The organism is Actinoplanes teichomyceticus ATCC 31121 (genome assembly GCF_003711105.1).
GTDB lineage: Bacteria > Actinomycetota > Actinomycetes > Mycobacteriales > Micromonosporaceae > Actinoplanes > Actinoplanes teichomyceticus.
Map to the genome: position 1 here is coordinate 1613502 of NZ_CP023865.1, position 56645 is coordinate 1670146.

At 72.6% G+C, this 56645-nt stretch carries 53 protein-coding genes and 1 pseudogene (2 of these 54 cut by a window edge); 20 read left to right on the top strand and 34 right to left on the bottom strand.

Translation table 11 applies throughout. The annotated features are described in order from the left end of the window. The 5 genes from lipB to lpdA all read right to left on the bottom strand — a co-directional run. Positions 1-314, bottom strand: the 5' portion of a protein-coding gene (lipB, locus tag ACTEI_RS07380) for a lipoyl(octanoyl) transferase LipB (RefSeq protein ID WP_122976956.1). The gene continues 316 nt to the left of window position 1, outside the view; 314 of the gene's 630 nt are visible here — the first part of the coding sequence; it begins with the start codon at positions 312-314; its stop codon lies off the left edge, out of view. A gap of 32 nt (positions 315-346) precedes the next feature. Beyond that, on the bottom strand, positions 347-2227 hold the full coding sequence (locus tag ACTEI_RS07385) for a DUF6311 domain-containing protein (RefSeq protein ID WP_122976957.1): 1881 nt from the start codon (positions 2225-2227) through the stop codon (positions 347-349). 30 nt (positions 2228-2257) lie between these two features. Next, positions 2258-3172, bottom strand: coding sequence for a TIGR01777 family oxidoreductase (locus tag ACTEI_RS07390; protein WP_122976958.1), 915 nt, complete (start codon positions 3170-3172; stop codon positions 2258-2260). A gap of 77 nt (positions 3173-3249) precedes the next feature. After that, the gene (gene sucB, locus ACTEI_RS07395) at positions 3250-5109 is read right to left on the bottom strand and encodes a 2-oxoglutarate dehydrogenase, E2 component, dihydrolipoamide succinyltransferase (protein WP_122976959.1); all 1860 of its coding nucleotides are present in this window, start codon (positions 5107-5109) and stop codon (positions 3250-3252) included. A 36-nt stretch (positions 5110-5145) separates the two neighbouring features. After that, the gene (gene lpdA / locus ACTEI_RS07400; RefSeq protein ID WP_122976960.1) at positions 5146-6537 is read right to left on the bottom strand and encodes a dihydrolipoyl dehydrogenase; all 1392 of its coding nucleotides are present in this window, start codon (positions 6535-6537) and stop codon (positions 5146-5148) included. A 163-nt stretch (positions 6538-6700) separates the two neighbouring features. Here lpdA and ACTEI_RS07405 point away from each other — a divergent pair, with 163 nt between their 5' ends. Beyond that, positions 6701-7021: a hypothetical protein gene (locus ACTEI_RS07405; protein ID WP_122976961.1), complete on the top strand. Its 321-nt coding sequence runs from the start codon at positions 6701-6703 to the stop codon at positions 7019-7021. A gap of 27 nt (positions 7022-7048) precedes the next feature. Here ACTEI_RS07405 and ACTEI_RS07410 read toward each other — a convergent pair whose 3' ends face one another. Beyond that, positions 7049-8587 carry a leucyl aminopeptidase gene (locus tag ACTEI_RS07410; protein WP_122976962.1) on the bottom strand — a complete coding sequence of 513 codons (1539 nt, stop codon included), beginning with the start codon at positions 8585-8587 and terminating at the stop codon, positions 7049-7051. Positions 8588-8706: 119 nt separating this feature from the next. Here ACTEI_RS07410 and gcvT point away from each other — a divergent pair, with 119 nt between their 5' ends. After that, on the top strand, positions 8707-9798 hold the full coding sequence (gene gcvT, locus ACTEI_RS07415) for a glycine cleavage system aminomethyltransferase GcvT (RefSeq protein ID WP_122976963.1): 1092 nt from the start codon (positions 8707-8709) through the stop codon (positions 9796-9798). Between the two features lie 1096 nt (positions 9799-10894). Here gcvT and ACTEI_RS07420 read toward each other — a convergent pair. Together ACTEI_RS07420 and ACTEI_RS07425 are read right to left on the bottom strand one after the other, a co-directional pair. Then, on the bottom strand, positions 10895-11650 hold the full coding sequence (locus ACTEI_RS07420; RefSeq protein ID WP_187645897.1) for an adenosylcobinamide-GDP ribazoletransferase: 756 nt from the start codon (positions 11648-11650) through the stop codon (positions 10895-10897). Further along, positions 11647-13857, bottom strand: coding sequence for a bifunctional adenosylcobinamide kinase/adenosylcobinamide-phosphate guanylyltransferase (locus ACTEI_RS07425; protein WP_244940669.1), 2211 nt, complete (start codon positions 13855-13857; stop codon positions 11647-11649). Before ACTEI_RS07425 ends, ACTEI_RS07420 begins: the two co-directional genes overlap by 4 nt. Before the next feature lie 82 nt (positions 13858-13939). Between ACTEI_RS07425 and ACTEI_RS07430 the strand changes: the two genes are divergently transcribed. Together ACTEI_RS07430 and ACTEI_RS07435 are read left to right on the top strand one after the other, a co-directional pair. Then, positions 13940-14137 (top strand): hypothetical protein, encoded by a 198-nt coding sequence (locus ACTEI_RS07430; protein ID WP_122976964.1) that lies wholly within the window; start codon positions 13940-13942, stop codon positions 14135-14137. Between the two features lies 1 nt (position 14138). After that, a complete protein-coding gene (locus ACTEI_RS07435; RefSeq protein ID WP_122976965.1) occupies positions 14139-14957 on the top strand; it encodes a site-2 protease family protein in 819 nt (272 codons plus the stop codon). 58 nt (positions 14958-15015) lie between these two features. On the opposite strand, the gene ACTEI_RS07440 is transcribed toward ACTEI_RS07435, so the two are convergent. The 10 genes and pseudogenes from ACTEI_RS07440 to ACTEI_RS07485 form a co-directional block, all read right to left on the bottom strand. Continuing rightward, positions 15016-16014 carry an aldo/keto reductase family protein gene (locus ACTEI_RS07440; protein ID WP_122976966.1) on the bottom strand — a complete coding sequence of 333 codons (999 nt, stop codon included), beginning with the start codon at positions 16012-16014 and terminating at the stop codon, positions 15016-15018. 37 nt (positions 16015-16051) lie between these two features. Beyond that, the gene (locus ACTEI_RS07445) at positions 16052-16237 is read right to left on the bottom strand and encodes a hypothetical protein (RefSeq protein ID WP_122976967.1); all 186 of its coding nucleotides are present in this window, start codon (positions 16235-16237) and stop codon (positions 16052-16054) included. Beyond that, positions 16234-16455 carry a hypothetical protein gene (locus tag ACTEI_RS07450; RefSeq protein ID WP_145830820.1) on the bottom strand — a complete coding sequence of 74 codons (222 nt, stop codon included), beginning with the start codon at positions 16453-16455 and terminating at the stop codon, positions 16234-16236. Before ACTEI_RS07450 ends, ACTEI_RS07445 begins: the two co-directional genes overlap by 4 nt. 8 nt (positions 16456-16463) lie before the next feature. Continuing rightward, positions 16464-16673: pseudogene (locus ACTEI_RS36815) on the bottom strand (hypothetical protein); the annotation flags it as partial. Between the two features lie 372 nt (positions 16674-17045). After that, positions 17046-17450 (bottom strand): hypothetical protein, encoded by a 405-nt coding sequence (locus ACTEI_RS07460; RefSeq protein WP_122976970.1) that lies wholly within the window; start codon positions 17448-17450, stop codon positions 17046-17048. Next, a complete protein-coding gene (locus ACTEI_RS07465) occupies positions 17450-17950 on the bottom strand; it encodes an EndoU domain-containing protein (protein ID WP_122976971.1) in 501 nt (166 codons plus the stop codon). The genes ACTEI_RS07460 and ACTEI_RS07465 overlap by 1 nt, the downstream gene beginning before the upstream one ends. Next, entirely contained in the window at positions 17943-18437 is a 495-nt protein-coding gene (locus ACTEI_RS07470) for a WXG100-like domain-containing protein (protein ID WP_122976972.1), read from the bottom strand. Before ACTEI_RS07470 ends, ACTEI_RS07465 begins: the two co-directional genes overlap by 8 nt. 6 nt (positions 18438-18443) lie before the next feature. Continuing rightward, on the bottom strand, positions 18444-18776 hold the full coding sequence (locus tag ACTEI_RS07475) for a WXG100 family type VII secretion target (RefSeq protein ID WP_145830821.1): 333 nt from the start codon (positions 18774-18776) through the stop codon (positions 18444-18446). A 31-nt stretch (positions 18777-18807) separates the two neighbouring features. Further along, on the bottom strand, positions 18808-19653 hold the full coding sequence (locus ACTEI_RS07480; protein WP_122976974.1) for a hypothetical protein: 846 nt from the start codon (positions 19651-19653) through the stop codon (positions 18808-18810). 38 nt (positions 19654-19691) lie between these two features. Further along, positions 19692-27026: a WG repeat-containing protein gene (locus ACTEI_RS07485; RefSeq protein ID WP_164465875.1), complete on the bottom strand. Its 7335-nt coding sequence runs from the start codon at positions 27024-27026 to the stop codon at positions 19692-19694. Positions 27027-27076: 50 nt separating this feature from the next. Between ACTEI_RS07485 and ACTEI_RS07495 the strand changes: the two genes are divergently transcribed. The 3 genes from ACTEI_RS07495 to ACTEI_RS07505 are packed head-to-tail and all read left to right on the top strand — an operon-like array spanning position 27077 to position 29653. After that, positions 27077-27916, top strand: a complete 840-nt coding sequence (locus ACTEI_RS07495; protein ID WP_164465876.1) for an ABC transporter permease — start codon at positions 27077-27079, stop codon at positions 27914-27916. Continuing rightward, positions 27909-28709, top strand: coding sequence for an ABC transporter permease (locus ACTEI_RS07500; RefSeq protein ID WP_122976978.1), 801 nt, complete (start codon positions 27909-27911; stop codon positions 28707-28709). The genes ACTEI_RS07495 and ACTEI_RS07500 overlap by 8 nt, the downstream gene beginning before the upstream one ends. Then, positions 28706-29653, top strand: coding sequence for an ABC transporter ATP-binding protein (locus ACTEI_RS07505; protein ID WP_122976979.1), 948 nt, complete (start codon positions 28706-28708; stop codon positions 29651-29653). The genes ACTEI_RS07500 and ACTEI_RS07505 overlap by 4 nt, the downstream gene beginning before the upstream one ends. A 28-nt stretch (positions 29654-29681) precedes the next feature. On the opposite strand, the gene ACTEI_RS07510 is transcribed toward ACTEI_RS07505, so the two are convergent. Next, positions 29682-30239, bottom strand: a complete 558-nt coding sequence (locus ACTEI_RS07510) for a helix-turn-helix domain-containing protein (RefSeq protein ID WP_122976980.1) — start codon at positions 30237-30239, stop codon at positions 29682-29684. Between the two features lie 69 nt (positions 30240-30308). On the opposite strand from ACTEI_RS07510, the gene ACTEI_RS07515 reads away from it, so the two are divergent. Both ACTEI_RS07515 and ACTEI_RS07520 read left to right on the top strand, forming a co-directional pair. Next, positions 30309-31013, top strand: a complete 705-nt coding sequence (locus tag ACTEI_RS07515) for an AzlC family ABC transporter permease (protein WP_122976981.1) — start codon at positions 30309-30311, stop codon at positions 31011-31013. Then, positions 31007-31315, top strand: coding sequence for an AzlD domain-containing protein (locus tag ACTEI_RS07520; RefSeq protein ID WP_122976982.1), 309 nt, complete (start codon positions 31007-31009; stop codon positions 31313-31315). The genes ACTEI_RS07515 and ACTEI_RS07520 overlap by 7 nt, the downstream gene beginning before the upstream one ends. 13 nt (positions 31316-31328) lie before the next feature. On the opposite strand, the gene ACTEI_RS07525 is transcribed toward ACTEI_RS07520, so the two are convergent. The 3 genes from ACTEI_RS07525 to nadA form a co-directional block, all read right to left on the bottom strand. Then, the gene (locus ACTEI_RS07525) at positions 31329-31958 is read right to left on the bottom strand and encodes a DUF3043 domain-containing protein (protein ID WP_122976983.1); all 630 of its coding nucleotides are present in this window, start codon (positions 31956-31958) and stop codon (positions 31329-31331) included. Between the two features lie 67 nt (positions 31959-32025). Beyond that, positions 32026-33381, bottom strand: coding sequence for a UDP-N-acetylglucosamine 1-carboxyvinyltransferase (gene murA, locus ACTEI_RS07530; RefSeq protein WP_122976984.1), 1356 nt, complete (start codon positions 33379-33381; stop codon positions 32026-32028). A 207-nt stretch (positions 33382-33588) separates the two neighbouring features. Next, positions 33589-34758 carry a quinolinate synthase NadA gene (gene nadA / locus ACTEI_RS07535; RefSeq protein WP_122976985.1) on the bottom strand — a complete coding sequence of 390 codons (1170 nt, stop codon included), beginning with the start codon at positions 34756-34758 and terminating at the stop codon, positions 33589-33591. A gap of 70 nt (positions 34759-34828) precedes the next feature. On the opposite strand from nadA, the gene ACTEI_RS07540 reads away from it, so the two are divergent. From ACTEI_RS07540 to ACTEI_RS07555, 4 genes are all read left to right on the top strand, one after another. Further along, positions 34829-35938, top strand: coding sequence for a glycerate kinase family protein (locus ACTEI_RS07540; protein ID WP_122976986.1), 1110 nt, complete (start codon positions 34829-34831; stop codon positions 35936-35938). Positions 35939-36045: 107 nt separating this feature from the next. Further along, complete coding sequence (gene erpA, locus ACTEI_RS07545; protein ID WP_093610809.1) at positions 36046-36414, top strand: iron-sulfur cluster insertion protein ErpA; 369 nt, start codon at positions 36046-36048, stop codon at positions 36412-36414. Between the two features lie 105 nt (positions 36415-36519). Then, the gene (locus ACTEI_RS07550) at positions 36520-37497 is read left to right on the top strand and encodes a carbohydrate kinase family protein (RefSeq protein ID WP_122976987.1); all 978 of its coding nucleotides are present in this window, start codon (positions 36520-36522) and stop codon (positions 37495-37497) included. Between the two features lie 14 nt (positions 37498-37511). Beyond that, entirely contained in the window at positions 37512-38012 is a 501-nt protein-coding gene (locus ACTEI_RS07555) for a P-loop nucleotide/nucleoside kinase family protein (RefSeq protein ID WP_122976988.1), read from the top strand. A 54-nt stretch (positions 38013-38066) separates the two neighbouring features. On the opposite strand, the gene ACTEI_RS07560 is transcribed toward ACTEI_RS07555, so the two are convergent. Then, a complete protein-coding gene (locus tag ACTEI_RS07560; protein ID WP_122981973.1) occupies positions 38067-38276 on the bottom strand; it encodes a sulfurtransferase TusA family protein in 210 nt (69 codons plus the stop codon). After that, positions 38273-39418 carry a cysteine desulfurase family protein gene (locus ACTEI_RS07565; RefSeq protein WP_122976989.1) on the bottom strand — a complete coding sequence of 382 codons (1146 nt, stop codon included), beginning with the start codon at positions 39416-39418 and terminating at the stop codon, positions 38273-38275. The genes ACTEI_RS07560 and ACTEI_RS07565 overlap by 4 nt, the downstream gene beginning before the upstream one ends. A gap of 203 nt (positions 39419-39621) precedes the next feature. Between ACTEI_RS07565 and ctaC the strand changes: the two genes are divergently transcribed. Then, a complete protein-coding gene (gene ctaC, locus ACTEI_RS07570) occupies positions 39622-40515 on the top strand; it encodes an aa3-type cytochrome oxidase subunit II (protein ID WP_122976990.1) in 894 nt (297 codons plus the stop codon). Between the two features lie 9 nt (positions 40516-40524). Beyond that, positions 40525-40950, top strand: a complete 426-nt coding sequence (locus ACTEI_RS07575; RefSeq protein WP_122976991.1) for a cytochrome c oxidase subunit 4 — start codon at positions 40525-40527, stop codon at positions 40948-40950. A gap of 551 nt (positions 40951-41501) precedes the next feature. On the opposite strand, the gene ACTEI_RS07580 is transcribed toward ACTEI_RS07575, so the two are convergent. The 4 genes from ACTEI_RS07580 to ACTEI_RS07595 form a co-directional block, all read right to left on the bottom strand. Beyond that, complete coding sequence (locus ACTEI_RS07580; protein ID WP_122976992.1) at positions 41502-41714, bottom strand: hypothetical protein; 213 nt, start codon at positions 41712-41714, stop codon at positions 41502-41504. A gap of 629 nt (positions 41715-42343) precedes the next feature. Then, on the bottom strand, positions 42344-43402 hold the full coding sequence (trpD, locus tag ACTEI_RS07585; protein ID WP_122976993.1) for an anthranilate phosphoribosyltransferase: 1059 nt from the start codon (positions 43400-43402) through the stop codon (positions 42344-42346). 35 nt (positions 43403-43437) lie between these two features. After that, complete coding sequence (locus ACTEI_RS07590; protein ID WP_122976994.1) at positions 43438-43872, bottom strand: hypothetical protein; 435 nt, start codon at positions 43870-43872, stop codon at positions 43438-43440. A gap of 49 nt (positions 43873-43921) precedes the next feature. Next, on the bottom strand, positions 43922-44893 hold the full coding sequence (locus ACTEI_RS07595) for a cytochrome c oxidase assembly protein (protein WP_122981974.1): 972 nt from the start codon (positions 44891-44893) through the stop codon (positions 43922-43924). A gap of 109 nt (positions 44894-45002) precedes the next feature. Between ACTEI_RS07595 and ctaE the strand changes: the two genes are divergently transcribed. Genes ctaE through qcrB form a run of 4 tightly spaced genes read left to right on the top strand, consistent with a single transcriptional unit; the run spans position 45003 to position 49190 of the window. After that, complete coding sequence (gene ctaE / locus ACTEI_RS07600; RefSeq protein ID WP_122976995.1) at positions 45003-45599, top strand: aa3-type cytochrome oxidase subunit III; 597 nt, start codon at positions 45003-45005, stop codon at positions 45597-45599. 50 nt (positions 45600-45649) lie between these two features. Then, positions 45650-46498: a cytochrome bc1 complex diheme cytochrome c subunit gene (gene qcrC, locus ACTEI_RS07605; RefSeq protein WP_122976996.1), complete on the top strand. Its 849-nt coding sequence runs from the start codon at positions 45650-45652 to the stop codon at positions 46496-46498. Continuing rightward, a complete protein-coding gene (gene qcrA, locus ACTEI_RS07610; protein WP_122976997.1) occupies positions 46495-47589 on the top strand; it encodes a cytochrome bc1 complex Rieske iron-sulfur subunit in 1095 nt (364 codons plus the stop codon). The genes qcrC and qcrA overlap by 4 nt, the downstream gene beginning before the upstream one ends. After that, complete coding sequence (gene qcrB / locus ACTEI_RS07615; RefSeq protein WP_122976998.1) at positions 47586-49190, top strand: cytochrome bc1 complex cytochrome b subunit; 1605 nt, start codon at positions 47586-47588, stop codon at positions 49188-49190. The genes qcrA and qcrB overlap by 4 nt, the downstream gene beginning before the upstream one ends. Positions 49191-49323: 133 nt before the next feature. On the opposite strand, the gene ACTEI_RS07620 is transcribed toward qcrB, so the two are convergent. From ACTEI_RS07620 to ACTEI_RS07645, 6 genes are all read right to left on the bottom strand, one after another. Then, positions 49324-50109: a hemerythrin domain-containing protein gene (locus tag ACTEI_RS07620; RefSeq protein ID WP_122976999.1), complete on the bottom strand. Its 786-nt coding sequence runs from the start codon at positions 50107-50109 to the stop codon at positions 49324-49326. 227 nt (positions 50110-50336) lie between these two features. Next, positions 50337-50624: an Lrp/AsnC family transcriptional regulator gene (locus ACTEI_RS07625; RefSeq protein ID WP_122977000.1), complete on the bottom strand. Its 288-nt coding sequence runs from the start codon at positions 50622-50624 to the stop codon at positions 50337-50339. Positions 50625-50888: 264 nt separating this feature from the next. After that, the gene (locus tag ACTEI_RS07630) at positions 50889-51728 is read right to left on the bottom strand and encodes a sugar phosphate nucleotidyltransferase (protein WP_122977001.1); all 840 of its coding nucleotides are present in this window, start codon (positions 51726-51728) and stop codon (positions 50889-50891) included. After that, positions 51725-52288, bottom strand: a complete 564-nt coding sequence (locus tag ACTEI_RS07635) for an NUDIX domain-containing protein (protein WP_122977002.1) — start codon at positions 52286-52288, stop codon at positions 51725-51727. The genes ACTEI_RS07630 and ACTEI_RS07635 overlap by 4 nt, the downstream gene beginning before the upstream one ends. A gap of 32 nt (positions 52289-52320) precedes the next feature. Further along, entirely contained in the window at positions 52321-54123 is a 1803-nt protein-coding gene (locus ACTEI_RS07640; protein WP_122977003.1) for a RelA/SpoT family protein, read from the bottom strand. 117 nt (positions 54124-54240) lie between these two features. Next, a complete protein-coding gene (locus tag ACTEI_RS07645) occupies positions 54241-56040 on the bottom strand; it encodes a DEDD exonuclease domain-containing protein (RefSeq protein WP_122977004.1) in 1800 nt (599 codons plus the stop codon). A gap of 233 nt (positions 56041-56273) precedes the next feature. Between ACTEI_RS07645 and ACTEI_RS07650 the strand changes: the two genes are divergently transcribed. Next, positions 56274-56645, top strand: partial view of an NYN domain-containing protein gene (locus ACTEI_RS07650; RefSeq protein ID WP_239082231.1) — the beginning only. It continues 933 nt past the right edge of the window; only the first 372 of its 1305 coding nucleotides appear in the window; it begins with the start codon at positions 56274-56276; the stop codon falls past the right edge of the window.

Sequence of the window (56645 nt, forward strand, 5' to 3'; positions counted from 1 at the left end):
TCGACGCGGCGTACGTACGCCACCACGTCGACCGGGTCGGGCAGGCGCAGGATCGGGTAGCCGACCAGCTGCCCAGGCCCGTGCCAGGTGATCTTGCCGCCGCGGTCCACGTCGACCACCGGGGTGCCGTCGAACGGCCGGTCGGCGGGCTCGGTGCGCTTGCCCGCGGTGAAGACGCTGGGGTGTTCCAGCAGCAGGACGGTGTCCGGCTGGTCGCCGTTCACCACGGCCTCGTGCAGACGCTTCTGCTCGTCCCACGCGTCGCGGTAGTCGACCAGCCCCGGGCGCAGAACGGTGAGTACGGAGGAAGTCACGTCGGCAAGCGTAGACCGGTACCGGCCGGTACCTACCGGTCGACCGGGTCGGTGCCGCGACGGATACGCCACACCAGCACGTCGTCGACCCGCTCGGGCTCGCCCAGCAGCGCCCGGGCGGTCACCTCCACCGCGGACCGGTTCAGCGTCTGGTGGTCCGAGCCGGTGATCTCGTCGGCCAGGAAGATCGCGTCCACCCCCCAGTAGGCGAGATCCGACCTCGCCTGGGCCCGGTCGGCGTTGCTCACCTGCGGGGTCTCGCCGTACCAGCCGGCGCGCAGGAACAGCCAGTCGGTGGCCCGGGGCGGGGCGCCGATCCGGCCCTCCCGCTTGCGGCCCTCCTCGCCGGCGGCCTGCGGGCCGAGGAAGTAGCCCTCCGGGATCCGGAACTGCCGGCCGCCGCGGGCCATCGTGTACGCCTGCCAGCGCTGCCCGTCCGCGGTCACGTTGAGCGCGAACGGCAGCGCGGTCAGCGTGCCGCCCGGCGGGACGTACCTCTTCCAGGTGCCGTCGGCGATGAACGCCGGCTCGGCGGCCCGGTGCTGCACGCGCAGCGGGAGCGGGATGATCGGCAGCAGGCTGACCACCACCGCCGTGGAGAGCCCGGCGTGCAGCGCGCCGACCGGGATCCGCCGGCTGATCAGCTGGTCCAGGATCAGCGCGAGCACGATGCCGAACACCCCGATCACGACGAGCGCGAACCGCAGCGGCAGCGCCGAGTCGAACAGCGGCAGGTGCATCAGCGAGGTGTAGGGCAGCGGGATGTCCCACTCGTGCTTGTTCACCATCGGCCGCGGGCCCCAGGACAGCACCAGGAAGACCAGGCCGACCGCGCCCACCGCGCGCAGCGTGGCCCGCCGCCCCGGCTCGGCGCGCCACCACAGCAGCCCGAACGAGACCAGGATCAGCACGACCAGGGGCAGGCCGAAGAACGACGTCTCCTCGGTCCGGTTCGGCGCCAGCTCCTTGCCCAACCCGAACAGCGTGCCCAGCGAGCGGCTCGGATAGGTGAGGTACGCCGCCACGTCCTCGACGAAGTAGCGCTGGTTGAACCCGGTCCCGGAGAACGTCTGCGGGCCGGCGAAGTGCATGTAGAGCGGATAGCCGAGCAGCGTGCCGGCCACCACCGCGGTCACGCCCAGGGCGGCCAGCACGGTGGGCAGCGCCGCGCGCGCCTCGGCCCGCACCGACTTCGCCAGCGACCAGACGACCACGAAGATTCCGCTGGCCAGGGCGGTGTAGAACAGCCCCTCGGCGGCGATCGAGAAGCCGACCGCGAGCAACAGCCCCAGCCGCAGCCCGTTGCGTAGCCACCGCCCCGGTTCGCGCAGTTTCAGCACCTGCCAGAGCACGACCGGCGCGATCCAGCCGGCGGTCCAGTTCAGGTGGCCGTTGGCGTGCGAGATGAACCCCGGGGCGAATCCGCAGAACAGCCCGGCCACGGCCGCCGCGCCGGCGTGCCGCACCAGCCAGCGGCGCAGGAACAGGTACCACGCGAACGCCGAGCCAGCCAGGTTCAGCGTCAGCACGGTCACGAAGCTGATCTGCGGCCCGGCCAGGTGCGTCAGCGGGGCGAACAGCACGGTGTACACCGTGATCGAGGTGTTCGCGGCCAGGTTGACGCCGAGCGGGGTGTTCAGCAGATCGGTGAAGAACGGGTCCGACCCCTGGGTGACGGTGTAGTACCCGTACCCCATCAGCCACTCGAAGAAGGCCTGGTCACCGACGTTGTCGGAGAGCACGTGAGTGTACGGGTCGTCCCAGAGGCCGCCGGTCACGTACACCGCCAGGGCGAGCGCGACCAGGGCCATGGTCAGGTGGGCACGCCACACCCGCCAGCGGCGCCCGGACGTGCTGTCGGGCTCCGAGGGCGGGTCGGCGGACGCGGCGGGGGCAGGGGCGGCGACGGACATCACGCGCAGGTTAGCAGCGCGTGCTCTAGATCAGCGGCTAACCGTGGGTTGCGGTTGCAACGCGGCCGCCAAGGCGGACTCAATGTCCGGGTACGTCCAGGAGAATCCTGCGTTGCGCAGAACGCCAGGGATTGCCCGCTGGCTCCGCTGTGCCTCCCCGCCCAGCTCGCCCAGCGCCAGGTCCAGCACCGGGCCGGGCACGCTCAGCAGCGCCGGGCGGCGCAGCTTGGCGGCCAGCGCCCTGGTGAACTGCTCGTTCGTGCACTGCACCGCGGAGACCAGGTTGACCGGGCCGGCCAGGTCCGTCCGCTGCAGGAGGAACTCGGCGGCGCGCAGCCAGTCGGTCAGCGCGATCCAGGCCATCCACTGCCGCCCGCCGCCGATCTTGGCGCCGCCGCCCAGCTTGAACAGCGGCAGCAACGGTTTCAGCAGTGAGCCCTGCCGGTCCAGGACCGGTGCGGTGCGCAGCAGCACGACCCGGGCGCCGGCGTCCTCGGCCGGCCGGGCGGCGGCCTCCCAGACCCGGCAGATGTCGGCCAGGAACGTGGCGCCGGCCGGGGCCTCCTCGGTGACCTCGTGGTCGCCGGTGTCGCCGTACCAGCCGACGGCGGAGGCCTGCAGCAGGGTGCGCGGGCGCTCGGTCTCGGGCAGCTTGGCGATCGCGCGGGCCAGCGTGTCGGTGGTGTCCACCCGGCTGGCCCGGAGCACGTTCTTGTAGCGGGTCGTCCAGCGGTGCGCGCCGATGTTCGCCCCGGCCAGGTTGATCACCGCGTCCGCGCCGGCGAGCACGGCCGGGTCGAGCCGGCCCTGCGAGGGCGTCCAGGTGGACTCGCCGACACCGGCCGGGTGCCGCACCAGACGGTGGATGTCGTGGCCCCCGGCGCGCAACCGCTCGGCGAGCCGGACACCGAGAAAGCCGGACGCGCCGGCCATGACGATCCGCATGTCCCGATTCTTTCCCGAAGATCGAACGATGCCAACAAAAAGCCGGGGGTGGGCACCCCCGGCTTTCCGTCAGCGGCTCAGAGACCGAGCTCGGCCTCGAAGTGCCCGGCTTCCAGGCGCTCCTTGAGGGTGCCCAGGAAGCGGGCGGCGTCCGCGCCGTCCACGATCCGGTGGTCGTAGCTGAGCGCCAGGTAGACCATCGACCGCGGCGCGATGATCTCGCCCAGCTCCGGGTCGTTCACGATCACCGGGCGCTTGACGACCGCGCCGAGACCGAGGATGCCGACCTGCGGCTGGTTGATGATCGGGGTGTCGAACAGCGCGCCCCGGCTGCCGGTGTTGGTCAGCGTGAAGGTGCCGCCACCGATCTCGTCCGGCCCGATCTTGTTGTTGCGGGTGCGGTCGGCGAGGTCCGCGATCCGCTTGGCCAGACCGGCCAGGTTCAGGTCGCCGGCGTCCTTGATCACCGGGACGACGAGGCCCTTCGGCGCGTCCACCGCGATGCCCAGGTGCTCGGCGCCGTGGTAGGTGACCGTGCCCGCCTCGACGTCGATTGAGGAGTTGACCACCGGGTGCTGCTGCAGCGCCTCGACCGTGGCCAGGGCGAAGAACGGCAGGAAGGTGAGCTTCACGCCGTGCTTGGCCTGGAAGTCGGCCTTGGCCTTGTTCCGCAGGTTGGCGATCTTGGTGACGTCCACCTCGACGACCGTGGTGAGCTGCGCCGAGATCTGCAGCGACTCCACCATGCGCCGGGCGATGGTGGCCCGGATGCGGGTCAGCTTCTCGGTGCGGCCCCGCAGCGGGCTCGGCTCCGGCTTGGCCTTGGCAGCGGCGGGCGCCGCGGCCGGGGCGGGGGCCGGTGCCGGGGCGGCGGCCTGGGCCTTGGCCGCGGCGGCCTTCTCTGCGGCGTCGAGCACGTCCTGCTTGCGGATCCGGCCTCCGACGCCGGTTCCGGTCAGCGAGGACAGGTCCACGCCCTTCTCGGCCGCCAGCTTGCGGACCAGCGGGGTCACGTAGCCGGCGTCGCCGGCGCCGTTCGCCTTGACCGTCGCGGCGGCCGGGGCCGCCGGGGCGGCCGGCTGGGACTGGGCGGCGGCCTGCTTGGACTCGGCGGCGGGCGACGGGGTCGCGTAAGACTCGCCGGCCGGCGTCACGTCCGGCGTCGGGGCCGACTCGATCTTCGGCTGCTGCGGGGCGGGCGCCGGCTTCGACTCGGCGGCCGGCGCGGGCTTGGCCTCGGCGGCGGGCGCCGGCTTCGACTCGGCGGCCGGGGCGGGTGCCGGCTGGGACTCGGCGGCCGGCGCGGCCGCCGCGGAGCCGACGATGGCCAGCTCGGCGCCGACCTCGGCCGTCTCGTCCTCGGCGACCTTGATCTCCAGCAGCGTGCCGGCCACCGGCGACGGGATCTCGGTGTCGACCTTGTCGGTGGAGACCTCGAGCAGCGGCTCGTCCAGCTCGACGGCGTCGCCGACCTGCTTGAGCCAGCGGGTGACGGTGCCCTCGGTGACGCTCTCGCCGAGCGCCGGCATCTTCACCGCGGTGCCGTCGGCGGAACCGCCGGCCGGGGCCGAGGCGGCCTGCGGCGCGGGGGCCTCCGCCTCGACCGGCTTCTCGGTCGACGGCGTGGTCGGCGCCGGCGGCTCCGGCTCGGCCTGCGCCTGCTGGGCCGGGGCGGGAGCGGCCGAACCGGCGTCCTCGCCGTCCCCGGCGATGACGGCCAGCTCGCTGCCGACCTCCGCGGTCTCGTCCTCGCCGACCACGATGCGGGAGAGCACGCCCGCGGCGGGCGACGGAATCTCCGTGTCGACCTTGTCGGTGGAGACCTCGAGCAGCGGCTCGTCGATCTCGACGCGCTCGCCCTCCTGCTTGAGCCAACGCGTGACGGTGCCCTCGGTGACGCTCTCACCCAGCCGCGGCATGGTTACCGATACCGGCATTTTTCCCCAAACTCCTTAACGCTTCGAACGATCGAATCAGCTGTGCGCGTGCAGCGGCTTGCCCGCGAGCGCGAGGAAGGCCTCGCCCAGCGCCTCGTTCTGCGTCGGGTGGGCGTGTACGAGCTGGGCGACCTCCTCCGGGAAGGCCTCCCAGTTGTAGATCAGCTGGGCCTCGCCGACCAGCTCGCCCATCCGGGCGCCGACCATGTGGACGCCGACCACCGGGCCGTCGTTCACGCGGACGAGCTTGACGAAGCCCGCGGTCTTGAGGATCTGGCTCTTGCCGTTGCCGCCCAGGTTGTAGTTGTACGAGGACACCTTGTCGGCGCCGTACTTCTCCTTGGCCTTGGCCTCGGTCAGGCCGACCGACGCGATCTCCGGGTCGGAGTAGGTGACCCGCGGGATGCCGGCCTCGTCGATCACCGCCGGGTTCCGTCCGGCGATCTCCTCGGCCACGAAGATGCCCTGCTGGAACCCGCGGTGCGCGAGCTGCAGGCCGGGCACGATGTCACCGACGGCGTAGATGTTGCCGACCCCGGTGTGCAGGCGCTCGTTGGTGATCACGAAGCCGCGGTCCAGGGTGATGCCCTGCTCCTCGTACCCCAGGTTGGCGGTCGTCGGGCCACGGCCGACCGCGACCAGCAGGACCTCCGCCTCCAGGACGTCGCCGCCGGCGATGGTGACCCGCACGCCGTTCTCGGTCTTCTCGACCTTCTCGAACGGCTTGCCGACCTTGAAGTTGATCTTCCGCTTGCGGAAGGCGCGCTCGACGGTCTTCGAGATCTCCTCGTCCTCCGCGGCGACCAGCCGGGGGAGGGCCTCGACGATGGTCACGTCGGCGCCGAACGACTTCCAGACACTGGCGAACTCGACGCCGATCACGCCGCCGCCCAGCACGATCGCGGAGCTCGGCACCCGGTCCAGCTTCAGGGCGTGCTCGCTGGTGATCACCCGCTGGCCGTCCACGTCCAGGCCGGGCAGGGTCCGCGAGTAGGAGCCGGTCGCCAGGATCACGTTGCGGCCGGTGTAGCGCTGCCCGTCCACCTCGACGGTGTCCCGGCTGACCAGCTTGCCGGCGCCGGCCACCACGGTGATGTTCTTGTTGTGGCCCAGCAGGCCCTGCAGGCCCTTGTACAGACGGCCGACGACGCCGTCCTTGTACGCGTTCACCCCGGCCATGTCGACACCGACCAGATTGGCCTTGATGCCGAACTGCTCGCTCTCCCGGGTCTGGTCGGCGATCTCCGCCGCGTGCAGCAGCGCCTTGGTCGGGATGCAGCCCCGGTGCAGGCAGGTGCCACCGACCTCGGCCTTGTCGATCAGCGCTACGGAGAGGTTCAGTTCGGCGGCGCGCAGCGCGGCCGCGTACCCGCCGCTGCCTGCGCCGAGAATGACGATGTCGAAGGTTCCGCCGTTCGGCTGGCTCACGTTGACTCCAGTGGTCGAGTCGTCGCCATGTGGGTCACACAATGGAAACGGTCACAGTCCCGTCTCGGACATCTTGTCACTTCAAGACCCGGTCAATGCAGTCAGGTGCCCCACGACACGTCGGCCCGTCGTACCCTTGCGGGATCCAGGACGAGGAGGGGCAGTGGCTTGGTTTCGGCGGCGCCCGCGATCCAGTGGACCCGGCGGGCGCCCGGTTGATCAGGCCGATCTGGACCATCTTACGCAATTCATCCGCACCCGCCGGGGTGTCGAGGCGTTCGTCGAGCCGCGGACCACGGTGACCGAGACCACCGTGTTGCTTGTCGCACACGACGGGGAGTGGACCCGGCGGCGGATCGGGTCGCCGGAGATCGCCCGCCGGTTCGCGCACCAGCTCTCGCTGCCCATCTACGACGTCCGGCTGCTCGGCTACCCGCAACGGATGCGCGACTACAACGCCCGGCAGAAGCGCCGCCCGGCCTGACCCGGCCGGGCGGCGCCACACCCGCGGCTAACCCGCCAGCTCGTCGACCACGCGCAGCAGGGTGCGGATCGGCACCCCGGTCCCGCCCTTGGTCCAGTACCCGGTCGGCTCGCCGGAGTGGTACGCCGGCCCGGCGATGTCGATGTGCGCCCACTCCACCCCCGGCTCGACGAACTCGCGCAGGAACACGCCGCCCTGCAGCATGTGCCCGGCCCGGTCGAGGCTGGAGTTGGTCTGGCAGATGTCGGCGATCTCCGATTCCATGCCCTTGCGCACGTCGTCCGGCAGCGGCATCGGCCAGCCCGGCTCGCCGACCGCGTCCCCGGCGGCCTGCACCAGCGCGGTCGCCGCCTCCGAGCCCATCAGCCCGGCGATCCGCTTGCCCAGCGAGATCACCTGGCCGCCGGTCAGGGTGGAGGTCTCGAACAGGTAGTCGGCGCCGTCCGCGCAGGCCCGGGCCATCGCGTCGCCGAGCACCATCCGGCCCTCGGCGTCGGTGTTGAACACCTCGACCCGCTTGCCGTTGAACATGGTGACCACGTCACCCGGCCGGTACGCCGACCCGGACGGCATGTTCTCCGCGATCGCCAGATAGCCGGAGACCGCGACGCCGGGTCGGAGCGCGGCGATCGCCAGCATGGTGGCGGCCACCGCGGCCGCACCGGCCATGTCCGACTTCATCTCCCACATGCCCGCCGCCGGCTTGATGCTGACACCACCGGTGTCGAAGGTGATGCCCTTGCCGACCAGCGCCACCCGCTTCGGCTCGGCGACACCCTCCGGCACGTAGGTCAGCTTGACCAGCCGCGGCGGCGCCTCGGAACCCTGGCCGACCGCCACGATCCCGCCGTACCCGCCGGCCTTGAGCTGGTCGAGGTCGAGCACCTCGACACCGAGGCCGAGCTCGTCGGCGGCAGACGCCACCAGGTCGGCGAAGTGCGCCGGGCGCAGCTCGTTCGGCGCCATGTTGACCCAGTCCCGGGCCTGCCGGACCGCCCGGCCGACCACCTCGGCGCGGGACAGCTCGGCCGCGGCCGCCGCGTCGGCGGCGTCCGGCACGTGCACCTGCAGCGCGGCGACCGGCTCCCGGCGGCCCTTCTGCGGCTTGGTCTTGTAGCCGGCGAACCGGTACGACCCGAGCAGCGCGCCCTCCAGCACGGCGCGCAGCACCGCCGGCGCGTCGGCGTCGTCCGGCAGCGGCAGGGCCAGCGCCACGGTGGCGCTGCCGGCCAGGGCGCGGACCGCGGCGCCGGCGCCCCGGCGCAGCGTCTCCAGGTCGGGCGCCGAGCCGGACGGCTCGTCGCCCAGGCCCACCGCGACCACCAGGGGCGCGGCGACGGTGCCGAGGGTGGCCAGCTTGGTCACCTCACCCGGCGCGCCGGTCGCGCCGAGCAGCGCCAGCGTCGACGTCAGCTTCCCGTCGAACGCCGCGGCGATGCTCTCCGCGCCCGCCGCCGGAAGCAGGGCGCCGTCCTGGTCGGGCTGGCTGTGCAGGCCGATGACGATGGCATCGACCGCCAATTCGGCCGGGTCGGTGTCGACCAGGCTGAGGTTGGGCTGGGTCACTCGGGCACTCCGGGACGTCAGGGCCGGAACTCGCCGGTGGGCGTGCTCCCGGCTGGTGGGAAAAGGTGGTGCTCCCCGCGACTCTAACGAGCCCCAAGGTCACCGGTAAGTTGAGTCTCATGTCTGCCGAGTTCTTCCGCTCCCCGCTCCACGATCGCCACGTTGCGCTGGGCGCGAAGTTCGCCCCGTTCGGCGGCTGGGAGATGCCCCTGGAGTACGCCGGTGGCGGCGTCCTGCGCGAGCACGCCGCGGTGCGTGAGGCGGCCGGCGTGTTCGACGTGTCGCACCTGGGCAAGGCCCGGGTCCGGGGCGCCGGCGCGGCCCGGTTCGTGAACTCCTGCCTGACCAACGACCTGGACCGGATCCAGCCGGGCAAGGCGCAGTACACGCTCTGCTGCGATCCCTCCGGCGGCGTGGTGGACGACCTGATCGCGTACCTCTACGGCCCGGACGACGTCTTCCTGATCCCGAACGCGGCGAACACCGCCGAGGTGGTCCGCCGCCTGGCCGCCGCCGCGCCCGAGCCGATCACGGTGACCGACCTGCACCGCGACTTCGCCGTCCTGGCCGTGCAGGGCCCGCGGTCGGCCGCCGTGCTGACGGAACTCGGCCTGCCCACCGACCACGACTACATGTCGTTCACCGGCGCCACGCTGAACGGTGCGGGACTGGTGGTCTGCCGCACCGGCTACACCGGGGAACACGGCTACGAGCTGGTCGTCCCCTGGGACGCCGCGGCCACCGTCTGGGACGCGGTGATCGCCGCCGGGGTCCGGCCGTGCGGCCTCGGCGCCCGGGACACGCTGCGCACCGAGATGGGCTACCCGCTGCACGGCCAGGAGCTGTCGCTGGAGATCAGCCCGGTGCAGGCCCGTTCCGGCTGGGCGGTCGGCTGGAACAAACCCGCCTTCTGGGGCCGCGACGCGCTGCTCGCCGAGAAGGCCGCCGGCCCGCGCCGCCAGCTGCGCGGCCTGGAGGTCACCGGCCGCGGCATCCCGCGCGGCCACATGCCGGTCCTGGCCGGCGACACCCCGGTCGGCGAGACGACCAGCGGCACGTTCTCCCCGACGAAGAAGGTCGGCATCGCGCTGGCCCTGATCGACACCGCCGCCGGCCTCGCCGACGGCGACCTGGTCCAGATCGACATCCGCGGCCGCCGCACCGAGGCCCGCCTGGTCAAACCCCCGTTCGTCCAGCCGTCGGTCCGCTGACCCGCGTGCCCGCCGTCGGTCCGCTGACCCGCGAGCCCGCCACGTCGGTCCGCTGACCCGCGTGCCCGCCGTCGGTCCGCTGGCCGGCACGCCGGGTGTCGGGTCGGGGTGCATGGTGTCGCGCTGCTTGTGTGTAGGCCCGGCACTGACTCGGCGGGTTGCGCCGACTGGGCGGGCTGCCCGGTTCGTGGCGCGTCGGGCCTGCTCGCGCGTGCCCCGGGTGCTGGCCCGCCCTGCGGTGCCCGGATCGTCCGCCCGCAAGCTGGGTGCCACCCCGGACCGTCGCGCGCTTCGGCGAAGGCGCGGCCCAGGCCAATGCCTTTTCCGGATACGAAGCGGGAGTCCCGTCCGCAGGCCGGAGCCGAGCCCCGTGCGTGCCCTCGCGGCGCGGCACCTGGACTCGGACGGTGCCGCGCCCCCCGGCTCTCAGCTGGTGCTCCCGGTGGCCATCGCACCGCCATGCCCGCCGTCTGTGCCAGCCGTGAGTGTCCGGCTGATGTGGGTGGCCGTCGCGGGGCCGGGCTGACTGCCTTCCTCGCTGGCTGGACGTGTCGGGCTGGTGCTGGTGCTGGTGGTGGCGCTGGCGTGACCGGCTTCCTCGCCAGTTGGACGTGTCGGGCTGGTGCTGGCGGGCGTTCTGAGGCTGGCCTCACCGCCCTCAGTGCCAGCCGGCTCGCCCGGATGGAACACCCCAGAGCCCCCTGGGCGGGTTGGGCTGGTGTTCGTGGGTGTTCCGAGGCCGACGTGATCACCGCCCGGGCAGCGGGCTTGCCCGGCGGATGCTTATGGGTGATTTGGTGGATTTATTCACGTGAGACCAGGCAGAGTGGGATTGGCGCCGGCGGTTGTTGTCGGGGTGGGGTGACCACCGTCGGCGCCGCCTGGGGCTTCGGGTGCCGGTGCTGGCTGGGGCTTTGCGCCGTGCTGGCTGGGGCTTTGCGCGCCGTGCTGGCTGGGGCTCCGGGGCGCATAGCACGGGTCCTGCGGGGGCACGGACGGGGCTCGGCTCGGCCTGCGGACGGGACTTCCGGGTCGTACCCGGGAAGGGTTCGAGCGGGAGCGGACCGCCCGCGTCTCGCGGGCGGGTGGTGCCGGGTCAGCGCAGGGTGAGGGTGACCAGGGTGACCGTGGTGGCCAGCTCCACGCAGGCGCCGAGGACATCACCGGTGATGCCGCCGAGGCGGCGGACGCAGTGCCGCAGCAGCACGAGAACCGCGGCGAGGGCGAGCAGGACGGCTACCGGGCCCTGCCACGGGCGGCCGGGGACGGCGGGGATCGCGGCCGCGGCGACCGCCACGGCGGCCGGCAGCAGCGCCGGGATCGAAACCGTGGAGGCGACCATCGCGCCCAGGCCTTCGGGGCGGGCCGGAGGGACGCCGCGGCGGCAGGCCACCGTGATCGCCAGACGGCCGGTGGTCCAGGCGATCACCAGCGACCACCACGGGACGGCGGCCAGCGCGGCGGCCTGGATGAGGACGGTGGCGGCGAGGGCCACGACCCCGAACGGGCCGATGTCTGGCTTTTTCATGATTTCCAGGGCGCCCGGGCCGGAGCGGTAGGAGCCCAGGGCGTCGACCGTGTCGGCCAGGCCGTCCAGGTGCAGGCCGCGGGTCAGCAAGGCCCCCGCGGCCACCGCGACTCCAGCCGCGACGAGCGCGGGCGCGCCGAGCGTCCGCAGGCCCCCGTGCAGACCGGCCAGCGTCAGGCCCAGCACCGCGCCGACCAGCGGCGCCAGGCCCATCGCGACGGCGGCGGTGGGGCGGTCCACCCGGCCTGCGCGCAGCGGCAGGACGGTGAGCGTGGTGACCGCCAGCCGGAGGCCGTCCAGCGCCCGGCCCGGCGTTACGGTCACGACCGCCCGGCCGCGCCGCCTTCGGCGCCGCTGCCTTCGACGCCGCCGGCCGAGCCGGTGACCGGGCCCGCGTCGCTGCCGAAAGTGGCGTTCGCGCCGGCGATCCCGGTGCCGCCGGGTGTGCCGCCCGGCTCTGCGGCCCGGCCCCGGTCGGCGTTGCCGCTCGGGGCGGCGGGTTGGCCGGCCCGGCTCGCGTCGGCGTCGCCGTGGGGAGCGGGTTGGCCGGCCCGGCTCGCGTCGGCGTCGCCGTGGGGAGCGGGTTGGCCGGCCCGGCTCGCGTCGGCGTCGCCGTGGGGAGCGGGTTGGGCGGCCCGGCTCCCGTCGGTGGCGCCGTGCGGGGCGGCGGCCCGGCTCGGGTCGGGGTCGTCGGGGGTGGTGGACCCGGCGACCGGGGCGTCGTCGAGGTCGTCGCTGAGGCCCGCGTCGCCGTGGTCGGCCAGCAGCGCCGGGTGGACCGGCAGCGCCGCCGCCAGACCCGTCGCGGTACGCAGCAACGGCAGGGCGGCCAGCGCGTTCGCACCCTCGCCCAGGTCCAGCCCGAGCTGCAGCACCGGGGTCAGGCCGAGCACGTCCGCGCCCTGCTTGACCAGCGCCAGCGTGCCCGCCTCGGGCAGCAGGCACCAGTGCCGGGTCTGCCCGGCCAGGTCCCGGGCGACCAGCCCGGCGGCGATGCCGAGCGGGCCGTCCAGCAGCACCGGGACGCGCCGGGCGGCGGCGCCCAGCAGCAGGCCGGTGGCGACCGCCAGGTCGAGGCCGCCGATCTCGCGCAGGATGTCGGTGGCGCCGCGCGGCTCGTGCCGGATCCGGTGCAGGGCGTCGCGGATCGCGGCGCAGCGGAGCATCCAGGCGTGGTCGTCGAAGCGGCCGCCCGGCAGCAGTACCCGCGGCAGGGTGGCGGCGGCCTCGGCGCCGGTGGTCGCGGCGAGCACCGCGGTCGCCGCGGACTCCACGCCGACCCCGATCCCGGCCAGCAGCAGCGCGTCCCGGCCGGCGTCGGCGGCCTCGTCGGCGAGCTGCCAGCCCTGGCGCAGCGCGGCCTCGACCGCGTGCTCCTCGGCGACCGGGCCGTCCTCCATCGCCGCGGTGGGCGGTGTGCGCAGCACCGCGATGTCCGCGCCGGCCTGCGCGGCCAGCCGGCCCAGCAGGCCCAGGCCGCGCTCGGTCTCGGCGATCCGGCGTTCGGCGTCCTGCGGGTCGGCGCCGGCGGCGGCGCCACCGCCGTGCCGGCCGGCGACCACCACGACCCGGACCGACGACCATGGACGCGGGGTGGTGGTGTCCTGCGTGGCGGCGGCGAACTCGATCGCCTCGCCGAGCATCCCCAGGCCGGCGCCGGGCAGGTCGACCTGCCCCAGGCGCTCCCGGGCGTCCGGGCCGGCGTCGCTGCTGGGCAGCGGCAGGTCCATGCCCGGCTCGATCCGGGTGAGGCCGGACGCGACCAGCGGCAGGGTCTGGGTGCTCTCGCCGAGCGCCCCGGAGCGGTCCGGCGCGGCCCGCTCGGCCACGGTCACCGGCGCCACCACGGTGGCGCCGGCCGGCGCGTCGGTGAACCCGGGCGTGGCCGGCGGGGTGACGAAGACCGGGGCGGCCGGCGGCGGGGGAGGCGCCGGGGTGGCGGCGACGGCCGGTCTCGGCCGGGGCGCGGCAGCCGGTACGACGCTCGTCCCGCCCTTCAGCCACGTCGGCTGACCGGCGACCACCAGCGCCACGCCGTCGCAGGCGTCGGCGAGCGCCTGGTTGGTGGTCCCGAGGGCGTCCGCGAACGCCCGGCCGACCGGCGTGACCGGCACCAGCGAGAGCCCGACCTCGGGGCTGACCAGCACCACGCGGGCCGAGCAGGAACGCACCGCGGCGGCCAGCGCGGCCACGTCCGCCTCGTCGTCCTTCGGCTGCCGGGCCGGGTCGAGCACCGCGGCCACCCACCCGCCCAGGTCATCGACGAGCAGGGTGTCGTCCGGTCCCGCCTCGGACAGCAGCTCGGTGAGCCGGGCCGGGTCGGCGCCGGTCTCCTCGGTCGACCAGGACTGCGGGCGGCGACGCTGATGTTCCTCGATCCGGGCCAGCCACTCCGGGTCGTCCTCGCCGCCGACCGCGGTGGCGACGTACCGCACCGCCGGCGCGTCCGCCACCAGCGATTCGGCGAACGCGGATTTGCCGGAGCGGATCCCGCCGAGCACCAGGACCGTGTTCCACCGATCTTCGGACATGCCCCGTACCTTAGAGCCGGGTCGTACCCGCGCACGCCGTAGGGTGGAAGCCCACCGACGTACGACGTGAGGGGGCGGCTCAATGCCGTGGAGTTGGCGGTACGAAGACGTCGACGGCAAACCGGTCGATCTGCCGGCCGAGACGTTCAGCAGCCAGGCCGACGCCGAGTCCTGGATCGGTCAGGAGTGGCGCCGGTTGCAGGCCGGCGGCGTCAGCACGGTCACCCTGGTCGAGGACGACCGGGTGGACTATCAGATGAGCCTGCAGCCGGCGGAGTGACGTGACCTACGAACCGGTCTACACGCGCACCCCTCGGAACGCGTTCGTCCCGAGCCCGGTCTTCGTCGGCATCGTCGCGATCTTCGCGGTGAGCGGCGTGCTCACCTGGACGCGGTACGGCAACGTCGGGTTCGACGTGTTCCTGTTCGTGATCTCGGGCTGGCTGATCTCCCTGTGCCTGCACGAGTACGCGCACGCCGTCGCCGCGTACTTCTCCGGCGACCTGACCGTCGCCGAGCGTGGCTACCTGCGGCTGAACCCGTTGAAGTACACCCACCCGCTGCTGTCCATCGTGCTGCCGGTGATCGTGGTGATCCTGGGCGGCATCGGTCTGCCCGGCGGCGCCGTCTGGGTCGACCACCGGTACATCACCAGCAAGGTCAAGGACTCGCTGATCAGCGCGGCCGGCCCGCTCACCAACATCGTGCTGGCGGTGGTGGCGGCCGTGCCGTTCCTGTTCGGCCTGGGCCCGGAGGTCGTCGACACCGGCGCCCGGCTGGTGATCTACACCGCGCATCCGGAGTTCTGGCAGGCCCTGTCGGTGGTCGCGTTCCTGCAGATCACCGCGAGCGTGCTGAACCTGCTGCCGATCCCCGGCCTGGACGGGGGCAGCATCCTGCGGCCCTGGCTGAGCCCGGCGTACCGGCGGGCCTGGGACATGTTCGCCCCGTTCGGTTTCCTGCTGCTGTTCGTGGCGCTGTGGCAGACCGACCTCGGCGGCTACTTCTCCGAGCTGGTGGTCTGGCTGGCCGAGCACCTCGGGCTGGACCGGTACCTGATCGCCGACGGGTTCGAGCTGATGCGGTTCTGGAGCGACTAGCGGATCAGGGCCGCCGGGCCCGGCCGGTCGATGATCAGCGACCGGCCGGGCCGCTCCGTCAGGGCCGCTGCGCCGGGCTGGTCGTCAGGGCCGGGTCCCGGGTGACGATCGGGTCGACGATCTCGTCGATCGCCTTCAGCAGCGCGTCGTCCAGCTTCACCCCGGACGCCTTGACGTTGTCCCGGACCTGCTCGGGCCGGGACGCGCCGATGATCGCCGCGGACACGTTCGGGTTGTGCAGCACCCACGCGATGGCCAGCTGCCCCATGGTCAGCCCGGCCTGATCGGCCAGCGGCCGGAGCCGGGCGACCGTGGTCAGCACGTCGTCCTCCAGCCACCGGGCGATGAAGTTCGCCCCGGACTTCTCGTCGGTGGCCCGCGACCCGGCCGGCGGCTGCTCGCCCGCCCGGTACTTGCCGGTCAGCACCCCCTGCGCCAGCGGCGACCAGACGATCTGTCCCAGGCCCAGTTCCTGCGACGCCGGCACCACCTCGGCCTCGATCACCCGCCACAGCATCGAGTACTGCGGCTGGTTCGACACGAGCCGGATCCGCAACTCGTCGGCGAGCGGCTTGGCGGCCCGGATCTGCTCGGCCGACCACTCCGACACGCCGATGTAGTGTGCCTTGCCCCGGTGCACCACGTCGGCGAACGCCTCCATGGTCTCCTCCAGCGGGGTGCTGTGGTCGTACCGGTGCGCCTGGTACACGTCCACGTAGTCGGTGCCCAGCCGGCGCAGCGAGCCGTCGATCGAGGTCATGATGTGCTTGCGGGACAGGCCGCTGTCGTTCGCCCCCGGCCCGGTACGCCAGTACACCTTGGTGAGGATCTCCAGACCGTCGCGCCGCTCGTCCTTCAGCGCCCGGCCCAGCACCTCCTCGGCGCGGGTGCCGGCGTACACGTCCGCGGTGTCGAACGTGGTGATCCCGGACTCCAGGGCCGCGCGCACACAGGCGAGCGCGGCGTCCTCCTCCACCTGGGACCCGTGGGTGATCCAGTTGCCGTAGGCGATCTCACTGACCAGCAGGCCGGAACGGCCGAGATGACGGAACTCCATCCCCCGACCCTAACCACGCGGCCGGTGTGCGGCATTCTCAACCGATCACACCGGTACGGCCGGGGAAGGGCCTGCCGTTCTCCTGCTCCCACTTCGTGACGCTGCGCTCCCGATCGTCCCGGGTGGGTGCGAGGAAGTCGAGGTACTGCACGACGACCGCCCGCGCCTCCGCGAAGGTGTAGCTGGTGGCCTCGGGCCGCGGCCCGAGATCTTCGACGGTCACGCCCGCCGCGTCGCAGCGGACGACGGCCGAGTGCCTTCGTACTCGGTGTACTCGGCGCGGCCGGCGGCCACCTCGTCGATGCAGTCGAGCAGGTCGATGCAGTCGGACGAGTATCCCTGGATGTCGTTGATGAGCTGGGACCCGAGCGGGGCGAACCGCTTGCTCTCCACTTCGAAGGTCCGGCGGTTGTCGCTGTTCCGGAAAAACCTGATGCTCATCATCTCACCTATTTGTTGGATTCGTCGACCGGCCACGTGGAGAACCAGCAACTACGGTCGTGCTCGTTGTAGAAGCCGTTGATGTCGAGGCCGTTCGCCCGGCCGAGCCACCTTCTCGGATCGGTGGGGTCGGGGATGCTGTCGCGGAATGCGCCCTCAATTGTCTCGTCCACGCGTTGCGGGGTCCAGTTGTCCGGGAAGAAGCTGCTCTTACCCCGCTTCTCGTGCCAGTTGCCGTCGGGACCGGGAACCTCGACCTTCGCACGGTACGTTCCGGTCCGAGATCAGCTCCTTGCCGTCCGGGCCGAGCTTCACGCGGGCGCCGTCCGGGTTCCTGCCCTGGAACCGGTGGTGGAAGCCGGTTCCCCGGGGCGGCTGAGATCTCATGTTGACGTCGCCGAGGAAGATGTGCCGGTACCGGTGTTGCTGCGTTTTCATCCTGAGCCACAGTTCGACCTTCCGGAACAGGCCGCTCCGCCGGCGCCTACCCACCCGGCACCGCGTCCACGGCCAGGCCGGTCAACGGCACGATGGCATTGATCCTGAGTCTCGGCACGATCCCGGCGACAGCCACGACATGCGCGGCGTTCTCAACCGATCACACCGGTACGGCCCGCGAACGGCCTGCCGCTCTCCTGCTCCCATGCCACGACGTTGCGCTCCTTCTCCTCCCGGGTCGGGGCCAGGAAGTCGAAATACTGCAGGACGACCGCCCGCGCCTCCTCGAAGGTGTAGGTGGCCGGATCGGGAACCGGCCCCAGGCTCTCGATTGTCACGCCGCCCGGATGGCAGCGGAACACCGCCGAGTTGCCCTCGTACTCGGTGTACTCGGCCCGTCCCGCGGCCACCTCGTCGATGCATTCGAGAAGATTGATGCAGTCGGGGGCGTAGCCCTGGATGTCGCTGACGAGCTGAGAGCCGATGCGGACGAACCGTTTCGAGTCCACTCGGTAGTCCCGACGATTCTTGTCGTTCCGGAAGAACGTGATTCCCATTAATTCGCCTCGTTGATAGTCGGCCATGCGGAGGACCAGAAATTCGGATTCGCGTCATTGTAGAAGCCTTGGATTTCGAGTCCGTTCGACTCTCCGATCCATTTGCCGGGCTCCTCGGGGTGGGGAGTGCTGTTCCGGAAGGCATCGTCGATCGCCTCGGCCACCCGCTGCGGCGTCCAGTTGTCCGGGAAGAACGTGCTGGACCCGTTCTTCTGATGCCAGTTCCCGTCCGGGCCGAGGATGTCGACCCGCGCGCGATACGTGCCGGACACATCCGTCCGCAGGATGATCTCGTTGCCGTTCGCGTCGAGCCGGACGCGGGCGCCGGGCGGGTTCTGGCCCAGGAACCTGTGGTGGAAACCGCTGCCCCTGGGCCTCGGCCGGGCGTTCATGTTGGTGTGGCCGTAGAAGATGTGCTCGTAACGGCGGTGCCGCCTCCTGCTGTTGAGCCACTGTTCGATGTGGCGGAAGATGCCGCCGGCGTGGCCCCGCCTACCCACCCAGCACCGCGTCCATGGCCAGGCCGGTCAACTGGTCGAGGATCGTCTCGGTGATCATCTTGAAGATCGGGATCTCCGCCAGCGACGCGCCCAGGGTGGGCCCGGCGGTGGCGATGGCCTGCGTGATCTCGATCGCGAGCAGGGTCAGCTGGACGATGACATTGATCTTCAGAGTGAGCACGATCCCGGCGCACACCATGAGACCGGCCCCGATCATCGTGGCCGCGACCGCGCCGTTCTCCATGTTGACCTTGGCGGCCTCCGGTCCCAGCCAGCTGTTCTGGAAGGCCTCGACAGCCGAACCCTGGTTCTCCACCCACACCGCCTGCGCCGCCGCGTGCGCGTCACCCACCCCGGCCCGCAGCGGCTCGGTGAAGGCCATCCAGGCCTGCCCCATCTCGAACAGCCTGGTCTCGTCCGCCTCCGGCCAGGTGTAGCCGAGCATGCCGAGAACGGACACCAGCTCACCCGGCAGTTGCAGTCCCACCCGCGGTCACCCGCCCAGCGCGTCGCGGTAGACCTGCGACATGTCGGTGTTGGACTCCTCGGTGTCGAGGTAGTTGACCGCCATCACCCGGGTCGTGGCCCCGACCTCGTCGATCTCGCCGGTGTTCTCCGTATAGCAGTCCACGGCCAACTCGTAGATCGCGTGGTACACCTCGCCGATCAGCGACCCGAGGTCGTCATTGCCCCACGGCTGTCCGAAGGCGGCCAACTGGGACTGGAAAGCCACCAGCTCGCCTCGGATCCGCTGGGCCGCGGAAATGATCCGGTCCCCGGAGGCCATCAGCGCGTCCGGATCGACCCGCATCCCTTCCGATGTCACACCAACCGTCCTCTCCGTCGTCGCGGCGCGATCAGGGCTCGTGGATGCCGGACATGATCCGGGCCAGGGCCTGCGTGTCCGCCCGCATCCGGTGCAGGCTGTCGTCCTGGAGCCCGGTGATCCGGCGACGGAACTCGCTCAGGTCGGTGGCGCCGGCCGCCCGTGCCCGGCCGGCGGCCTCCGCGCGCGCCTCCAGCGCGGCGTTCACCGCCGCCACGGTGGCCTCGGCGACGTCCTGCGACGGCCGGCGCAGGGCCGACGGATGCAGGTCCAGGGTCACCGTGTGACCGGACGGGTCGACCTCGGCGGCAACCAGGCCGTCGGGGTCGCCGCCGCGGCCCGGCGCCCCGGCATCCGCGTCGTCGCCGGTCACGGTGAGGTCGTGCGCGGCCCGTACGGCCGCACCGGTCTCGTCCAGCAGCTGCCGCAGCCCGGAAAGCCCCGGATCCCCGCGCATACCGGTGCGGTCGCCGACCTTCGCGATCGCCTCGGTGAGCCCGGCGCTGATCATGGCCATCGCCCGGGCGGCCTCGGCCTGCGCCGCCTCCAGCTGTGCGGCGAGCGCCCGCAGATCGGCGGCCGTGTCGCCGGCCGTCGCGCCCGGCGGGCTGGCCGGGCACGCCCGCAGCGCCGCGGACGACGCCTGCGCCAGCGCCTCGGCCACCTCCGGGCCGGTCAGGCGCATCAGCCGCGGATCCAGCTCGACCGACGACAACCGGCCGCTCTCGGCGACGGCCCGCACCGCCCCGTCCCGCGCGGAGCCGACGCCGCGCGGAACCTCGTCGCCCACCGGCGCGGGCGGGCCGGCCGGGGCCACCCGTGATTCAGCCAGCCGGCGGCGCAGCCGGTCGAGCCGTTCGGCGAAGTCCGGATCCATGGCGGTCAGCCTAGCCGCCCGGCGAAACGGCCGAGCGGCTAGAGAACCGGACGGACCTGCGGCCGCAGCCGTTCGACGTGTGCGATCGCGTCCGCCCGCTCGACGTACCGGGTCTCGACCAGCGGCTCCCCGTCCCGGTCCAGCGCGCCCCAGCGCCCCGCCTCGTCGGCGATCAGGAACGCCGACGGGTGGATCACCACGGCCCGGTGCACCGGCGGAACGACCGGCTGGCCGGTCCGGTCCACCACGCCGAGGCCGGTGCCCGCGTCGACCACGGCCAGGCCCTCGCCGGTGAAACCGTCGACCGGCCCGCCGTTGCTCAGCTCGGTGGCGAACAGCCGGTACCGCGGCTGCACCGCGATCCGCCCGTGCCGGTCGACGGCGCCCCAGCCGCCGCGCCGGACCAGCGCCAGCCCGCTGCGGAACGGCCGTACGTCGTCGAACCCACCCGGCGCGATGATCCGGTCGGTCCGGTCGATGGCGAACCAGCCGCCCTCGGCGTCCCGGCTCACCCAGGCCAGCCCTTCGGCGAACCGGCCGACGGCCAGGTAGCCGGAGTCGGCGCCGATCAGCACCGCGCCGGACGGGCCGATCAGCTCCCAGGCCGGCGCATCCGGGCGGCGCACCCAGGCCATCCCCTCGGAGAACGGCTGCACCTCGGCGTACCGGGGCTCGACCGCGGCCGCGTACCCCCACAGTCCGGTGCCGTCATCCCGCAACGGCGTGGGCGCCTCCGGCCGGCCCAGCACCTCGTCGCGGGTCCGCGGGTAGGGGCCCCAGCCGTCCCCGGACCGCTGGGAGATCACGTCGAGCGCCAGCTCCACCCGTTCCACCAGCTCCGGGTCGCCGCCCTGGCACAGGTCCAGGGCCCGCTCGAAGTGGTTCACCGCCTCCAGGAGCCGCCCCTGCTCGAACGCCGACCGACCGGCCAGCTCCCGGATCTCGGCCCGGATGCGGGCCGGCAGCTCCGGCGAGTCGGCCTGCGCGTAGAGCCGGTCCGCCTCGTCGAACTCGCCCCGCCACTGCAGCACGTGCGCCAGCCGGGCCTGCGCGATCGACACCGTCCGCGCCTCCCCGCCGGCCTCCGCGTGCCGCAGTCCCTCCCGCCCGTCGGCGAGCGCGTCGTCCAGCTCGCCCAACACCCGGGAGACGACCGCACGCAGGCTGAGCAGCCCGGCCCGGACGTTGTCCCGCTCGGCGAACTCCAACCGGTCACTCAACCGGTCGGCGAGGTCCCAGAGCCGGTCCGGCTCGTCGACGCGCTCCCGCAGGGTCGCCGGATCGAACATCCACGGGTAGGCGGCCAGGATCTGCTCCGGGTCGGCCCGGCGGCGGTCCGCCGGGGCGCGCTGATCGCGCCGCTGCCGGATCGGCCCGACGTCCGCGTCCGCCGCGCGGTCGTCCACACCTTTCCCGGTACGGACGTCCGCGTCCGCCGTGCGGTCGTCCGCGCCCTCCCCGGTACGGGCGTCGAGCGCCTCCCCGGCCGTGCTGCCGTCGCTGTTGTCGACCGGTTCGTCCGGGATGTTGTCGCCGTCGTCGTCGGCCGGTTCGTCCGGGACCTCCTCGCCGTCGTCGCCGACCGGTTCGTCCGGGACCTCCTCGCCGTCGTCGCCGACCGGTTCGTCCGGGACGTCCCCGCCCGGTGCCACCGGTGCCGGCTCCGTCTCCGCAGCCGGAAGCCCGGCAGGCCCCGGTTCCGCCGGAGCCTCCGGACCACTGAGGTCGGAGGCGGCCACAACGTGGTCCGTTTCGGACTCGCCGGGTGCGGCGGCACCGGCCGCCGGGACCTCCTCGTCCGAGCCGTGCTCCGCGTCGGTGCGGTGGTGACCGCCCGGTGCGCGAGCCACCCCGCCCGCCTCGGACAGCACCGCGGCCACGGGCTCGATTGCCGTCGCCGACCGCGATCCCGGAAGCGCGATATCGGGCGATCCGGGCAGCGCGGATTCGGCGCGCTCATGCCGCCCGGGGTGCTCGCCGCCTTCCACCCGCTCATGCCGCCCGGCCCGCGGCGCGCCCGCACCATCCGGAGCCGGCCCGTCGCCCGGGACGCCGGCGTCCACAAAGTCCTGATCAGTACCGGGCAGAACGTCCGGTTCCTCGTCGGCCCGCGCGTGGCTGTGGTGCCCTGCGCCGCTCACCGGCCCGACAGCCTCCATCGGCCGGTGCTCCTGTGCCGGCCCGGCAGGACTCGTCTCAGCAACATGACCCGTCGCTGCCACGCCCGGAAGCTCCGCGACAGGCGGCGCTGCGGCTGCGGCGTCGCGCACGTCCGCATCGGCGGTCACCGCAGGATCAGGCATTTCCGCTGTGAGCCGCGCTGCCTCCGCAACACCGTGAACGTCTTCACCGCCGTGCTCCGGCCCCGCGAAGTCACCCGGAGCCCCCCGGTCGCCGAACCCGCCGTCCGCGACCGGACCAGCCGCCGTATCGCCGTCACCCGGACCGGGGACTCCGGGGCCGCCGCCCTCGTCGTGAAGGCCGCCCCGCGGGTCCTCACCGGACTCCACCGCGTCCCGGTCGCCCACTTCCGCGGCATCGCGGCCCGAAGCGTCCGGCGGACGGACCTCGGCGGTCTCGTGCCGCGGGACGGCGCCCTGGTGATCGGTCTCGGCCGTCTCGTGCCGCGGGACGGCGCCCTGGTGATCGGCTTCGGCGGTCTCGTGGTGCGAGCCGGCGTCCTGGTGCTGCGTCTGACCGGCCGCGAAGTCGGAACGGGCACCGTGGTCGTCCGGGTCCTTGACCTCCGCGTGTGACGCGTCGATCCGGGCGAACGCCACGGTGGGCTCGCCGTCCGTGGCGTCAGCGGCAACCGGCGCGGACGTTCCACCGAACGCCGCTGCCTGCCGCTCGATCTCCGCCCGGCTGGCGCCAGCCTCGGTGTGGCTCTGTGCGTCCCTCGTCAGCGTCCCGACGGCATCACTGTCGACGCCGATGCGCGCACCATCGTCACTGTGCGAACCGTCGATGCGGTCCGCCCCGGCTTCCACCTCGTTCCACGGTTCGGTGTTGTCCCGGGCGTCAGCGGGTTCGCCCTCGTGCCAGATCTGAGTGTGATCCTCGGCGTCGGCGGGTGCGGTTGCGTTCCACGCCTGGGTGTCGTCCTCAGCGTTGCCCAGCTCGGCGCCCCCGGCTACGCCGTCGCTCTCGGCGGTGCTCAGCTCCGCGTCGGTGGCCGGGCCGCTGCTCTCGACGTCGTCCCACTCCGAGCCGCCGTCGTGGAGGTCGTCGAGCGACTCGGCACGGTGCTGCGCATCGGCGCTCTCCGGGGTGTCGATGCCTTCCGGGAACCTGATCTCCGTGGCGCCGTGTGCACCTTCGTCGGCGTCGTCAATCGCTGCGGCGCTGAGGTCCGAGCCGCTGCCCTGCGGTCCGCTGGTCTCCGCGCCGCTGTACTCCGCGCCGGTGTACGCCCCGTCGTTGCTCTCGGCGTCGTCGAGCGGTGCGGCACCGAGCGCCAGGGAACTGCTCCCCGCGTCGCCGGGGTCCGTGTCGCTGGAGCTCGCATCGTCGGCTTCCGCGTCCCCGAGAGCCACGTGGTCGACGTCCGTCTCGTGCGGAGCCGTCTCGTGCGGAGCCGTGTCGTCGACGTCCGAGTCGTGCGGAGCCGCGTCGTCAAGGTCCCTGTCGTGCGGAGCCGCGTCGTCGACGTCCGTGTAGTGCAGAGCTGTGTCGTCGGTTTCCGAGCCGCCGAGTACCACCTCGGCGTCGACAGGCGGCGCGGTGGCCGATTCCTCGTCGTTGCGCGGGAAGTAGTTGATCTCGGTGTCGGCGCCCCGCGAGTCGCTGTCTTCGGCCTCCGTGGTCCCCGCGTCGTGGGTCTCGTCTTCTACCGTCTCGTGTTGGACCGTCTGGTCTTCGGTCGTTGCGTCCGTGACCGTCTGGTCTTCGGTCGTTGCGTCCGTGACCGTCTGGTCTTCGGCCGTCTCGTCCGCAACCGTCTGGTCTTCGGTCGTTGCGTCCGCGACCGTCTGGTCTTCGGCCGTCTCGTCCTCGACCGTCCAGTCTTCGGTAGTTTCGCCCTCGACCGTCTCGTCTACGGCCGGCGCGAACCAGCCGGCCGGTTTGGCCGCGGCCTCCTGCGTTGCCGCGCCTTCCGGAGCGGCCAGGGGCGAGATCTCGGGCACGGGCGTCTCCGCGCCGAGCCCGCTCAGCGACAGCAGCCAGCCCAGCCCGCGCGGCTCCTCCGCCTGCGGTTCCGGCGCTGCGATCGGCCCCTGAGTCGCGGACTCCGCGGTGACCGGCACGCCCGCCTCGGCGAGTGGGGCTCCTATCCCCGCCGCGTCCACTTCCGCGAGTGGGGCTCCCATCCCCGAAGCCTCCACTTCGGCGAACGGGGCTTCCGTCCCCGGCGCGTCGACTTCGGCGAACGGGGCTTCCGTCCCTGAGGTGTCGACTTCGGCGAACAGCATCCCCGTGCCGGGTGCGTTCGTCTCGGCGAACGGCATCCCCGTGCCGGGCGCGCTGGTCTCCGTGAGCGGCCCGGTCTCCGTGAGCGGCCCGGTCTCCGTGAGCGGCATCCCGGTTCCAACCGCGTCCGCTCCGGCGAACGGCATCCCGCGGACCGCTGCGTCCGGCTCCGCCGGTGATCCTCCGACCGCTGACCGGTCCGCCTCGAAGGGTTCGGGCGCGCCATGGGCGGCCGGGGCGGGGCGGCGCGGGTCGATCACCCGGGTGTGCTCCTCCGGAGCGAACGGCGCGGCCTCCCGGCCGTGTGCCTGCCCTCGGGGGTCGAGATCGAGCCGCCGGGTGTCCTCCAGGCCCGCGTGGTCGTCGGGACGGAACGGCCCGGCGGCCGGCCCGCCGGCCTCCGCGTAGCCGGCCGCGGCCGGTGTGGCGCGCTTCGGGTCGAAGCCGGGAGTCTGTGCGGGCGAGTCCTCGGCGGGTCCGGCGTGACCCGGGTCGAAGGCTTGCCGGTACGCGCCGGCGTCCGCCCGCCGCGGGTCCAGCGGCCGGGTCGGCTCGTCGCCCTGCCCGGACACGGCGGGGTCCATCGGCCGGGCCTGAGCGGAGCGCATCGGTTGACCGGCGCGGCGCAGGTCGAGCGGCCGGGTGCGCTCCTCCTCGTACTCGGGCTGGTACTCCTGCGCCGCTCCGATGTCGCCGGATGGCACGCCGTGATACGGATCGGCGGGCTGGAATCCACCCTGCGACCCGGCCGGAGCGGCGATGCCGGACACCGGGGCGCTCCCGGAGATCGGCCCCGCGACGCCGGAGACCGGCGCGTTCCCGGAGACCGGCCGCGCGATGCCGGACACCGGCGCGCTTCCCGAGACCGGGCGGCTGCCCGGCACGGGTCCGGTGATGCCGGAGACCGGCCCGGCGATCCCGGAGACCGGAACGGGGCCGGCGGCCTCGGAGACCGGAGCAACGCCCGGGACCGGCCCGGCGATGCCGGAGACCGGGCCCGAGGCGATGCCGGAGACCGGGGCGGACGCGATGCCGGAGACCGGGGCGGACGCGATGCCGGAGACCGGGGCGGACGCGATGCCGGAAACCGGCGCGGAGGCGATGCCGGAAACCGGGGCGGACGCGATGCCGGAGACCGGCGCGGGTCCCATACCGGAGACGTGCTGCTCAGCGGCCCATCCGGCGTCGTCGTGACGATACTCGCCCGGACCGACCGGCCCGGAGACCGGACGGACCGGCCCGGAGACCGGACCGACCGGATTCTGACCGGGCACGGAAGCCCAACCGGGGTGAGCCCCCGCCTGCCCGGGCGGCACGGGACCGCCGGGCGCCTGACCGCCCTGGCCCGGAACGCCGGAGCCCGGCCCACCCCGCATCGGCGTCTGGCCCGGAACGCTCGGCCCCTGCCCAGCGTGCGTCGGCGCCCGTCCGGGAGCGGTGGGATCCGACCCGGGGTGGCCGTCCGGCCGGTGACCGGGCGCTACCGAAGTGTGCCCGGGAGCGGTCGGATACACCGCGGCGGGCGGCATGGCGGGTTGCTGCGGTGTGACCCGGGTCGGCTGGGCCGCCGGGCGCGCGGGCGCCGGGCTGTTCCGCTCCTGCGGAGCGGGGCGCAGGTCGAACGGGGCTTCCGGGGTACGTCCGCCGTCTCGCCCGGCGCGAGCCGGGAACGCGTCCGCGGGCGCCGGACGCGCGCTGCCGTAGGCCCCCGCGGCGGGCGACACCGGACGCGGGCCGAAACCTCGCCGCGGGTCGCCGCCTTGCCGCGGGTCGCCGCCTTGCCGCGGGTCGCCGCCTTGCCGCGGGTCGCCGCCTTGCCGCGGGTCGCCGCCTTGCCGCGGGTCGCCGCCTCGCCGCGGGTCGCCGCTCTGCCACTGGTCGGCTGCCTGCCGCGGGTCGCCGCCCATCGGCCGGCCGCCGTGCTGGTCACCCATCGGCCGGCCGGCGTGCTGCTCGCCCATCGGTGGCCGGCCCGGACGGCCGGGTTCCTGCCCACCCGGTCGGTGACCGGGCGTGAAGCCGCCCGGCCCGGCGAAGCCCGACGGCGGCCCCTGCCGCCCCGCCGCCTCCGGCGCACCGTGCTGCGGCGCACCAGGACCGGGCGGGACGGCGCCATACGGAACGGATCCGTGCGGCCCCGGACGCCCACCCGGCGCCGGCGACACCGACTGCGGCCCGAATCCCGGGGTGTCCGGACGTCCCCACTGCTGGGGTCCTCGCCGGTCCGGCTGAGCGCCCCAGTTCTCCGGGGCCCGCTGTCCCGGCGCCTGCCGCTCGGCCGGCTCCGGGCCGTACGGGCCGTGGCGGGGGGCGTCCGGCTGCGGCATCCGGGCCGTGCCGGCGGACCGCCCGGCGGCGGGCTGGGACCAGCTCGGCGACACCGGCGCGGACGGCGACGGACGGCCGGGGGAGACCGGGGTCGCGGGGCCCGGCACCCGGGCGTGGCCGGGCGTCACCGGTACCGACGGAACTCCGCGCCCGTACACCGGGGCCGCGCCGCGCCGCTGGTCCGGCCCGCCGCCGTAGGGCAGCGGCCGGTTCCACGACGGGTCGTCCCGCGAGTCGCGCGCGCCGCCGCCGTACCACTGCTGGTCCTGCGCCGGAACCCGCCCGCGGCCCGGCGCCGCGCCGTCGCCTTGCGGTCCGCCCGGCGCCGCGCCGTCGCTGTGCGGTCCGCCCGGCGCGGGTGTGGCGCCGGAGGCCTCGTAGACGGGGGTGTGCACCGCCTTACGGCGTCCCGGATCCCCGGGATAGCGCTGTCCCGGGAGCGGCTCCCACTCCCAGGTGATCTCGTACACCCACGCCGGTTCGTCGTCCCAGCCGTCCGGGCCCGGGCGGGAGCTCCAACCGTTCATCGGGCGTCCCGGCCCGGCGATTGGCAACGCTCCGTCACGGCGAACTCCATCGTGTGAAAAACGAGCCGTGGCCGACCGGGGAACCCGGGTACAGTCTCCCGGCTCCACTGCGGGTGTGTGGGAAGGAGATTAGCGGCGTGGCCGGGAAGGACGCCAGCGTGCTCACGATCTCTCCGAGCGGTCCGTTACGCGGCTGGGCTACTACTTTCGGTGCTCTGATCGGGTCGGGCTTCCGGCGTTACACGACCTATCGTCAGGCCACCATAGCCGGAACGTTCACCAACATAGTCTTCGGCTACCTGCGCTGCTACGTCCTGTTGGCGGTGGCGGCCGGGGCGGTCGGCGCCCGGCCCGCCGGGTACGACGCCGCACAGCTGGCCACCTATGTCTGGCTGGGGCAGGGATTACTCAGCGTCGTCATGTTGTGGGGCTGGTCGGAGCTCGCCGAGCGGATCCGCACGGGTGACGTCGCTGCCGATCTGTTACGTCCGGTGCCCCCGCTGACCGCCTATCTGGCCGCCGATCTGGGCCGGGCCGGGCATGCGATGCTCACCCGGTTCATCCCGCCGGTGCTCGTCGGCGCCCTGTGTTTCCCGCTGCGGACCCCGACGCGCTGGCAGACGGTGCCGCTGTTCCTGCTCTCCGTGCTCCTCGCGGTGGTGGTCAGCTTCGGCTGCCGGTACCTGGTGAACGCGACCGCGTACTGGCTGCAGGACGCCCGCGGGCCGATCATGCTCTGGGTCCTCGGCGCCGGGGTGCTGGGCGGGCTGTACTTCCCGCTGCGCCTGCTGCCGGACTGGCTGGCGGTGGGGCTGTGGCTGGGCACCCCGTTGCCGAGCATCCTGCAGACGCCGCTGGACGTGGGGGCGGAGCGGGACGGGCCGGTCATGCAGCTGGGCCTGGTCGGGTTGCAGGCCGGCTGGGCGGTGCTGCTGCTGGCGCTGGCCGCGGTGGTGCAGCGGCGGGCCGAGCGGCGCCTGGTGGTGCAGGGTGGGTGAGCTGCGCGCGTACGCCGCGCTGGCCGGCGCCCAGGCCCGATCGGTGTTCTCCTACCGGGCCTCGTTCCTGGTGGAGCTGCTCAGCAACGTCGGCTCGACGGTCTTCGACGTGCTGACCGTGCTGGTGCTGTTCCGCGCCACCGACCGGCTCGGCGGGTTCCGTCTGCCCGAGGCGCTGCTGATGACCAGCCTGACATCGGCGGGTTTCGCGCTGGCCGACTTCGGGGTCGGCAACGTCGACCGGCTCAAGACCTACGTCCGGGCCGGGACGCTGGACGCGGTGCTGGTCCGGCCGCTGGCCGCGCTGCCCCAGCTGCTGCTGATGGATCTGCCGATCCGCAAGCTGCTGCGGGTGGTGTTCGGCTTCGGGGTGCTGGTGGTCGCGCTGGGCATGAACGACATCGACTGGACCGCGCCCCGGGTGTTGTTGATCACGATCATGCCGGTCGCGTCGGCGGTGTTCCTCGGCTCGATCTTCGTGGTCAGCGCGAGCCTGGCGTTCTGGTGGGTCGACTCGGGGGAGGTCGGCAGCGCTTTCACGTACGGCGGGCGGGACTTCTCGTCGTACCCGATCACGGTCTACGGCCCGGCGTTCCGCGGCGTGTTCGCGTACGCGCTGGGGTTCGCCTTCGTCTCCTACCAGCCGGCGCTGGCCCTGCTCGGCCGCGCCGACCCGCTCGGCCTGCCCGTCTGGGCGGGCTTCGCCGCCCCCGCGGTGGCGCTGGCCGCGGCGCTTGTCGCCGCCGTCGTCTGGCGCACCGGAATCCGCCACTATCGGAGCACAGGGTCATGATTCGTACGAGAGCGCTGCGCAAGGACTTCACGGTACGCGTCAAGCAGGGCCGGTTCCGGCGGGCGAAGCGGACGGTCGAGGCCGTCGCCGGGGTCTCCCTGACCATCGAGCCGGGGGAGATGGTCGGCTACATCGGCCCGAACGGCGCCGGCAAGTCCACCACCCTGAAGATGCTGACCGGGGTGCTGTCCCCGTCCGGCGGCGAGGTCGAGGTGTGCGGCCTGCGCCCGGTCCCGCAGCGGACCCGGCTGGCGCTGCGGATCGGGGTGGTGTTCGGCCAGCGTTCGCAGCTGTGGTGGGATCTGCCGCTGCACGAGTCGTTCGCGCTGCTGCGGCACATCTACCGGGTGCCCGCCGCGGAGCACGCCGCCCGGCTGCGCCGCTGCCGCGACCTGCTGGACCTGGACGGCTTCCTGGACACCCCGGTCCGGCAGCTGTCGCTGGGTCAGCGGATGCGCGGCGAGCTGACCGCGGCGCTGCTGCACGGCCCGCGGGTGCTGTTCCTGGACGAGCCGACGATCGGGCTGGACGTGGTCAGCAAGCAGGCGGTCCGGTCGTTCCTGGCCGAGCTGGGCGCGACCGGGGACGTCACGCTGGTGCTGACCACACACGATCTGGCCGACATCGAGCGGCTCTGCGAACGCCTGGTGGTGATCGACCACGGGCGGGTGGTGCACGACGGGACGATCGAGGCGCTGCACGCCCGGTACGGTTCCCGCCGCCGCCTGGTCGCCGACCTGGCGAGCCCGCTGCCGGACGGCTTCCGGCTGCCCGGGGCGAGCCTGGTCGACGTGGCGGCCGACCGGCACCGGGTGACGTTCGTGCTGGACGAGGTGACCGCGGGCGCGGCGGTGGCCGGGCTGGTCGCGGCGGTGCCGGTCCGGGATCTGTCGGTGGTCGAGCCGGACATCGAGGACGTGGTCGCCCGCCTCTACGCCGGATAGCCGGCCGGGGGTCCGGCGGCCGTGACCGCTAGCGGTGCTCCATCACCAGGACGGCCCAGGCCCGTTCCAGGGCCTCGTAACGGTGCGGGACGTCGCCGGGGAAACTCACGTAGTCGCCCGGTCCGGCCTCCACCGGCTCCTCGACCGGGCCGGTCCGGATCCGTCCGGCGCCGACCACGAGGTGCTCCACGGTGCCCGGGATGTGCGCCTCGGCCTCGCGCGGCTCGCCCGGCTCCAGCTCCATCAGGTAGAGGTCGCGCCGCACGTGCGGGGACCCGGTGGCGAGCAGGGTGGCCACGAAGTCGGCCCGGTCGGCGCGCAGCCGGGTGGCGCCCTCGCCGGCGCGGATCACCCGCACCCGGGTCGGCTCGGGCTCGACCAACCGGCTGAACGGCACGCCCAGCGCCACCCCGAGCGCCCACAGCGTCTCGATGCTCGGATTCCCGTTGCCCGCTTCGAGCTGCGACAGCGTGGATTTGGCGAGGCGCGCGCGGCGGGCGAGCTCGGCCAGGGAGAGCCCGGCGCGCTCCCGTTCGCGGCGCAGCGCGGCGGCGATGACGGCGAGCGGCGGCGCCGGTTGATCCATGCTCGTTCGCTCCATCGGTCCACTTGTTCGGTTTGACGAACGCTCGTCATTCGTTCAGCATGACGAATCATGGGTACGGTATATCGAACGCGGGCCCGTCCCCGCGACGTGGCCGCGCTGGCCGCCGCGACACTCGCGGTCGGCGCCTCGTTCGGCGCCATCGCCCTGGCGTACGGCCTGCCCGCCTGGCTGCCGCCGGTGATGTCGGTCGTGGTCTTCGCCGGTGGCGCGCAGTTCCTGGCGGTCGGGCTGTTCGCGGCCGGCAACCCGCTCGCCGCGATCCTCGCCGGCCTGCTGCTCAACGCCCGGCACCTGCCGTTCGGTCTGGCGGTCGGCGACACCCTGGGCCCGCGCCTGCGCGACCGCCTGGCCGGCAGTCACCTGATGACCGATGAGGTGGTGGCGTTCACCCTGGCCGAGCAGACCCCGGCCGCGCGCCGCCGCGTCTACTGGGTGGTCGGCGTCGCCCTGCTGATCTCGTGGAACGCCGGCACCGTCCTCGGCGTCCTGCTCGGCGGCGCCACCGGGGACCCGGACGCCCTGGGCCTGGACGCGGCCTTCCCGGCCGGTCTGATCGCGCTGATCCTGCCGTCCCTGCGCGACCGGGAGACCCGGCTCGTGGCGCTGCTCGGCGCGGCCACCGCGGTCCTGCTGACCCCGGTGCTCCCGGCCGGCCTCCCGGTCCTCGCGGCCCTGCTCGGCCTCGTGGTCCTCATCCGCCCCGCCGCGCGGGCCCGCGCCGGGGACGCCGTCATCGAGGAGAACCGATGCTGATCGCCGCCGTCGTCGCGCTCGCCGTGGGCACCTACGCCATGCGGCTCAGCGGCGTCCTGCTGCGCGACCGCCTGGAGCTGTCACCGGCCCTGCGGCGCCTGCTCCCGATGGCCGCCGCCGCCCTGCTCGCCGCCCTGGCCGGGACCGCCGCGCTGACCGCCGGCGCCGGGTTCGCCGGCGTGGCGCGGCCCGCGGGCGTGGCGGTCGGCGCCCTGCTGGCCTGGCGGCGCGCGCCGTTCGTCCTGGTGGTCGTGGCCGCCGCCGCGGCCACCGCGGTGCTGCGGCTGGCGGGCGTGCCGTGAGACCGACCGGCCGTCAGATCTTGGCGCCGAGCGCGACCTTCGGCTTCGGCACGCGCATCCGGCGGAAGGTCAGGCCGCGCATGATGCCGTACAGGTAGAGCGACCCGAGCCGCTGCTCGGTCTTCGGGAAACGCTCCTTGATCACTCGCTTGATCCGGCGGGCGATGAGCACGCTGTCCACCACCACGGCGAGCGCGAGCAGCGCCCACAGCAGGTTGCTGGCCAGCACGACCACCTCGTTGCGGATCAGCGAGCCGACCATCACGACCACCGCGCCGGCGATGAAGAACGAGCCCACCGTGCGCCGGGAGTCGACCAGGTCACGCACCAGCGACCGCTCCGGTCCCCGGTCGCGGGCCAGCAGGTACTTCTCGTCGCCGTTGCGCATGCCCTCGGAGGCCTCGGCCCGCTCGGCCCGCTGCCGCTGGCGCAGCTGCTTGAGCGCCTCCTTGCGGTTGGCCGGGGCGGCCACCGCCTCCTGCACCCGGCGGCCCGGCTGGACCCGCTTCGGGGTGACCACGCCCAGCTCCTTCTTGCTGGGCGTGTAGCTCTTGCGGCGGTTTTCGACAGACGTCTGCTCGGTCACCGAGGCGGTGGCGTCTTCGACGAGATCGGCTGGCTTGCGGCGAAACAGCGGGGACACGCCACGAGCGTAGCCAAACGGCGCGGTGTGCCACACACCGCGCCGTTGATCGTAATGAAATCGCAGGTCAGGGGCGTTCGACGTGCGCGCCCAGCGCGGCCAGCTTGGCCTCGAAGTCCTCGTAACCGCGCTTGATCAGGTCAACCCCGTACACCCGGGAGGTGCCCTCGGCGGCCAGCGCCGCGATCAGGTGCGCGAAACCGGCCCGCAGGTCCGGGATGACCAGGTCGGCGGCGTGCAACTTGGACGGCCCGGCGATCACCGCGGAGTGCATGAAGTTGCGGCGGCCGAACCGGCACGGGGTGCCGCCGAGGCAGTCGCGGTAGACCTGGATGGTCGCGCCCATCTGGTTGAGCGCCTCGGTGTAGCCGAGCCGCTGCTCGTACACCGTCTCGTGCATGATCGAGATGCCGCGCGCCTGGGTCAGCGCGACCACCAGCGGCTGCTGCCAGTCGGTCATGAAGCCGGGGTGCACGTCGGTCTCCAGCGCCACGGCCCGCAGCTCGCCGCCGGGGTGCCAGAACTTGATGCCGCCCTCGGAGCCGGTGACGCCGTCGCGGGCCACCCGGTCGTCGGTGATCTTCAGCTCGCCGCCGATCGACCGGAAGACGTTCAGGAACGTCATCATGTCGGCCTGCCGGGCGCCGACCACCTCGATCTCGCCGCGGGTGGCGAGCGCGGCGGCGGCCCAGCTGGCGGCCTCGATCCGGTCCGGGATCGGCTTGTGCTCGTAGCCGTAGAGCCGCGGCACGCCCTGGATCTCGATCACCCGGTCGGTGTGCACCGTGATGATCGCGCCCATCTTCTGCAGCACGCAGATCAGGTCGATGATCTCCGGCTCGATGGCGGCGTTGCGCAGCTCGGTGACACCCTCCGCGCGGACCGCGGTGAGCAGCACCTGCTCGGTCGCGCCGACGCTCGGGTACGGCAGCTCCAGCTTGGCCCCGTGCAGCCCGTTCGGGGCGCTCAGGTGCATGCCCTCCGGGCTCTTGTCGACCACCGCGCCGAACTCGCGCAACGCCTGGATGTGGAAGTCGATCGGGCGCGGGCCGATGTGGCAGCCGCCCAGGTCGGGAATGAACGCGTGCCCGAGGCGGTGCAGCAGGGGGCCGCAGAACAGGATCGGGATGCGGCTCGAACCGGCGTGCACGTTGATCTCGTCGGTGCTGGCGGACTCCACGTTCGTGGGGTCCATCACCAGCTCGCCGTCCTCGGCGCCGTCGGTGACCTTGACGCCGTGCAGTTCGAGCAGGCCGCGCACGACCTCGACGTCCCGGATCTCCGGGACGTCGAACAGGCGGCTCGGGGACTCGCCCAGCAGGGCGGCGACCATCGCCTTGGAGATCAGATTCTTGGCGCCACGGACCCGGATCTGACCCTGCAGCGGCGTACCGCCGTGCACGATCAGGACATCGTCGGTCAACGTAACCTCCAGCCGGTGGGCGCGTGGGCGCCCGGTGATCGAGGGGCGGAACTCGGGTGGGGGTACCCGATTCTGCAACCGGGGAAGCATAGCGCTGAGTGACAAGTACGCCAGTCGTAGCGCGGCCGAGAAACGCCGCTGGATGCAAAATTGCAGGGAGTAGCCGGGGAATCGACTGAGGGTGGGGAATTCCCCGGCTACACAGCGTTACGGCAAGGAGAGCATCCGGTCAAGCGCGACACGGGCCTCGTGCGCGGTCTTCCCGTCCACCGTGATCTGGTTCGGCACCCGGCCGGCGACCAGCTCCTCCAGCGCCCACACCAGGTGGGGCAGGTCGATCCGGTTCATCGTCGAGCAGTAGCAGACCGTCCGGTCGAGGAACATGACCTGCTTGTCCGGGTGGGCCAGGGCCAGCCGGCGCACCAGGTTCAGCTCGGTGCCGATCGCCCAGGCCGACCCGGCCGGCGCGGCCTCCAGCGTCTTGATGATGTACTCGGTCGAGCCGACGTGGTCGGCGGCGCGGACCACCTCGTGCCGGCACTCCGGGTGGACCAGCACGTTCACCCCGGGCACCCGCTCGCGCACCTCACGCACGCTGTCGACGGTGAACCGGCCGTGCACCGAGCAGTGCCCCCGCCACAGGATCATCCGGGCGTCGCGCAGCTGCTCGTCGGTCAGCCCGCCGTGCGGCTTGTGCGGGTCGTAGAGCACGCAGTCGTCCAGGTCGAAGCCCATCTCCAGCACCGCGGTGTTGCGGCCCAGGTGCTGGTCGGGCAGGAAGAACACCTTGCTGCCCTGCTCGAACGCCCAGGTCAGCGCCCGCTTGGCGTTGGACGAGGTGCACACCACGCCCCCGTTGCGGCCGACGAAGCCCTTGATGTCGGCCGAGGAGTTCATGTACGTCACCGGGACGACGTCGTCCGCGATCCCGAGGTCCTGGAAGTGCTCCCAGGCCGTCTCCACCTGGCCGAGCACCGCCATGTCGGCCATCGAGCAGCCGGCCGCCAGGTCGGGCAGCACGACCTTCTGCTGCGGGGTGGTCAGGATGTCCGCGCTCTCGGCCATGAAGTGCACGCCGCAGAAGACGATGAACTCCGCGTCCGGGCGGGCCGCCGCCTGCTGGGCCAGCTTGAACGAGTCGCCGGTCACGTCGGCGAACTGGATGACCTCGTCCCGCTGGTAGTGGTGCCCCAGCACGAACACCCGGTCGCCGAGCGCGGCCTTCGCGGCCGTGGCGCGGGCCACCAGATCGGGGTCGCTGGGGGCGGGCAGGTCACCGGGACAGTCGACGCCCCGCTCGCTCGCCGGGTCGCTGCCCTTGCCGAGGAGGAGCAGCGCGACAGGGGTGTTTCCAGGTTCGGTCCAGGTCGCGGTCACGCCTGCAATCGTCGCACAGCGGGTGGGACGTCAGCTGCGGCCGGACAGGGTGTGCTGCCACACTCGCGGGGTGCGCGTACTGATCTGTCCGGACAAGTTCGCCGGCACCCTGTCCGCCCCCGAAGTCGCCCAGGCGGTCGCCGACGGCTGGTCCGTCGCTTCCGACGAGCTGGTGCGGCGCCCGATCGCCGACGGCGGCCCGGGCTTCGTCGAGGTGCTGGCCACCGCGCTGGACGGGCGGCGGATCCCGGTGCGGACCGTCGACCCGCTGGGCCGCCCCGCGCAGGGCGAGATCCTGTACGCCGGCGGCGTCGCCTACGTCGAGAGCGCCCAGGCCTGCGGCCTGCACCTGCTGACGCCGGCCGAACGCGACCCGAACATCACCACCTCGTACGGCCTGGGCCTGCTGCTGGCCGCCGCGGTGGAGACCGGCGCCGGGCAGGTGGTGATCGGTCTCGGCGGCTCGGCGGTCAACGACGCGGGCGCCGGCATGCTGGCCGCGCTCGGCGCCGGCCCGGTCGACGTGGCCGGGTACGCGCTGCCGTACGGCGGCGCTCCGCTGATCACCGCCGAGACGCTGGCCGGGGTGCCGCAGCTGCGGCAGGTCGCGCTGGTCGCGGCCACCGACGTGGACAACCCGCTGACCGGCCTGCACGGGGCCAGCAACGTCTTCGGCCCGCAGAAGGGCGCCGGCCGCGACGACGTGCTGCGGCTCGACGCCGCCCTGGAGCACTTCGCCGGCGTACTGGAGAAGGCCTTCGGGGTCGACGGCCTGGCGGCCCGGCCCGGCGCCGGCGCGGCCGGCGGGCTCGGGGCCGCCCTGATCGCCCTCGGCGCCCGGGTGACCTCCGGGATCGGCCTGGTCAGCGACCTGATCGGGCTGAACCGGGAGCTGGACGCGGCGGACCTGGTGATCACCGGCGAGGGCAGCTTCGACCACCAGTCGCTGCGCGGCAAGGTGGTCGCCGGGATCGCCGCCGGCGCCCGCGACCGGGGGCTGCCCTGCGTGGTGCTGGCCGGGCGCAACGAGACCGGGCACCGGGAGGCGTCGGCGGCCGGGGTGACCGAGACGCACACCCTGGTCGAGCATTTCGGCTCGGTCGAGACCGCCCTCACCGAACCGGCGCGCGGCCTGCGGGAACTCGCCGCCCGGCTGTCCCGGCAGTGGAGCCGCGGCTGACCCGCCCCGCCGGAGGTGATCTGGATCTGCCCGGATTGGGAATCCCGGGGATTGGGGTTAGCGTTGCCTGGTACGGCACATGACCGCACCTGGCAGGGAGATACCTAGTGACCACTGAAGCGCACACCGAGTCGACCGAGGCGACCGCCCCGACCGGCGTCATCTTGACCGACGTCGCGGCTGTGAAGGTCAAGGCCCTGATCGAGCAGGAGGGGCGCGACGACCTGCGCCTGCGCATCGCCGTACAGCCCGGTGGCTGCTCCGGCCTGCGCTACCAGCTCTTCTTCGACGAGCGCTCGCTCGACGGCGACATCGTCAGCGACTTCGACGGCGTCGAGGTCGTGGTGGACCGGATGAGCGCGCCCTACCTGGCCGGCGCCACGATCGACTTCGCCGACCGGATCGACGCGCAGGGCTTCACCATCGACAACCCGAACGCGCAGAACTCCTGCGCCTGTGGCGACTCGTTCCACTGATCCGGCAGCTTTTCGCAGGCCGTCCCGTCCGCGGGGCGGCCTGCTGCACGTGATCGCCCGGTAGTCTCTTTCCGTAACGACCCCGACCCAACCCTGAGGGCCGCCATGAAGATCGCCGTCACCGGCTCGATCGCCACCGACCACCTGATGCACTTCCCGGGCCGGTTCGCCGACCAGCTCATCGCCGACCAGCTGCACAAGGTCTCGCTCTCCTTCCTCGTCGACGACCTGGTCGTGCGCCGTGGCGGTGTCGCGCCGAACATCGCCTTCGGAATGGGCCGACTCGGTCTGCGGCCGATCCTGGTGGGCGCGGTCGGCGCCGACTTCGCCGACTACCGGTCCTGGCTGGAGCGGCACGGGGTGGACTGCGACTCGGTTCACGTCAGCGACGTGGCGCACACCGCCCGGTTCGTCTGCACGACCGACGACGACCTGAACCAGATCGCCTCGTTCTACGCCGGCGCGATGTCCGAGGCCCGCAACATCGAGCTGGCCCCGGTGGTCGAGCGCTGCGGCGGTCTCGACCTGGTGCTGATCAGCGCCAACGACCCGGCCGCGATGATCCGGCACTCGCAGGAGTGCCGCACCCGTGGCTACCGGTTCGCCGCCGACCCGTCGCAGCAGCTGGCCCGGATGGGCGGCTCGGACGTGCTGAGCCTGATCAGCGGCGCGGACTACCTGCTCACCAACGAGTACGAGCGCTCCCTGCTGGAGACCAAGGCCGGCCTGACCTCCGAGCAGGTGCTGGACGAGGTGCGGATCCGGGTCACCACGCTCGGCAGGGACGGCGTGGAGATCACCGGGAAGGAGATCGAGCGCATCCACGTGCCGGTCGTGCCGGACGTGCTCGGCGAGGACCCGACCGGCGTCGGCGACGGCTTCCGGGCCGGCTTCTTCTCGGCCGTCTCCTGGGGCCTCGGCCTGGAGCGGGCCGCCCAGGTCGGCTCGCTGCTCGCGGCGCTGGTGCTGGAGACCGTCGGCCCCCAGGAGTACGACATCAAGCCGGAGGAGTTCACCAAGCGCCTGGCCGTCGCGTACGGCGAGGACGCGGCCGCCGAGATCGCGCCGCACCTGCCGGCCTGAGGTAGAAACAGACCATGGTCCTCGCCGTCTTCGCCGGCCTGCCCGGGGTCGGCAAGAGCACGCTGGCCGCCGCCGTCGCCGGTCAGCTGCCGGCGGCGGTGCTCGCCGTCGACACCGTCGACTTCACCCTCCAGCGCTACGGCGTGCACGAGCCCCGGCCCGGCTTCGCCGCGTACGGCGTGGTCGCCGCGCTGGCCGAGGAGCAGCTCCGGATCGGCCACCACGTGATCATCGACGCGGTGAACCCGGTCAAGGCGGCCCGCGAGCTCTGGGTCGACCTGGCCGACCGGATGGACGTGCCGCTGCGCGTGGTCGAGGTGCTCTGCGGCGACGATGCCGAGCACCGGCGCCGGGTCGAGGCGCGCTACCAGGCGCGTGACCACGAGGGCGTGCCGGACTGGGTGCGCGTGCTGGAACGCCAGGCGGAGTACGAGCCGTACCTGGGCCCGCGCCTGGTCGTGGACACCTTCCTGGCCAAGGATCCGGTGCCCCGGGTGGTCGAGTATCTGAGCTGAGCCGGCTCGGCTTCGCGGCGCGGGCGATGCGCCGTTGCCGACGGTGGCGGTCGGTCAGGTGGTTCGGCGCACGTCGAAGGTGTGGCCGTGGCCGGCGACGAACTCCTGACCCTTCATCCGGCACCAGGCGGGGATGTCGTTGGCCGCGGCCGGGTCGTCGGCGAGCACCCGGACGACCTCGCCGATCGCCGCCTGCGGGATCGCCTTGGCCAGCTTGATCACCGGCAGCGGGCAGCGCTGCCCTCGGCAATCCAGGGTGATCAGAGCCCGGCCTCCGCCCGGATCCCGGCGACCAGCCCGGGCAGCACCGCGAGGAACCGGTCCACGTCCTGCTCGGTGGTCCCGCGATGCAGCGAGACCCGCACGTTGCCGTGGCTGAGCACGCCCATCGCCTCCAGCACGTGGCTGGGGCGCAGCGTGGACGAGGTGCACGAGGAGCCGGACGACACCGCGAAACCGTGCCGGTCCAGCGCGTGCAGCAGCGCCTCGCCGTCCACGTAGAGGCAGCTGAAGGTGACCAGGTGGGGGAGTCTCTCGACCGGATCCCCGACGATCTCCACGTCCGGCACGGTCGCCGCGACGCGGTCCCGGATGCGGTCCACCAGCGCGCTCAGGCGTACCCCCTCGGCCTGCGCCTCGGCGCTGACCGCCCGCAGGCTCGCCGCCGCGGCGACGATCGCCGGCAGATCCGCCGCGCCCTGCGGGCGAGGGCGATAAAGATCATCCTGCGGCGTGGGTGAGATCCATCGCACCCCTTTGCGTACGGCCAGCACACCAACCCCCGGCGGCCCGCCCCACTTGTGCGCGCTGGCGCTCAGCAGCGACCAGCCCGGCGGCACCGCCAGGCGGCCGACCGACTGTGCCGCGTCCACGAACAGCGGTACCCCGGATTCCGCGCAGTATTCCGCCGCGGCCGCCACCGGCTGCACCGTGCCCACCTCGTGACTGGCGCTGATCAGCGCGGCCAGGGCCACCCCCGGCGCGGCCACCGCGGCCGCCCAGGCGTCCAGGTCGAGCCGGCCGGTGCGGTCCACCCCGACCTCGGCGGTCTCCGCGGTCCCGGCGGCGTGCAGCACCGCGGAGTGCTCGATCGCCGAGTGCACCAGCACCCGCCCGGCCCGTTTGCGCCCGGCCAGCCCGCCCAGCACCGCGGCCTGCGCGGCCGCGGCTCCGGAGGGCCAGAACGAGAGCTCGTCCGGGCGTACCCCGAGGATCTCCGCGACCACCGCGGTCGCCGCCTCCTGCAACCGCTGCGCCCGCCGGCCCTGCGCGTAGAGACGTGCCGGGTCGGCCCAGCCGTCGGCCAGAGCCGCGAGCAGCGCCTCCCGGGCTACCGGGTGCAGCGGGACGGCGCTGGCGGCGTCCAGGTAAACATGCGCCCCGGCCGGATCGCCTGTGTAATCCACACAGGGAACGGTATCGTCCGGTTGACTGGAGATTCGTGGAAGGTCCCGGCCGAACGCCCCCCGGTGACGGGCGGCCCGGCCCTGGTCGAGTAGTGTGCGACCGTCGGTGAGCCTTGCCGCCAGGTGTCCGGTTTCGGCAGGCGGCGCTGCTAAGGAGGCAGAAGCAGGTGGGCGCAAGGAGTTCGGCCACAGGGCCGCGGGCGATGGGCCGGGCGGCCGGGCTGGGGCTCGGCGGCGCGATGCTGCTGGCGCTGCTCGCAGGCTGCTCGGCTGAGGACGTCGGGAAGAAGTTCGGCCACTTCGGATGGCCCGGCCCGGGTATCAGTCTGCAGGCGCACAAGATGTACGACCTCTGGATCGCCTCGACGGTCGCGGCCCTGGTGGTCGGCGTCGGCGTCTGGGGCCTGATCTTCTGGTGCGTGATCCGGTACCGCAAGCGTGGCGAAGAGCTGCCCGTGCAGACCCGGTTCAACATGCCGATGGAGGTCCTCTACACGGTCACGCCGGTGCTGATCGTCGCGGTGCTCTTCTACTACACCGCGATCGTCCAGACCGACGTGGACAAGCTCTCGAAGAACCCGGACCAGGTCGTCCAGGTCACCGCGTTCAAGTGGAACTGGGAGTTCGACTACCGCGACGGCATCGGCACCGAGGCGAAGACCGTGGCCTCCACGGTCGGCTCCTCCGACGTCATCCCGATCCTGGTGGTCCCCACCCACGAGAAGATCCGGTTCGAGGAGATCAGCAAGGACGTCATCCACTCGTTCTGGGTGCCGGAGCTGCTGTTCAAGCGGGACGTCATGCCGGGCAACGTGCGCAACGTCTTCGAGGTCACCCTGGACAAGGAGGGCCGCTACGTCGGCCGGTGCGCGGAGCTCTGCGGCACGTACCACGCGTTCATGAACTTCGAGCTGGTGGCGGTCACGTCCGCCGAGTTCGACAAGTTCCTGGCCGCCAAGACGGCCGGGCAGTCGACGCAGGACGCGCTGACCTCGATCGGCAAGGCGCCGTACGCGACGACCACCCAGCCGTTCAACACCCGGCGCCAGACGCACAGCTGGAACCAGTCCGGCGCGACCGAAGCCGCGGGAAAGTAGGGGTTTGACGTGAGGACCGAGTACAAGATCTTCCTCGGGGTCGCCCTGTTCCTGTTCGGCGCGGCCGCCGTCTACGGCTTCTACACCCACGGCACCGGCGACCACGTCGAGTGGGTCGGCACCATCGCGCTGATCCTCTCCGCGCTGCTCTGCTCGATGTGCGGCGGCTTCTTCTGGTTCGTCGCCCGCCGCATCGACCTGCGCCCGGAGGACCGGGAGGACGGCGAGATCGCCGAGGGCGCCGGCGAGCTCGGCTTCTTCAGCCCGGGCAGCTACTGGCCGTTCGGCATCGCGCTCTCCGCCGCGGTCGCCGGCCTCGGCCTGGTGTTCTGGATGTGGTGGCTGCTCGCCGCCGGTCTGATCGCAGTGATCTTCAGCTCCTGCGGGATGCTCTTCGAGTACTACACGAGCACCCGCCAGCCCGCCGAGCACTGATCCGGCCGCACCTCGAAAGCCCGCGCCCCCGTTCGGGGAGCGCGGGCTTTCCGTTGCCCTACGGGCACCCGCCCCGCTCAACATTGGCCCGGCCGGATCCCGGAGCCCGCGCACTCGTCCCGGGAGCGCGGGCTGTCCGCATGTCTGACAACCCCTCCCGGGTACGAGCCGGGGGCCGGCGTCCGCAGGCAGAGCCGAGCCCCGGGGCGGTCGGCGCGCGAGACCGCCGCCGGCCCGGGCCACCCGGGCGCGGCCCGGCGGCCGGGAGGATCGCCGGCGCGGAATGGTGGCCGCGGTCCGCTGTTCGCCTCGTGCGGATGGTGCGGCGCTGTTCGTGTCGGGCGGGGTGGTGCGGCGCTGTTCGCGTCGCACGGGACGGTGCGGCGCTGTTCCCGTCGCACGGGACGGTGCGGCGCTGTTCGTGTCGCGCCGAGGCCGTGCGGCACTGCTCGTGCCGGGCGGGGTCGAGGGCGCTGCCGGCACAGCCGGGCGGTGCCGGGGGAGCACCGATCGGAGCGGAAGCCTCCGTCCCGCGCGGGCACGGTACCCGGTCAGGCGGCGGCGGTGCGCTGCTGCGGGGCGATCCGGCGGGACCCCTGCGGCGCCATCCACAGGTGCACGACGATCGGCGCCACCACCTCGGCGGCCCCGCAACGGGTGCAGACCAGCTCCGGGCAGTCGTCGTCGTGCCCGTCGTCACACGGCGGCGTCTCGAAGAGCATGTCGCCGTCACAGATGACGCAGCGCAATTCGCGTTCGTTCACGGGTTTCTCCTTCGTGCGGAAGGTGGGATTACCCGAATGTCATTCAGACGCTGTCATGTCAATCGGGTGATACCGAGCATTGGCGGCGGCGTGTTGCGGTCTTTTTCCGGATATTTCAGCAACTAGGGCCTCAACCCCGCGCCAAACTCATCCCGCCGGGCGTCAAATTTATGGTTCCGGCCCGTCGCGGCCCAAGTCCGACCCGTCACCAGTGACGGAGCCCATCGTCACCACGGCCGCGCCGGCTACCGCGGAAAGGACTTCGCGGGCCGAAAGGCCCGGCCCCGCCGAGTTGTCCGGCCCGGCTGGGTTGTGCGGCCCGGCCCAGTTGCCCGACCCGGGCGAGCTCCGGCGGCCCGGCTGAGTTGTTCGGCCCGGCCGGCTTGGCGGTATGCGGCCGGGCCGGCGGAGCTCGCCCGGGCGGCTGTGCCGGTCATGTGCGGTGTGGTGGGGCGTGTGGGAGGGCGGCTGTGCGCCGGTGCTCCCGGGCGCGGCAGGCCCGCCGAGTGATGGCCGCGCGCCGGTCATCCGGGTCGCGTCCGGGTCCGCCGGGCCGGACCGCCGGGCGCCGGAGAGGCACGGGGCGATCGGGCTCGGCGGGCGCCCGGAGGTCGTACCGGGAAGGGGTGCTACTCGGCGGCCTTGGCCGCCTGCGCCGCCGCGACCCACCGCTCCAGCAGCGCGGTCGTGGCGCCGGAGTCGATCGCCTCGGCGGCGCGGGCGATGCCCGCCCGCATGGTGTCCCGGAAATCGCCCGGGAAGCCGCTCTGCGCGGTGAACGCGGCGGCCGCGTTGACCAGCACCGCGTCCCGCACCGGGCCGGTCTCCCCGGCGAACACGCGGCGCGCCACGTCGGCGTTGAAGGCCGCGTCGCCGCCCCGCAGCGCGGCCGGTTCGCTGCGCGGCAGGCCCAGCTCGGTGGCGTCGACCAGCATCTCCTCCACCTTGCCGTCGCGGGCCAGCCAGAGGCGGGTGGGCGCGGCGGTGGTGAACTCGTCCAGGCCGTCCTCGCCGCGCATGACCAGGGCGGAATCGCCGCGCATGGCGAACACCCCGGCCATCACCGGGGCCATCCGCGGTTCGAAGCAGCCGACCGCCGCCGACGCCGGCCGCGCCGGGTTGGTCAGCGGGCCCAGCATGTTGAAGAAGGTGGGCACGCCCAGCTCGCGCCGGGTGACCGAGGCGTGCCGCATCCCGGGGTGGTAGCGCGCCGCGAAGCAGAAGCCGATACCGGCCTCGGCGACCGTCCGGCTCACCCCGGCCGGGCCCAGATCGAGCGGGATGCCCAGGTGTTCCAGCAGGTCGGCGGTGCCGGTGGTGGAGGACGCCGAGCGGCTGCCGTGCTTGACCACGGTCACCCCGGCGGAGGCGATGACGATCGCCGCCATGGTGGAGATGTTCACCGTGTTGGCCCGGTCGCCACCGGTGCCGACCACGTCGACCGCGCGGGCGCGGACCTCCGCGGGCAGCTCCACCAGCGTGGCGTTGGCCAGCATCGCCTTCACCAGGCCGGCCAGCTCGGCCGGCGTCTCACCCTTGGCCCGCAGCGCCACGGCGAAACCGGCGATCTGGGCCGGCGTGGCGTTGCCCGCCATGATCTCGCCCATCGCCCAGGCCGTGTCCGCGGCGGCGAGTTCCTCGCCACGCAGCAGGGAGCTCGTCAGGTTCGGCCAGGTGCGTGCGCCCATGCGGGGCCTTTCGTCGGGGGTGGCAACTCGGTCGGTCAGGTGCGGGGCAGGGCGCCCAGCGGCACCGCGCCGGCCCGGCGGGCGCGGAGCAGGCCGGCCACCGTCTGGCCGGTGACGACCGGGTCGAGCGGGGCCAGCAGGGTGGCGTCGACCTGCGAGTAGGCCGCCAGCCACCGGTCCGCGGCACGGGCGATCACCACACAGGTGGGCGGGGGATCCGGGTACTCGTCCTTGGTCTGCCGGGCGATGCCGAGCCCGCCGGCCGGGGTCGCCTCGCCGTCGAGCACCATCAGGTCGATCTCGTACTCGTCGAGCAGCCGGCGGCACTCCTCCCAGGTGGAGGCGTCGGTGAACTCGACGGCGAGGTCGGCCGCCGGACGCGGGCCGATGGCGAGCCGGATCCGGTCGCGCACCGCAGCGTCGTCGCTGTATAGCAGAACGGTGTACTTGGTCGTGGTGGTGTCGCTCATGTTTGTGCCCCACTTCACCTCGGAGGTCCCGCCGATCGTACCGAATCTGTTATCCGGCGTCGGGCTCCGGGCGCGGCGGCTGCTCGCGAGCTGTGATCTTGGCCGCCGCGGCGGCGTCCTCGCTCTCCACCCGGTCCAGGGCACGGTCGATCCGGCGGGCCTCGCGCTCCGACTGGCGTACCCACTGCACCACCAGGATGCCGAGCATCGTGACGCTGACGATCTCGCCGCCGGCCCACAGGATGCCGCCCGCGGTGACCTGGTCGGAGTGCGGATCCATCCAGCTCAGGTGCAGGTTCGGGTACCAGTCGCCGCCGAGCAGCTCCTTGCTCTGCATGATGGTCAGCCCGAGCACCGTGTGGAACGGCACCGACAGCACCATCAGCAACGCGCGGCCCGGGTACGGCCAGCGGTTCGGCAACGGGTCCAGGCCCAGCAGCGGCCAGAAGAACAGGCAGCCGGTGATCAGGAAGTGCACGTGGATGAATTCGTGCAGCCAGGCGTGCTCCAGGGTCTGCCGGTACAGGCCGGTGAAATAGAGGACGAACGGGTTCGCGATGAACAGTCCGAACGCGACCAGCGGAAACGTCAGGACCCGGACGTACCGGCTGTGGACGAACGCGAGCAGCAGCTTGCGCGGCCGCTGGCGCAGCACCCGCAGCGCCAGGGTGGTCGGCGCGCCCAGGGCCAGGAAGATCGGCCCGATCATGGAGAGCACCATGTGCTGCACCATGTGCACCGAGATGAGCGTGGTGTCGTACGCCTCGATGCCGGTCACCGTGACCGCCGCGACCGACCCGAGTCCACCGGCGAGGAAGGCCGCGGTGCGCCCGCCCGGCCAGTGGTCGCCGCGCTGCCGCAGGCGGTGCACCCCGTACAGGTACAGGGCGGCCGAGACCAGCAGTCCCAGCGCGATCAGGCTGACCAGGTTGAACCGGGTGAAGATGGCCGACGCGGTGAACGGTGGAAGGTCAGTATCCCCGGCGGCGTCGGCCAGCAAGGCGATTTCGACTGACTGCACCACTCGAAGCTAGACCTACCGCCTGGTCACCGAATATTCCGGGCTGCCCACAGTGCCGGATTAGGGACCCCGCCTGACCTTGGACCTATGGCGGGGGAATAATGGGCCCGTGACAGCGGCAGCCATCGACAAGAGCCGGATCCACTCGCTGACCAGACCCAACATGGTGAGCGTCGGGACCATCGTGTGGCTCTCCAGCGAGCTCATGTTCTTCGCGGCGTTGTTCGCCATGTACTTCTCCATCCGCGCGGCGGCGCCCGAGCTGTGGGAGAAGCACACCGAGGTGCTGGACATCCCGTACGCGACGACGTTCACGGTGATCCTGGTCCTCTCGTCCGTGACCTGCCAGCTGGGCGTCTTCGCGGCGGAGAAGGGTGACGTGTTCGCGCTGCGGCGCTGGTTCACGGTCACCTTCGTGATGGGTCTGATCTTCGTGCTCGGCCAGGCGAACGAGTACCGCAACCTCATCCACGAGGGCGTCAAGCTCAACGGTGACGGGTACGGATCGATGTTCTACCTGACCACCGGCTTCCACGGCCTGCACGTGACCGGCGGCCTCGTCGCCTTCATCGTCTACATGATCCGCACGACCATGGGCCGGTTCACCCCGGCACAGGCCACGTCGGCCATCGTCGTGTCGTACTACTGGCACTTCGTCGACATCGTGTGGATCGCGCTGTTCGCCATGATCTATTGGCTTCAGTGACCCAGCGCCGCAGGCGAGGATCTCTAACGACACCCAGAGGGACATAGCCCATGACTTCTGACACCCCCGCCCGCAGGCGTTCCCGGGTGTTCTCCCGGCGCGCCGGCGTGCCCAGCCGGGCGCGTCGGCGGCTCGGCGCGGCGGTGCGCATGCTCGCGGCGCTCGCGCTGGCCGGAGGCGTCTACACCGCCTTCACCCCCGGCGCCTTCGCCGAGGACACCACCCAGCTCTCCACAGCCGCGCAGCAGGGCAAGGAGCTCTTCGACAACAGCTGCATCTCCTGCCACGGGCGGGACGGGCAGGGCGTCGAGGGCCGTGGCCCCAGCCTGATCGGCGTCGGCTCGGCCTCCGTCGAGTTCCAGGTGGGCACCGGCCGTATGCCGATGACCCGCCAGGAGGCCCAGGCCGAGCAGAAGAAGCCGCAGTTCACCCCGGACGAGACCAAGCAGCTCGCGCAGTACGTGCAGGAGCTCGGCGGCGGGCCGGAGCTCCCGTCCGGCAGCCTGCAGGCCGATCTGAAGACCAACCCCGAGGCCCTGGCCCGCGGTGGCGAGCTCTTCCGGGTCAACTGCACCTCCTGCCACAGCTTCGGTGGCGCCGGTGGCGCGCTGTCGTCGGGCAAGTTCGCCCCGAGCCTGCACGACGCCACCGAGGAGCAGATCTACGCGGCCATGCTGACCGGCCCGCAGAACATGCCGGTCTTCGGTGACAACCAGATCACGCCGGACGAGAAGCGCGAGATCATCACCTACATCACGCAGCAGGTCCAGGAGGACAAGGACCCGGGCGGCGTGTTCAACCTGGGCCGGTACGGCCCGGCGACCGAGGGTGTGGCGATCTTCCTGTTCGGCATCACGATCCTGGTCTTCACGTCGCTCTGGATTGCGGGGAAGTCATGACGACGGTGCACCACGGCGAGACCGGCGCTCCGGTCGACGTCCACGATCCGAAGCTGACCCGCTTCGACATCGTGAAGGAGGGGCTGCGGCGCGACGACATCGAGATCGTCACGTACGAGTCGCAGTTCCAGGGGCCGAACTCGAAGGCGGAGCGGCGGGTCGTCCGCAACATCGCCACGCTGTTCATGATCTCCGGCCTGTTCGCGCTGGCCTTCCTGGTCTTCTACATCGTCTGGCCGTGGGAGTTCGAGCTCGGCCACACGCTGGGCGACTACTACACCCCGATCCTGGGTGTCAGCCTCGGCCTCGCGCTGTTCCTGCTCGGCATCGCCATCCTGGCCTGGGCCAAGAAGCTGCTGCCGCACGAGCTGTCGATCCAGCAGCGGCACGGCGACCCGTCCAGCGACGAGGACCGGCTGATCACCGGGCAGACCATGATGTACGTCGCGGACGAGCTCGGTGTGCAGCGGCGTCCGCTGCTCAAGGGCGCGATCGGCCTCGGTCTGGCCCCGCTCGGCCTGGCCGCGGCGGCTCCGCTGGTCGGCGGTCTGATCAACGACCCGCACAAGGGCGACCGGCCGATGATGTACCACACCGGCTTCGACCCGGAGGGCAACGGCGGCAAGATGGTCCGGCTGGTCCGCGACGACGGCACGCCGATCCGCCCCTCGGACGTCAGCGCCGGTGGCCAGATGACCGTCTACCCGGGCATCCCGGGCGGCGCCACGAACAAGTACGCCGACTCGCCGACCCTGCTGATCCACCTGCGCTCCGACGACGCCGCCACGACCCGCGCGGCCGCCGACGGCGACCGCCGGAACAAGGGGTCGATGTGGGGCAACTACGTCGCGTACTCGAAGATCTGCACCCACGCCGGCTGCCCGGCCAGCCTGTACGAGCAGCAGACCAACCGCCTGCTCTGCCCGTGCCACCAGTCGCAGTTCCTGATCACCGACAACGCACAGCCGGTCTTCGGTCCCGCCACCCGGCGTCTGCCGATGCTGCCGCTGTCGGTGGACGACGAAGGTTTCTTTGTGGCAACGTCTGACTTCAAGGACACTGTCGGACCCGACTTCTGGGAGCGGCCGTGAAACGCCGAAAGCTTGATCCAGCCGAGGCATCAGCCAATTTCGCCAAGGGCGTCGATGACCGCTTCCAGGCGGCCACCCCGCTCCGGGCCCTCCTGAACAAGGTCTTCCCCGACCACTGGTCGTTCCTGCTCGGTGAGATCGCCCTCTTCTCGTTCATCGTGCTGCTGCTCAGCGGCGTGTTCCTGACCCTCTTCTTCGACCCGTCGATGAAGGAGGTCGCGTACCACGGCGCCTACCCGGCGTTGCGTGGCACCGAGATGTCCGCGGCGTACGAATCCTCCCTGTATCTCTCGTTCGAGGTGCGCGGCGGTCTCTTCATGCGCCAGATGCACCACTGGGCGGCGCTGCTGTTCATGGCGTCGATCGTGGTGCACATGGCCCGGGTGTTCTTCACCGGCGCGTTCCGCAAGCCGCGTGAGATCAACTGGGTGATCGGCGTCCTGCTGTTCCTGCTCGGGTTCTTCGCCGGCTTCACCGGCTACTCTCTGCCGGACGACGGCCTCTCCGGCACGGGTCTCCGCATCGCCTCCGCGATCATGCTGTCCCTCCCGGTCATCGGTACCTGGCTGTCCGCCGCCATCTTCGGCGGGGAGTACCCGGGCGAGCTGATCATCGGTCGGTTCTACATCGCGCACGTGCTGCTCATCCCGGGCATCCTGCTCGCGCTGATCAGCGTCCACCTGGGCATCGTGTTCAAGCAGAAGCACACCCAGTGGCCGGGCCCGCTGCGGACCAACGAGAACGTCGTCGGCGAGCGGATGTTCCCGCGGTACGCGATGAAGCAGGGCGGCTTCTTCATGGCCGTCTTCGGCGTCATCGCCCTGATGGCCGGTCTGTTCCAGATCAACCCGATCTGGCTGTTCGGGCCGTACCGCGCCGCCGAGGTCTCCTCGGCCAGCCAGCCCGACTGGTACGTCATGTTCATGGACGGTCTGGTCCGGCTCATGCCGAACTGGCAGATCTACATCTTCGACTACAGCATTCCGCCGCTGTTCTGGCCGGCCGTGGTGGGCCTGGGCGCGCTGTTCACGCTCCCGATGGCGTACCCGTGGCTGGAAGCCCGGAAGCTGAAGGACACCCGCTCGCACCACCTGCTGGAGCGCCCGCGGGACAACCCGGAGCGCGTCGGCATCGGCATGATGGCGTTCACGTTCTTCATGGTCGCCACCATCTCCGGCGCCAACGACGTCATCGCGGACAAGTTCCACATCAGCCTGAACGCGATGACCTGGGCCGGCCGTATCGGCCTGCTGATCCTGCCGCCGATCGCGTACTACCTGTCGGTGCGCATCTGCCTCGGCCTGCAACAGCACGACCGTGAGGTGCTGGCGCACGGTGTGGAGACGGGCATCATCAAGCGTCTCCCGAACGGCGCGTTCATCGAGGTCCACCAGCCGCTCGGCCCGGTGGACGAGCACGGGCACCCGGTGTCGCTGGACTACGCCGGATGGGTCGTGCCGAAGAAGATGAACAAGCTCGGGGCGCTGGCTCCGGCGGTCAAGGGATTCTTCTTCCCGGTGGAGAAGCCGGCCGAGGCTCCGGTCTCCCCGGCTCCGATCTCCTCCGGAACCAAGCAGGAGGAGCTCTCCTCCAAGCGGTGAGTTCGTGTGACTGATCGGCCCGTCGGCGTTTGCGCCGGCGGGCCGATTGTCATCACGGGGCCGGCTCCGGGACGGACCTCGCGCTCCGGCGTCAGCCGTGCACGGCCCGGACGCGGGCGTCCGCCGGCATGGCTCAGGACCGCGCCGTCTTGCGCGCACGAGCGGGATGTCGCGCGTCCATCGCCTCGGTCAGCCAACGGTGCACCGTCCAGCGCCCGGGCCGAGTTGGGGCTCGTTCACCCCGGCGTGCCGGTCCCAGCCGCTCCACCCGGCCGGCGACCGCCGACAGCACGGCGCTTGCCCTCTCGGCGCGGGCACGGACCCGGCCGCTGCTGCGCCGGGCCATGCTGTCCAGACGGTCCCGGCAGCGGTCCAGCACCGACAGCGGCACGGCCACGAGTACGTTGCCCGGGGGCCGGCGCGAGACGGCGACGTGCGGGCGCGTCGGAGCGGTGCAACGCACCAGCTGCCAGCCCAGGCCCAGGCGCCGCAGCTGCCGCGGCGTCAGTCCGGCCTGCAACCGTGGCAGCAGCATGTCCTCCTCCTCGCGGATGTCCAGCCGCAGCTCCGCGACGACCTCCGCGATGAGGTCGTCACGGCCGGGGGCGCCGGGCGGGGTGCGATCCAACGCCGCGGTCAGCTCGCTGAGCTTCTGATGCCCCTCCTCGATGTGCAGGGTCGTCTCGTCACCGTCGTCCGCGACCGCACGGATCGCCGGCCACACGAGCGTCTCCTCGGCATAGGCGTGCGGGAAGACGAATCGCCACAGGCGCATCAGGATCGCGTCCTGGTCATCGCCGCGCGTGCGATCGAGACGCTGGAGCATCCGCTCCATCCGGCTGTGTTCCTGCCGCATCCGCACCAGGACGCTGCCTGGACCACCCAGCTCCTGCACGGTCTGCGCAGCAATCGACCTCATGCCTGGTCGCCCCCGTTTCTCCGGTCTGCACCGCGGCTACCCGCTGCACGGACGGCATAACGCAGCGAAGTCGCTAACCCGCGGGTGAGCCGGCGCGGAGGGGCATCAGGGCGTCCGGTGACCACCACGGATGCCGCACGATGATCGGAGGGGCCCGTCGGGCCGTCGCGGTGCCGGGCGATCAGCCGGGACGAACGGCGGGGGCGGGCGGTGGAGCGGGGACCGTGTCAGTCGGCGTCGGGCAGGCCGATGGCGAAGGCGTCCTCCAGGTCGTGCTTGGAGTAGGCGCGGAAGGCGATGTGGGACTCGGTGTTGACGACGCCCGGGGTCTTCGAGATGCGGCCGGCGATGACCTCGGCGATGTCGTCGAACTTGGCGACGCGGACGATCGCGATCAGGTCGACGTTGCCGGCCACCGAGTAGACCTCGCTGACGCCCTCCAGCGCGGCGAGCGCCTCGGCTACCTCGGGAATCGCGTCGGTGGCGCAGTCGATATGGACGATCGCGGTATTCACCTGAGGTCTCCTCACCCATGAGGCGGAACATTCCGCGACCATGCTATCCACACCGGTGCCGGCGACGGGCGCGTGCCCGTCAGGGGCCGGGGCGGTGCGGCCGCCGGGGCCGGGAGGGTGCCGGTGAGCGGGTCGTGCGGTCAGGGGGCCGGGGCGGTGCGGCCGCCGGGGCCGGGAGGGTGCCGGTGAGCGGGTCGTGCGGTCAGGGGGCCGGGGCGGTGCGGCCGCCGGGGCCGGGAGGGTGCCGGTGAGCGGATCGTCCGGTCAGGGGGCCGGGACGGTGAGGCCGCCGGGGGCCCGGATGACGCCGGTGAGCGACTCGCCCGGCTCGACCGACGCGCCCGGCCACACCACACAGCGCGTGACGCTGCCGGCCACCCGGGCGCCCGCGCCGATCACCGACTCCACGGCGGTGCCGGTGACCTCGGCCGACGGGTCGATCAGGCCGGCGCCGGCGGCGTGCAGGTTCGCGGTCAGGTAGTCGCCGGGGGTGCCGGTGTCCAGGTAGTAGCCGTCGTACCCGATCAGCTCCAGTTCGCCCTCGGCCTCCGCCGGGCGCCACACGGTGCGTACCAGATTGTCGGCCCGGTCGGGCAGGGCCGCGACGTACCGCCAGGGGATCAGCGAGAAACCCGCGAAGCGGTTTCCGCTGAACCCGCCGGTGGTGCCCGGCAGGCACGGTTTGGTGAGCATCCGTACGGTCTCGCCGGACCAGCCGGTCAGCAACGCCTCGACATCCTTGCCGGGCGGCCGGAGCGGATCGGACAGGTACGCGTCCGCGTTGCCGACCAGCACGCCCCGGCCGCCGATCCAGTCCCGCAGCCGGGCCACCCCACCCGAGGTGCCCAGCGGCCCGTCCGGCTCGACCGACAGGTGCGCGCGACCGGTGGCGTGCGCGACGACCTGATCGGCGAGGTAGGCGGCGTTCACCCCGACCCGGTCCGGCCCGGTCAGCCCGAGCCCGGCCAGCCGGCGCAGCGCGTGATCGAGCAGCGGCAGGTTGCCGACCGGGCAGAGCGCCTTGGGCACCGACTCGGTGAGCGGGCGCAGTCGCCGGCCCTCACCGGCGGCCAGCACGACGCCGCAGACCTCCGGGGCGCTCACGGGGCGGAGTCCCGGTGCGGGGCGGCGTCGGCGGACGGGACCGACGGGGGCAGCTCACCCGCGCTCGGGCCGAGGCCGTAGACGCCGAGCAGGCGCTGGGTCGGCCAGGTGAGCCGGGGCAGATCGTCGAGCGGGAACCAGGCGGCCTCCAACACCTCGCCGCCGTCCACCACCAGCGCGGTGCTCGACGCCGGCACCCAGCCGAACCACACCGTGTCGACATAGCCGCCGCCGGGATGGACGATCGCATTCGGATTGCCGGGGCGCAGGTCACCCGGCTCGATCCGGACGCCGGTCTCCTCGTGCAACTCCCGGGCGGCGCCGACGGCGGGCAGCTCGCCACGCTTGAGCAGACCGGCCGGCAGGCCCCAGGCACGGCCCGGCGGCTGGCGCAGCAGCAGGATCCGCCCCGGCTCGGCGGCCTCCGTGTCGCGGACCAGCGCGACCGCGCCGACCAGATACTTCGGGGAGATCGTCCGGGCCAGGCGGCGGCGCACCGGCAGCGGCAGCCCGTAGAACGCTTGGTATGCCAGGCCGCGCACCTGCCGAGAGATGTTCACGCGCCCAAGGCTAGCCGGGCGAGCCGTGTACCTCAGTCCGGGTGGTCGACCATGGCGATGAGCTGCTCGACCACCGCGTCCGGTTCGACCGTGCGCTCGCAGACCGCGACCAGCAGGGTTTCCAGGTCGGGGTAGCCCAGGTCCTCGGCGAGCCGGCGCAGCGGCACCTCGCTGGCCAGGCCGCGGTCGTGCTTGCGGAGAGTCAGACCGATCGTGGCCCGGCCCAGGCGTACCTTGTCGGTGATGCTGATGCCGGGCTCGTTCCGCTCGTCGAAGTAGCGGTTGATCTGCATCTGCGCCTGGCTGGACTTGACGAAGCCGAGCCATTCCCGGCGGGGGCCGCGCGGCGCGTTCGGCTCGACCTCGACGTGCCCGTCGGTCTCCGAGAAGATCTCGACGACGTCGCCGTCGCGAAGCGGGGAGCCCAGGGGGGCGAGACGTCCGTTGATGGTGGCGGCCAGACACTGGTCGCCCTTCTGCGGGCCCAGTTCGTACGCCAGGTCGACGGGGGTGGAGCCACCGGGGAGTTCGTAGGCGTTGCCGTGCGCGAAGACGGTGATCTGAGCTTCGGCCAGGTCACATCGGAGCGAGTCGAGGAACTGCGTGGCGTCGGTGGTGTCCTGCTGCCAGTCCAGCACGCGTTTCAGCCAGGTCAGCTGGTCCGCGCCGGGCGGCTCCTCGGACACCTTGGGATATCGGTAGCTGGTGGCGACGCCGTACTCCGAGTACCGGTGCATGGTCTGGGTGCGGATCAGCACCTCGACCAGGCGGCCCTCCGGACCCACCACAGTGGTGTGCAACGAGCGGTACAGGTTGTTCTTCGGCGAGGCGATGAAGTCCTTGAACCGGCCGGCCACCGGGCGCCAGCGGCCGTGGATCGCGCCCAGCGCCGCGTAACAGTCGGTCTCCGGACCGTCCACCACGACCGCGATCCGGGGCAGGTCCAGCGGTACGGTGTGGCCGCCGGCGACGGTGTCCTTCCAGATCGAGTAGTAGTGCCGGGGACGCGGGGTCACCTCGGCGTCCACCCGGGAGCGGCGCAGCGCGACACGGGCCTTGGCGGACACGTCGGCCAGGTACTCGTTCCATCCGGGACGGTTCTTCACGTGCTCGTCGATCCGGGCGAACGCGTCCGGCTCCAGGTGGTAGAGCACCACGTCGTCGAGATCGCGCTTGAGCGCCTGGATGCCGAGCCGGTCGCAGAGCGGGACCAGCACGTCCAGCGTGGCGTTGGCGATCCGGGCCCGGGAGGCGGGGGAGCGGGCGTCCAGTGTGCGCATGTTGTGCAGCCGGTCGGCCAGCTTGATCACCAGCACCCGGACGTCCTTGCCGGCCGCGACGATCATCTTGCGGATCGTCTCGCCCTCGGCGGCCTTGCCGTAGAACGCCTTGTCGAACTTGGTCACACCGTCGACCAGGTGGCTCACCTCGGGGCCGAAGTCGCCGTGCAGCGCCTCGAGGGTGTAGCTGGTGTCCTCCACCGTGTCGTGCAGGAGCGCGGCGACCAGGGTGGTGGTGTCCATGCCCAACTCGGCGCAGATCTGCGCGACCGCGAGCGGATGCGTGATGTAGGGGTCGCCGGACTTGCGGAACTGGCCGCGGTGCATGCTCTCGGCGATCGCGTAGCTGCGGCGCAGCACGGCCACATCGGCCGACGGGTGGATGCTGCGGTGCGTGCGCGCCAGCTCGGAGACCGGGTCGTCGTCGTTGCCCTGGAAACTCAGCAGCGAGCGCAGGCGCTGGGCGAAGCGCAGCGGGCTGGCTGAACCGGCCTGGGACGTGGTGGCCGGCAGGGCACGACCGAGAGCGGCGCCGTGGCCGGCGTCGACGTCCACCCGGACACCCCCTCACCGATCGTCCATCCTTCTCGCGAAGCATGGCACGCGAACCTGTGGTGACTGAACATCCCACGACGCATCACGAGCGGGAATCACCGGAGGATCGCGCGTGCCTTACAGCCTAAGCGAGCGAGCGTCATCCGAACGGTCAGTTACCGATAGGCGAACGGTCGAGTCTTGGGTTGCGGCGGCGGCCTCGGCCCTGGTGAGCAGGCTGGTGAAACGCGCGGCGCCACGAGCCGGTGACACCCAGTCGCCGGAGGTTTCCACCAGGCGGGTGTCCACCCGCTCCAGCCACGCGAGAATCCGCTCGGTCTCCTCGGCGGACGCGGCGGCCACCGGGCCCGGTCCGGGAAGGACCGTCTCGGCGGTCAGCCGGGCGGCGTCCAGGGTGGGGCGCGGGTGCTCGCGGGGCGGGGAGGTGGCCGCGGCGGCCAGCCGGCCGTGCCGGATCACCGCGATCTCCCAGCCGCCCTTGTCGTCCCGCCGCGCCGCGACCATCTCCGGCAGGCGGGTCAGGGCGTCCAGCCGCTGCATCCGGATCAGCGCGCGCAGCAGCGCGATCAGGCGGGACCGGACGGTCGCGGCCTCCTCGTACCGCTGCTTGTCGCTGAGCGTCTCGATCCGGGCCAGGATCGCGGCGATCACCGGGCCCGGGTCGCCGGAGGTGGCCGTGCGGAACGGCAACGCGGCGCGTACGTCGTACTCCTGCGGGGTGATCTCGTGCTCGCACGGCGCCGGGCAGCGGCCCAGCTCGGCCAGCGCGCACGCCGGTGTCTTGGCGCGCAGCGAGAGTTTGTGGTTGCACTGCCGCAGCGGCACGGCGTCGTAGACCCCGGCCGCGGCCAGCTCGGCGGTGCGCCGGGAGGAGAACGGGCCCAGGTAGGTCGCGCCGTCCTCGGCGAACCGCCGGACCACGGACAGGCGTGGGTACGCCTCCGTGGTCAGTTTCAGCCAGACCATCCGCTCCGGATACTTCGACCGCCGGTTGTACGGCGGGGCGTGCGACGCGATCAGCCGCAGCTCGCGCACCTCGGCCTCAAGCGAGTGGGCGCACTCCACCGCCTCCACCCGCACCGCGGCGGTGAGCATCTCGGAGATCCGGGCGCGTTTCTCGGCGGCGGTGAAGTAGCTGCGCACCCGGGTGGCGACGTCCTTGCTGGTGCCGACGTAGAGCGGCCGGTCGTCGGCGGCCCGGAAGATGTAGACCCCGGGCACGTGCGGCAGGTTGTCGGCCAGGTGCCGCCGGCTGCGCTGGGCCGGGGTGATCGCCTTGGCGAACTCGATCGCGTCGCCCAGCGTGTGCACCCGGAAGCTGCCCAGCCGCTCGATCAGCCCGTGCAGCACGTCGACGGTGGCCTTGGCGTCGTCCAGCGCCCGGTGGGTGGGCTCCACCGCGGAGCGGAAGAACCGGGCCAGGGTGCCCAGCTTGCGGTTGGGCACCTCGTCGCGGGTCAGCGCCCGGCGGGCCAGGGCCGCGGTGTCCAGCACCCGGGGCGCGGGCCACGGGTAGCCGTGCCGGGCGCAGGCGGCCTTGAGGAAACCCACGTCGTACGGCGCGTTGTGGGCGACCAGCACCGCGCCGCGCAGGAACTCCAGCAGGGCCGGCAGCACCGTCTCGATCGGCGGGGCCGGGCGCAGCATGGCCTCGGTGATGCCGGTCAGCACGGTGATGAACGGCGGCAGCGGCTGGCCCGGGTTGACCAGCGTGCCGAACTCGCCGAGCCGCTGCCCGCCGCGCACCTTGACCGCGCCGATCTCGGTGATCCCGCCGCCGTCCGGAGCGCCACCGGTGGTCTCCAGGTCGAGCACCACGAAGGTGGTGTCGGCCAGGGACACCGCGGCCGGATCCACCGAGCCGTCGGCGGACAGCAGCGTGTCCAGAGTGCCCTGCACGTAAGCCCGTTGTGCCACGGCGGGCAACACTAGAGCGGGGGTACGACAGAAACCGAGCCCGGCCGTAAAAGATCACTTGACTCGACAAGCGTTTTGCCGGGCCACGGTGTGAGAATGGGGAGATGTCCGCGCCGCTGAACCCCGCCGACCGCCCCGCAGAGGAGGCGGCGCCGACGGCTGCGGATCTCACCGCGCAGACGGTCCCGCAGGACGGCGTCGTCGCGCCCGAGCCGATCCTCCCCGAGCCGGCCATGCCCGAGCCGATCCTCCCCGAGCCCGTCCGTCAGCGGATCATGACGCTGGCCGCCGCGGCGCTGCCCGGCCTGCCCGCCGACGAGATCCCGGTCGCGCTGCGCCGGGTCGCCCGCTTCGCGCCGAACCGGCGGGCCCGGCTCGGCGGCCGGGAGATCGCCGCCCAGCTCACCGCCGACCCGCTGTTCCGCCAGCGGATCGGCACCCGGATCGTCACCGAGGCGGGCGATCTGGGGGCCGCCGTGACCGGCGGGCTGGCGCCGGCCGCGGCCGACCCGGTGGAGGTCGCCGCGCTGGCCTACCTGGCCCGCCCGGACGGCTGGCGGGAGCTGATCGACGCGGCCGGCGACGTGGTCCGGGCCGATGCGGAC

Coding starts and splice junctions, on each gene's coding strand:
- ACTEI_RS07430 (WP_122976964.1), top strand. CDS start 13,940: ATGCCGTGGAGTTGGCGGTACGAAGACGTCGACGGCAAACCGGTCGAT.
- ACTEI_RS07460 (WP_122976970.1), bottom strand. CDS start 17,450: ATGGGAATCACGTTCTTCCGGAACGACAAGAATCGTCGGGACTACCGA.
- qcrA (WP_122976997.1), top strand. CDS start 46,495: ATGACGACGGTGCACCACGGCGAGACCGGCGCTCCGGTCGACGTCCAC.
- ACTEI_RS07520 (WP_122976982.1), top strand. CDS start 31,007: ATGCTGATCGCCGCCGTCGTCGCGCTCGCCGTGGGCACCTACGCCATG.
- trpD (WP_122976993.1), bottom strand. CDS start 43,402: ATGGGCGCACGCACCTGGCCGAACCTGACGAGCTCCCTGCTGCGTGGC.
- ACTEI_RS07385 (WP_122976957.1), bottom strand. CDS start 2,227: ATGTCCGTCGCCGCCCCTGCCCCCGCCGCGTCCGCCGACCCGCCCTCG.
- ACTEI_RS07505 (WP_122976979.1), top strand. CDS start 28,706: ATGATTCGTACGAGAGCGCTGCGCAAGGACTTCACGGTACGCGTCAAG.
- ACTEI_RS07550 (WP_122976987.1), top strand. CDS start 36,520: ATGAAGATCGCCGTCACCGGCTCGATCGCCACCGACCACCTGATGCAC.
- ACTEI_RS07440 (WP_122976966.1), bottom strand. CDS start 16,014: ATGGAGTTCCGTCATCTCGGCCGTTCCGGCCTGCTGGTCAGTGAGATC.
- gcvT (WP_122976963.1), top strand. CDS start 8,707: ATGTCTGCCGAGTTCTTCCGCTCCCCGCTCCACGATCGCCACGTTGCG.
- ACTEI_RS07590 (WP_122976994.1), bottom strand. CDS start 43,872: ATGAGCGACACCACCACGACCAAGTACACCGTTCTGCTATACAGCGAC.
- ACTEI_RS07555 (WP_122976988.1), top strand. CDS start 37,512: ATGGTCCTCGCCGTCTTCGCCGGCCTGCCCGGGGTCGGCAAGAGCACG.
- ACTEI_RS07620 (WP_122976999.1), bottom strand. CDS start 50,109: ATGAGGTCGATTGCTGCGCAGACCGTGCAGGAGCTGGGTGGTCCAGGC.
- ACTEI_RS07480 (WP_122976974.1), bottom strand. CDS start 19,653: ATGGATCCGGACTTCGCCGAACGGCTCGACCGGCTGCGCCGCCGGCTG.
- ACTEI_RS07450 (WP_145830820.1), bottom strand. CDS start 16,455: ATGAGCATCAGGTTTTTCCGGAACAGCGACAACCGCCGGACCTTCGAA.
- ACTEI_RS07510 (WP_122976980.1), bottom strand. CDS start 30,239: ATGGATCAACCGGCGCCGCCGCTCGCCGTCATCGCCGCCGCGCTGCGC.
- sucB (WP_122976959.1), bottom strand. CDS start 5,109: ATGCCGGTATCGGTAACCATGCCGCGGCTGGGTGAGAGCGTCACCGAG.
- qcrC (WP_122976996.1), top strand. CDS start 45,650: ATGACTTCTGACACCCCCGCCCGCAGGCGTTCCCGGGTGTTCTCCCGG.
- ctaC (WP_122976990.1), top strand. CDS start 39,622: ATGGGCCGGGCGGCCGGGCTGGGGCTCGGCGGCGCGATGCTGCTGGCG.
- ACTEI_RS07390 (WP_122976958.1), bottom strand. CDS start 3,172: ATGCGGATCGTCATGGCCGGCGCGTCCGGCTTTCTCGGTGTCCGGCTC.
- ACTEI_RS07515 (WP_122976981.1), top strand. CDS start 30,309: ATGGGTACGGTATATCGAACGCGGGCCCGTCCCCGCGACGTGGCCGCG.
- ACTEI_RS07425 (WP_244940669.1), bottom strand. CDS start 13,857: ATGTCCGAAGATCGGTGGAACACGGTCCTGGTGCTCGGCGGGATCCGC.